Origin of the sequence: Gilliamella sp. B3817 (assembly GCF_026536705.1) — a bacterium.
Lineage (GTDB): Bacteria > Pseudomonadota > Gammaproteobacteria > Enterobacterales > Orbaceae > Gilliamella > Gilliamella apicola_I.
Window position 1 is genome coordinate 1 of the sequence record NZ_JAFNNV010000005.1, and the last position, 57,671, is coordinate 57,671.

Sequence of the window (57,671 nt, forward strand, 5' to 3'; positions counted from 1 at the left end):
GACAGATTTTATTTATCATCATAACGGTCGGTATTCTAATTATCAATGCCATTTATTACGATAACGGCGATGACTGGGATGAATTCAGTAAATGGCTAAACCGCTGTATGCTGGGCAACTTTGACTTTCGAGAATCCAAATACCCACCGTATTACTTACCGACGCCAAAATGTATGTTACTGTCGGATCAGGATTACTATTTAGCGGTCAGAAATGGGCGTTGTCTTTTAGAATCAGAAACCTCTTTTCTTGACGATATAGCCAGCACAACCATTGGTATTGTAGGGACTTTAGGGAATAAATCTGATTTGATGCTGACCTTGAATTTGCCGGATTTTAATAAAGAAAAATCCGTATTTGAAGGGACAGTGATGATTAAATCGTTAACCAATCCTGATCGAACACCAGTGGAATTAGCGATATCTGACGGATTAAAGTGGCTGGAAATTTCGACCGTTACCCCTTCCATCTTTTTTACCCCAAGAAAGGATAATGAGGTTGGTGAGGGTGAAGTTTACGATTTTGATAAAGCTAAAGTAGAGCCCGCGAAAGAAGAGTCATTATGGAATCAGTTAATGGCGATATCCCATAATCAACCGATGCCAACAGCAACCAATAACACACAATCAAATAAAAGCGATGACTCCGAAGCACCAAAGATTGGTTTGTATTTAATTAAATGGTGCTTAGGTCAAATCAGAGGGGATTATGATGTCACCATTAGGGTCAATTACTGGCCAGAAGGCAAGCTGGACGAGAGTGCCGACCAAAGTCAAAGTGATGACAACAGCAGCGACCCGAACACCCCAAAACAAGCCAAAGAGCGCACACCGTACTTACTGTCACACCACTATATAAAAAGTTAAACAGGATAACACACCATGCAAATTAGAACAAATATAACCACACTTTTAATATTCACTGTCAGCAGTTTACTGTTAACGGGGTGCGATACTTATCCGTATAAAGAAAAGATTCAAGAAGTTTATGATTACAATAACCCAACAGGCGATAAAGCAAAATGTATGATGGTGGGTAGCGTGACAAAATCCATGTACCCGTATACTACCTTTTATATGCAAGGGCAGGATTTGCCGTATTCGTCAGAAACAAAAAAAGCGATTTTCAATCGATTAAAAAATGACAGTTTGCATCTGTTTGCCGGAATAGGTTTTTTTACGGAGGAATACGCCGGCGAAGTTGACGGCAGAGCGACGTATCGTTACGACCTGACCGATTTAGGGCGAAAATACGTTGACTGGTCATTTGGTGAAACCAATTTTTGTTTTGGTCGGGTGGTGGTAGACAAAATTAACCGCACAAAAGACACCATTAACGGTGTCGGGGGGGGCACCGTGCGGGATGTCTATTTTACTTATCACCTTGAAAATGTGCCGGACTGGGTCAAAGACCCACAAATATATAAACGATTTGGATATTTTAAAAAACAAGTGAATGGGGAACCATTTGAAGGATGGCACAGTTATAAGGTGTCAAGTAATGGAAAATTAACAACCATGACCGGCGAAAGTGGCAGATATAAATGGGCATATGATTTTAATGAAGAAATCAAAGAAGAGTAATTAAACATTGTTAGTTTTAAATGGTGAAAAATCTGTGTATGAAGCACTAAAGATTGGGTTGTATTTAATTAAATGGTGCTTAGGGCAAATCAGAGGGGATTATGATGTCACCATTAGGGTCAATTACTGGCCAGAAGGCAAGCTGGACGAGAGTGCCGACCAAAGTCAAAGCGATGACAGCAGTAGCGACCCGAACACATCGAAACAAGCCAAAGAGCGCACGCCGTACTTACTGTCACACCACTATATAAAAAATTAAACAGGATATCAACATGCAAACTAAAGCTAGTCTAATCACACTTTTAATATTCACTGTCAGCAGTTTACTGTTAACGGGGTGCGATACTTATCCTTATAAAGAGAAGATTCAAAACGTTTATGACAATCATAACCCAACTGGTGATAAAGCATTATGCATGATGGTGGGTGATATTACATCCTCAATGTATCCCTATACAACTTATTATATGAAAGGGCAGGATTTGCCTTTTTCTTCAAGCACTCAAGAAGCGAACTATAATCGATTGAAAAATGACAGTTTGCACCTGTTTGCCGGGATAGGTTTTTTTACGGAAGAGTATGTTGGCGAAGTTGACGGCAGAGCGACGTATCGTTACGACCTGACCGATTTAGGGCGAAAATACTTAAAATTTGCATTTGGTTATACTAATTTTTGTTTTGGTCGGGTAGTGGTGGACAAAATTAACCGCACAAAAGACACCATTAACGGGGTCGGGGGGGCACCGTGCGGGATGTCTATTTTACCTATCACCTTGAAAATGTGCCGGATTGGGTCAAAGATCCACAAATATATAAACGATTTCGATATTTTAAAGAACAAGTCAATGGGGAACCATTTCCCGGGATTCACAGTTATAAGGTGTCAAGTAATGGAAAATTAACAACTATGACTGGTGTCAGCGGTACATATAAATGGGCATCGGATTTTAATGAAGAAATCAAAGAAGAGTAATGTTTGTATACGGACTAAGATGTAATTAGCACGGTAAAAATGAATCACCAAAAAAAACAAAAAAGATATAAAATAGAAGGATTAGAAAATCCTCAGGAAGAAAGTTTTAATCCCGAATTAGTTAACGAAGCGAATAAAAAAGCGTTGGTGTTAAGTAATGGTCAATGTGGCGTTTGTCAACGGAAGGGGTTTCCGATTTTTTTAGTGCGAAAATCGATTGTTCCTATCAAGTTTAGAAAAGACATTAATTGGTCGCAAGGCATGGTTTCGCTAGGGGACAGAGAGCCGGAAGAGAAACTGTTAGAATATCAATATGTGTACAGAACCTTACGTGAAGGGTATGTATATATTTTATGCAATCCAATCAAAAATAAAAAAGACAGGAAGCTTGAAATCATGGTCTATGAAGTGACCTATTCAGGTGCGATGCGATTACGCGAATTTCGTGATGTAAAAGGGTCAAGACCCAAAGAGATCCCCCTCAGTTGTATTGAAGATAATCACAATGTAAAAGGGATGTTTATTACTATAGACAACCGTGTATATGACAAAGCATGGGTCGCTTACTCATCGGTACGTTGGAAGCTTGCCACGGTAAAACATTATCGAAAAAATAAAGAAGAACGGTTACAACGCTTCAGCGAAGTCGATTTGACACAAGAAAAGGCGCTGAATATTTCGCCTCAAGGACGAAGTTTTCCTTTCAATGACTTTATGTTTAAAAGTCGATATTTATTAGAGATGGAATGTGATAATCAGTTTGTAAAAGATTATTTTGAAGAGAAAGGAAGAAAGGCTCATAGCCAAAAAGCTCCATCATTGGGGTCACAAGCAAAAAATATAAAACCGTTTATTGATTCGGTTAGAAAAGGTATTTTTGGCAAAATGAAGTATTCATTGTCCACCTATCTTCATCTAATGGCTAATGGATTTAACGAATCTTATCTTTGGCTATTTTATACAGCAAGCCATTTTAATTCGTTAAATTCAAATGAAGCATCTGAAGCCTTGAAAAATACATTAAAAAATTACAACTCCAATGTCCATTATCAAGGAGAGATATCCGCACTGGTTGTAGAAGACCCGTTAGGTCTGGCTGAAGAGCTGTCAATTCAAAGGCGGCAAAAATTAACCCCGGTGGTTGAAGGATTGATGAATCAGGTTACACCGAATCAAAATTACGAAAAAGAAGCGAAACAGTTTCATCAATTAGTTCGAACAGGCACTCACGATGTAATTTATGAAACTGAACGGCACGCCACTAATCATCCTTTAGCGATAGCTATGCAATCCAGACATGGTCGAGACCAGTTAGCGGCCCATTTTAAAAGTGAAAAAGCAACCATAAAAAGCTATCCAATAAGCTATTTTAAACCTGAATTTAATTATGCCCGTCGTCAATATCAACAAATCGAGCAGTATAAAGCACTGTTACGTTCACCGGTTTCAAAATCTGATGTAAATGAAAGTTATCTGTTTTTATTTTATGATTCAGCGCATAATTATGATTCAAGCATTGAAGAAGACAAGATATATACGGTCAATGATGTAACAAAAAGAGAAAGAAATTTAAGTTTTATAAAGCAAAATAATATTTTAAACTATTATGCAACAGATCGAAAAAAAATGTCTGAGCTTAATGAGATTGATAAGATTCGAGTATTGGATGCGGTCGGTGAAGAGCTATTAGCAAAACAATTAGGTGTGAGTCGAGACGAGTCGAATAGAAAAGACCATCTTGCACATTTTGGTTATATGTATTGTCGTCAATTAAGCGTGCTCGGGCTTGAAGATAAGCGACTACCTCAATATGGATTAGGTGAGTACAAAGAATATAAATTAACGCCGGAGCAACAACAAGAGTTACTGGCACTGTACAAAAAGAACAATGGCAGTAAATCATCCCGATTGAAAAGAATTGATAGTGTTAAAGTAGTTCATTTTTACAATCTTGAAAAAGCAAAAGGAGCTTATGCTGACAAAATACTCAATAGTGACTGGGATAAACGTAAAAAACGCCTGAATCAACCTTCGTTAGACAATTTTGAAGCGTTAGAAAAAGCGGGTAAAGAATCCTTAACCACATTTGTGTCGAATGCTTCGAAGGACTATTATAACTACTTAATGTGGTTATTTGGCGAAAGTTCAACTCATTTTCAGATAGAAAATCAGGGCGAAACAGCCAATAAAATCAGCGTGACCTTACCAAGCCGTTACAATCAACTTCCTTTTTGGCGCAACGAACTTTTGCCTGATTTATCGGATATGCATATTAACTTCTTTTTCACGTTTTTACTGATAATCGATAGTGCCAGTTTAGGTACCTTGACACTACCGGAACATTCCGTATTTTGGGGCATGCTACTTAATAATGAAGAGTCGATTTATTTTTATCTGTTTGGTGAAAAATCACAAAAAAATACCGATAACAGTTCCCAAAAAGAGGACGAATCTTCACAACAAGGTTCAAACCTGTCGGTTATTCAATATCTTGCTAAAATGAATAACAAAGATGAATCAACACTTTCCGATATGGGGTTAACCCCTAAAGTCATTTTCAACACAACCAGAAGTATTATGGGTTTAGATTTTAAAGTCAATCTGGATATCGGTAGCCTGATAGTTGAAAAGCTCATTAACTCAAGTGTTGATGGGGCAACCAGAGCGATGCAGAATAATGTAAAAATCAATCAGATAAAATTACAAACGCAGTATTTTAATATAATTGGCTTGTTTAAATTAAACGGACCTGAAAAAATACGTCAATACAAAGTTCGAATGTCAATAAATGGATTAAACCAATATTTGAAAAAAAATCATGAATTAATGCCATTTTTCAACAACACACAAATGACCACTAATAAAGGGACCGTCATCAATTTGGTCCAGTCACAAAATAAGGACCGTTGGCATATTCAACAAAATGGTAACAAGTCAATAGGCAAAGAAGTGGTTGAAATAAATATGCTGGTTGCGTTTGAAAATCAGCAACGTCTGCAAGAATTTGAAAAGGGTTTCACACAAAAAGGGGGGCTTTCTCAGGGGGTATTAAAGAATATCACGCCTAATATGATAGAAGTCAATGGTGTCACACTGGACGCAAATGAAATTAACTATTTATCTGAAACGTTACCCCGACAAAAACGATATATGGAAATTTACGATACCTCGAAAAGTTTTGTACTGGGAAGTATCGGTTTATATTTTCAGGCAACCAGTTTAAAGGATATGATTAATCAGTTAGATAAAATACAGGATCCGGCATCAAAAGCGATCATGAAATTTCGCGTATTGGCAAATTATACCGCCTTAATCGTATCCACCACCGAAATAATATTAACAGTTACAAAATTATTGAGCGTTGCGTTGCGAAAATCATCGTCCTCATTATTTATGGAGCGAGTATCAAGATTAGCACAGATCAACAAAGCGCTAAAAGTTCTAAAAGGGGTTGCCAATGTGGTTAATGTGATTGACAGTGTGTTATCGCTTGCTCAAGCAATCAAAAGTTTTAATGAAGGGAATACCGGTTCCGGCGTCATTTGCGTAACCGGTGTACTGAGTTTGATATTAAGCTTTGCAGCATTTAGTAACTGTATTCCAGTGTGGGGACAGATTTTATTTATCATCATAACGGTCGGTATTCTAATTATCAATGCCATTTATTACGATAACGGCGATGACTGGGATGAATTCAGTAAATGGCTAAACCGCTGTATGCTGGGCAACTTTGACTTTCGAGAATCCAAATATCCACCGTATTACTTACCGACGCCAAAATGTATGTTACTGTCGGATCAGGATTACTATTTAGCGATCAGAAAAGGGCGTTGTCTTTTAGAATCAGAAGAAACAAATGCGCCGATTGAATTTGTCCCCGTTGACGGAGAAAAATATCGCAAGGTTGTAAGAGAATATAGTCCAATACTGACGTTGAATTTGCCGGATTTTAATGAAGGAAAATCCGTATTTGAAGGCAAAATAACGATTAAATCGTTAACCAATCCGAATCAAACACCGGTGGAATTAACTATTTCGCGAGGATTAGAGTGGCTGGAAATTTCGCCGGTTACTACCTCCAGCTTTTTTACCCCAAGAACGGATAATGCGGTTGGTAAAGGTGAACTTTATAGAATGGATGAAACTAAAGCAGAGCCTGCAAAAGAAGAGTCATTATGGAATCAGTTAATGGCGATATCCCATAATCAACCGATGCCAACCACGACCGATAACACACAATCAGACAAAAGCGACGAGTCAGAAGCGCCAAAAATTGGTCTGTATTTAATTAAATGGAGCTTAGGTAAAATCAAAGGAAAGTATGACGTGACTATCAGGGTCAATTACTGGCCAGAAGGCAAGCAGGATAAGAGTGCCGATCAAAGTCAAAGCGATGACAGCAGCAGCGACCCGAACACCCCAAAAACAGTAAAAGAGCGCACGCCGTACTTACTGTCCTACCACTATATAAAAGATTAACAGGATAACACCATGCAAATTAAAACAAATATAACCACACTTTTAATATTCACTGTCAGCGCTTTACTGTTAACCGGGTGCGATACTTATCCGTATAAAGAAAAAATTCAAGAATCTAACGATTACAATAACCCAACAGGCAATACAGCAAAATGTATGATGGTGGGCAGAGTGACAAAATCCATGTACCCCTATACCACCTATTATATGCAAGGGCAGGATTTGCCATATTCGCCAGAAACACAAGAAGCAATTTTTAATCGATTAAAAAACGACAGTTTGCACCTTTTTGCTGGGATAGGTTTTTTTACGGAGGAATATGCCGGCGAAGTTGACGGCAGAGCAACGTACCGTTATGACCTGACCGATTTAGGACGAAAATACGTAAAATTTGCATTGGGTAATACCAATTTTTGTTTTGGTCGGGTGGTAGTGGACAAAATTAACCGCACAAAAGACACCATTAACGGGGTAGGGGGGGGCACCGTGCGGGATGTCTATTATACTTATCACCTTGAAAATGTGCCGGATTGGGTCAAAGACCCACAAATATATAAACGATTTCGATATTTTAAAGAACAAGTGAATGGGGAGCCATTTCCCGGGATTCACAGTTATAGTGTGTCAAGTAGTGGAAAGTTAACAACCATGACCGGCGAAAGTGCTTCTTATCAATGGGCATCGGATTTTAATCGAGAAATCAAAGAAGAGTAATTAAGCATTGTTAGTTTTTAATGGTGAAAAATCTGTATTTGAAGGGAAAATAACGACTAAATCGTTAACCAATCCGAATCAAACACCGGTGGAGTTGTCGATATCAAATGGATTTAGAGCATCATTACCCCTTCTAGCTTTTTTACCCCAAGAACGGATAATATGGTTGGTAAAGGTGAAATTTATGATTTTGATAATACTAAAGCAGAGCCCGCAAAAGAAGAGTCATTATGGAATCAGTTAATGGCGATATCCCATAATCAACCGATGCCAACGACGACTAATAACACACAATCAGACAAAAACGATGAGTCAGAAGCGCCAAAAATTGGTCTGTATTTAATTAAATGGAGCTTAGGTAAAATCAAAGGGAAGCATGACGTGACTATCAGGGTCAATTACTGGCCAGAAGGCAAGCTGGACGAAAATGCCGACCAAAGTCAAAGCGATGACAGCAGCAGCGATCCGAACACACCAAAACAAGCCAAAGAGCGCACGCCGTACTTACTGTCCTACCACTATTTAAAAGATTAACAGGATAACACCATGCAAACTAAAATAAATATAACCACACTTTTAATATTCACTGTCAGCGCTTTACTGTTAACGGGGTGCGATACTTATCCGTATAAAGAAAAGATTCAAGAATCTAACGATTACAATAACCCAACAGGCAATACAGCAAAATGTATGATGGTGGGGGATATCACATCCTCAATGTATCCCTATACCACCTACTATATGAAAGGGCAGGATTTGCCTTTTTCTCCAAGCACTCAAGAAGCGAATTATAATCGATTAAAAAATGACAGTTTGCACCTGTTTGCCGGGATAGGTTTTTTTACTGAAGAGTACGCCGGCGAAGTTGACGGCAGAGCGACGTATCGTTACGACCTCACCGATTTAGGGCGAAAATACGTAAAATTTGCATTGGGTGAAACCAATTTTTGTTTTGGTCGGGTGGTGGTAGACAAAATTAACCGCACAAAAGACACCATTAACGGGGTGGGGGGGGGCACGGTGCGGGATGTCTATTTTACTTATCACCTTGAAAATGTGCCGGATTGGGTCAAAGACCCACAAATATATAAACGATTTGGATATTTTAAAAAACAAATTAATGGGGAACCATTTCCTGGGATTCACAGTTATAAGGTGTCAAGTAATGGAAAATTAACAACCATGACAGGCGAAAGTGCTTCATATCAATGGGCATATGATTTTAATGAAGAAATCAAAGAAGAGTAATTGAAATTTGTTAGTTTTAAATGGTGAAAAATCTGTGTATGAAGCACCAAAGATTGGGTTGTATTTAATTAAATGGTGCTTAGGTCAAATCAGAGGGAATTATGATGTCACCATTAGGGTTAATTACTGGCCAGAAGGCAAGTTGGATGAGAGTGGCGATCAAAGTCAAAGTGATGACCCGAACACTCCAAAACAAGCCAAAGAGCGCACACCGTACTTACTGTCACACCACTATATAAAAAATTAAACAGGATATTATCATGCAAAATAGAACATGTCTAAAACCATTAATAATCCTAACGTTAAGCAGCCTACTGTTAACGGGGTGCGATACTTATCCGTATAAAGAAAAGATACAAGAAGTTTACGATAACCATAACCCAACAGGCGATAAAGCAAAATGTATGATGGTGGGTAGCGTGACACAATCCATGTACCCGTATACTACCTTTTATATGCAAGGACAGGATTTGCCTTTTTCTTCGAGTACCCAAAAAGCGAATTATAATCGTTTAAAAAATGACAGTTTGCATCTTTTTGCCGGTATAGGTTTTTTTACGGAAGAGTTTGCTGGCGAAGTTGACGGCAGAGCGACGTATCGTTACGACCTGACCGATTTAGGGCGAAAATACGTAAAATTTGCATTTGGTGAAACCAATTTTTGTTTTGGTCGGGTGGTGGTAGACAAAATTAACCGCACAAAAGACACCATTAACGGTGTCGGGGGGGGCACGGTGCGGGATGTCTATTTTACTTATCATCTTGAAAATGTGCCGGATTGGGTGAAAGATCCACAAATATATAAACGATTTCGATATTTTAAAAAACAAGTCAATGGGGAACCATTTTCCGGGATTCACAGTTATAAGGTGTCAAGTAATGGAAAGTTAACAACCATGACTGGCGAAAGTGGTGCTTATCAATGGGCATCGGATTTTAATGAAGAAATCAAAGAAGAGTGATTAAACATTGTTAGTTTTAAATGGTGAAAAATCTGTGTTTGAAGCGCCAAAAATTGGTCTGTTTTTGATTAAATGGTGCTTAGGTCAAATCAGAGGGAGTTATGATGTCACCATTAGGGTCAATTATTGGCCAGAAGGCAAGCTGGATGAGAGTGCCGAGCAAAGTCAAAGCGATGACAGCAGCAGCGACCTGAACACCCCAAAACAAGCCAAAGAGCGCACACCGTACTTACTGTCACACCACTATATAAAAAGTTAAACAGGATAACACCATGCAAATTAGAACAAATATAACCACACTTTTAATATTCACTGTCAGCAGTTTACTGTTAACGGGGTGCGATACTTATCCGTATAAAGAAAAGATTCAAAATGTTTATGATAACCATAACCCAACAGGCGATAAAGCATTGTGTATGATGGTGGGTAGCGTGACACAATCCATGTATCCGTATACCACCTATTATATAGAGGGACAAGATCTACCGTTTGCACAAGAAAGAAGAAAGGCATTTAATAATCGAGCAAAAAATGATGGTTTACACCTGTTCGCTGGGATAGGTTTTTTTACGGAGGAGTACGCCGGCGAAGTTGACGGCAGAGCGACGTACCGTTACGACCTGACCGATTTAGGGCGAAAATACGTAAAATTTACATTTGGTGAAACCAATTTTTGTTTTGGTCGGGTGGTGGTAGACAAAATTAACCGCACAAAAGACACCATTAACGGGGTCGGGGGGGGCACCGTGCGGGATGTCTATTTTACCTATCACCTTGAAAATGTGCCGGATTGGGTCAAAGACCCACAAATATATAAACGATTTCGATATTTTAAAAAACAAGTGAATGGGGAACCATTTCCTGGGATTCACAGTTATAAGGTGTCAAGTAATGGAAAATTAACAACTATGACTGGTGTCAGCGGTACATATCAATGGGCATCGGATTTTAATGAAGAAATCAAAGAAGAGTGATTAAACATTGTTAGTTTTTAATGGTGAAAAATCTGTGTTTGAAGCACCAAAGATTGGGTTGTATTTAATTAAATGGTGCTTAGGTCAAATCAGAGGGGATTATGATGTCACCATTAGGGTCAATTACTGGCCAGAAGGCAAGCTGGATGAGAATGCCGACCAAAGTCAAAGTGATGACCCGAACACCCCAAAACAAGCCAAAGGGCGCACACCGTACTTACTGTCACACCACTATATAAAAAATTAACAGGATATCACCATGCAAATTAAAACAAATATAACCACACTTTTAATATTCACTGTCAGCAGTTTACTGTTAACGGGGTGCGATAATTATCCTTATAAAGAGAAGATTCAAAACGTTTATGACAATCATAACCCAACAGGCGATAAAGCATTATGCATGATGGTGGGTAGAGTGACACAATCCATGTACCCGTATACCACCTATTATATGCAAGGGCAGGATTTGCCATATTCGCCAGAAACACAAAAGGCGATTTTCAATCGATTAAAAAATGGTAGTTTGCACCTGTTTGCGGGAATAGGTTTTTTTACGGAGGAATACGCTGGCGAAGTTGACGGCAGGGCAACGTATCGTTACGACCTGACCGATTTAGGACGCAAATACGTAAAATTTGCATTGGGTAATACCAATTTTTGTTTTGGTCGGGTGGTGGTAGACAAAATCACCCGCACAAAAGATACCATTAACGGGGTTGGGGGGGGCACGGTGCGGGATGTCTATTATACTTATCACCTTGAAAATGTGCCGGATTGGGTCAAAGACCCACAAATATATAAACGATTTCGATATTTTAAAAAACAAGTCAATGGGGAACCATTTCCTGGGATTCACAGTTATAAGGTGTCAAGTAATGGAAAATTAACAACTATGACTGGTGTCAGCGGTACATATCAATGGGCATCGGATTATAATCGAGAAATCAAAGAAGAGTAATTAAACATTGTTAGTTTTTAATGGTGAAAAATCTGTGTTTGAAGGAAAAATAACGATTAAATCGTTAACCAATCCGAACCAAACTCCGGTGGAGTTGGCGATATCTGATGGATTAAAGTGGCTGGAAATTTCAACTGTTACGCCCTCCAGCTTTTTTACCCCAAGAACGGATAATGTGGTTGGTAAGGGTGAAGTTTACGATTTTGATAAAGCTAAAGTAGAACCCGCAAAAGAAGAGTCATTATGGAATCAGTTAATGGCGATATCCCATAATCAACCGATGCCAACCACGACTAATAACACAGTCAGACAAAAGCGATGACAGCAGCAGCGACCCGAACAAATAAAGCAAGGAGCAAAGTCAAGATTAATATTGAGTAGTTCGTTAATATCATCCACCGAAAAGTAACATGTTATCTTGTTATCAAAAATTGCTCGGTACATAGTAAAAGTTGCCAAAAAGAGCACCGCTAAAAAACTATGAAACTGAAAATAACTATATGATAAATATAGAATTATATCTCTAGTGCGCATTAAATTTAATCGCTTAAAAAAACAACAAAAAATCGGTAGAATTTTTCACCCAACTATTTTAATTAATAAACAATAGGTTATAATTAGAGTGTTCCCTGTATACACAGGGATAAACCGAGGAAATAAAAATGTTTATTGTTGAAATTATAGTGTTCCCTGTATACACAGGGATAAACCGGCGCTAAAGTCGAATTTGAAGATTGTTTACTTAGTGTTCCCTGTATACACAGGGATAAACCGCCATTAATTCATCAACAACAGCATTGGGAATTGTGTTCCCTGTATACACAGGGATAAACCGCGCACACCAAAAATTAATTTTGACAATACTGAGTGTTCCCTGTATACACAGGGATAAACCGGTTGCGTTGGTCGGGCACGCTAAACGTAAAGAGTGTTCCCTGTATACACAGGGATAAACCGGGTGATGTCATCGAGGCAATTGAGATGTTCGAGTGTTCCCTGTATACACAGGGATAAACCGCGCCTGAATTAATTAAAATGGCTAACGTATTTGTGTTCCCTGTATACACAGGGATAAACCGGGGCGTCAACATTTGATAGACCGCTGTTGTCCGTGTTCCCTGTATACACAGGGATAAACCGTGTGTACGGTTTTAGCTCGTCTGTGTCATCAAGTGTTCCCTGTATACACAGGGATAAACCGAGAGTCCAGCAGCTAAAAAAGCAATTAATGCGCGTGTTCCCTGTATACACAGGGATAAACCCCGTGCGGGCTGGCGCGGTGGTTTTTCGTGATGGTGTTCCCTGTATACACAGGGATAAACCGTCGCTGATACGCTATTAGTGTTAGATATGTTCGTGTTCCCTGTATACACAGGGATAAACCGATTAGATGCATTAAGTGTTATTCCAAATGCATGTGTTCCCTGTATACACAGGGATAAACCGTGCTTAGGGGACATCGAGGCTTTTATTGAGTTGTGTTCCCTGTATACACAGGGATAAACCGAGCAATCCCTGCACGGGAGTGATGAAATTTAAGTGTTCCCTGTATACACAAGGATAAACCAGCATAATAAATGAAAAACACATTCTATATCGCTTTATTTCTTGCTTGCTCAGAGTATAGAGTTATCGGTAGTGCTCAGTGATAATTTAAGAATTTCGTAGCAAGCCATTTTTTAATAAAAAAGCTTTAGCAATATTATAGAAATAGTGACAGTTATGACTTTGTGAACATCCAACGGAAATTAACCAACAGGATTTATACTGGTATTATCACTCTACCACGAGTAATATCACTGATGCTTTTTTGTAGCGAAAGCAATTTGTCTTGCGTAATGGCAATATTGACGTTTACCCCTATGGCATCAAAATCTTGATTTTCAATCAGTGCATCCAGTTCTTTTAAGCGATTTTCTATAATTGGCCATTCATTATAATAGCAGTGAAATTGCAAAGGTATTCGGGCAATAAGTTCAATCAATTCTGCTTGTTGTAGACAATGACTTGCAGATCCACCATAGGCACGTATCAAGCCACCTGTGCCAAGTTTGATTCCGCCAAAATAACGAGTTACCACCACCACAACTTGATCACAATCTTGTCCTTCAATCGCTGATAGAATCGGACGCCCTGCGGTGCTGGTTGGTTCGCCATCATCATTAAATCGATACTGTTGACCAATTTTCCATGCCCAACAATTATGGGTTGCGTTAGGATCGCTAATTTGATCGATAAAATCCGTTGCTTGCTGGGCATTAATAACGGGCGCCGCATTGACAATAAAGCGGCTTTTTTTAATTTCTTCTGTCAGTTCGGTTGGATTTGCTAATGTATATGGCATACTAATTCTGGTAAAATCATTTATTGCCGTTAATAATACTCAGCAGAAAGAAAATGTCTATTAATTTAGAACAATTGAAACTAACCCAGCAGCAATTAGCTGAACAAGTAAACCTAACCGATGATTTTAATTCATCAATCACTTTAATTGGTGGTACCGACGTGGGCTTTGAAGATGAAGGCAAAACCACCCGTGCCGCTATTGTGATTTTAACGTATCCGGATTTTGATGTGGTTGAATATCATGTCGCGCGATTAAAAACCGAGTTTCCTTATATTCCTGGTTATTTATCTTTTCGGGAGTATCCTGCTTTACTTTCTGCTTGGGAGCAGGTCGAACATAAACCTGATTTATTATTGGTTGATGGTCAAGGCGTTGCGCATCCAAGGCGATTAGGTATTGCCAGTCATCTTGGTTTACTATTGGATATGCCAACCATTGGTGTCGCTAAAAAACGCCTTTGCGGTCATTATAATCCATTACCTAAAGTCGCCGGTCAAGTGACGCCACTCACCGATAAACAGCAACAGATTGGTTGGGTATTACAAAGCAAGAATAATTGTAATCCGTTATTTATTTCATCGGGTCATCGTATTAGCCAAGCGAGTGCATTGAATTGGGTCAATTTATGTTTACGTGGTTATCGTTTGCCTGAACCTACACGCTGGGCGGATGCGGTGGCGTCGAATAAACCGTTATTTAAAAAATTTATCCATGCAAAATAAATCACAATCGTTAAAAAAAGGGGGCTTTACGTTTAAGCGCTTTTTTGTTGCGCATGACAAAAGTCCGATGAAAATCACCACTGATAGTTGTTTACTAGGGGCATGGGCTCCGATCTTTTCTTCAACTCATAAGGTGCTTGATATCGGTTGTGGTTGTGGCGTGATTGCGTTAATGCTTGCACAGCGCCTTGAACATCAAGCTTGTCAAATTGATGCAGTTGATATTGATGCGCAAGCGGTCAATCAATGTCAACAAAATTGCCAACAAGCAGGCTTTAAATCTGTATCAACAATACAGGGTGATATTAATCGTTTTCAGGTGAAGAGTGACAATGGTTATGATTTGATTGTGACCAATCCGCCTTATTTTGAGTCGGCCGTGGATTGTCGAACGAACCAAAGGCAATTAGCCCGTTATACAGAAAGTTTAAACTACACACAGCTTATTGATTCAGTCAAACGATTATTAAAGCCAGACGGTCTATTCTGTTTGGTGCTGCCTTATCATTTAGCAGATCAATTTAGGCAATTATGCGAATCAAATCATCTATTTTTACAACAATTGTTGCAGGTAAAATACATGGCAGATAAAGAGTTTTCTTTATCATTAATGGCGTTTGCTCCAAAGCCTAATGCTCATGTCATTGAACAACAACTGTGTATGCGTTGTGATGATGGGCAGTATTCGCCTGCTTTTAGAGCGCTATTAGCAGATTTTTATTTGTTCCAAAAATAGCACCAAGGGTTAGTTAATCCAGTATGACATAAAAATACATAACGGCAATAATGGCTAATATTATGATTGCGATTGCATAGATTTTGTCATGAACATAACTGAAGGCAGATAGGGATCGCTGCTTGCGTGCGTATAAATAAAATAGGAGTCCTATCGCATACAGTATCATTGATAATAATAGGTAAGACATCCCGCCAGCATAAATTAACCATACCCCATAAATCGATCCCGCAGCCCCAATAAAAATTAGGTAAGCTTTGCGAGATTTTATGGCTAATTTAAAGACGAATAGTGCTGATAATAAATAGGGTATCAGTACCATTGATGTAGATAATTGGATTAAAGTGTTATAACCCGAATGGTAGAAATGTGCAAGCACAATCAATAGGCTGATCAAGCTTGATGTTAAGTATAATGCATTGGCAGGCGTGCCATTTTTATTTAATTTGCCAAAACAGCGTGCAACGGTATGATTATTGCCTTGTCCGGTTAAAAATAGCATTTCAGCGGCAAGCATTAACCAGGATAATAATCCACCACTAACCGAAACAATCAGCCCAATATTAATTAACGTTGCTCCCCAACTGCCAACTACATGCTCAATGACTAAAGCCATTGAAGGATTTTTCATTGCTGCCAGTTCTTGTTGAGGAACAATACCCAGCGACAAAACAGACACACAGATGAGCAATAAACTGGTAATCGCAAAACCAAAAAAAGTTGCCCGGCTTATGCTTAAAATGTTTTTGGCTCGTGAAGCATAAACAGTTGCGCTTTCGATACCTAAGTAAACCCAAACGGTATAAAGCATAGTATGCTTTATTTGATCCACGATTGAACCAAGTTGTGGCGTTCCCCAAAAGTCAATTTTGAATGTTGAAACCTTGAAAGCAAGAATAATGCAGACAATAAATAGACCAATCGGGACAATTTTTGCTAATGTAACTAAGCAATTTAATAAGAAAGCATGATAAATCCCTTTTAAAACAAGGGCATTAACCAGCCATAAAAAGATGAGTCCGCCTATGACTGCTGGTAAGGTTGTGCCATTACCAAAATAACTAAAGCAATCAAATGATCCTAACGCGCTAAATAAGATAACTAAATAACTGGCACACGACATCCATGCAGATATCCAGTATCCCCAAGCTGCGTTGAATCCTATATAATCACCAAAGCCTTCACGGACATAACCATATAAACCATCGTTAATCTTATAAAAACGAATCGAAAGATACTGAAATATCCGTGTCAGCATTAACATGCCAAAAAGCGTTATGATCCACGCAATTAAAATAGCGCCAGCACCAGACGCTTCAGCCATGTTTTGCGGTAAACTAAAAATACCACTTCCAACAATACTGCCAACCACAAGTAAGGTTAAAGGAAGTATGCCTAGTTTTGTACGGGTAGGTGTATTCATAATTTTGTCTTATTTTGCGTTTTATTCGGCTTTGGCAGCGTTTAATTAAAATCGTAATGACATGCAGCTAACACCACCATCGACTTTGCGATATTCTGATGTATCCACCTCAATCACTTGATAACCTAAAGCTTCGATCTTAGCTTTAGTGATTGGGTAACCAGCAGGCATGATGACCCGATCATTAACCCAAATACAGTTAGCGGCATAGCTTTCTTGTTCAGGAATTTCAATAATGTTCAGATGTTGAAATTCGGGTTTGGTAATAAATTCGCCGGCTGCTAATAAATTGTTGTTTTCCAGATAAGCCAATCCTGTTTTTAAATGTAGCACTTTTTCAAGCGTGACCACCGAACCGGTTAAGCCATATTTTTGTAATATAGCAATCATTTGATTAGCACCTTCTTGATTAGTACGTGCCGATAATCCGATATAATAGTGATCTTCCACCATCATAATATCACCGGCTTCAACCGTGCCCGGAGCCGTAATCTTTTCGACTTTATTTGGGTAAAATCGTTCAATGGTATCGATGATGATTTCAGTCTCGTTACGTCTACTTTCTGCCCCTGGTCTAGTAATAATGGCACAGTGTGGCGTACACAGAGCAACATCTTCAACAAAGACCGAATCTGGAAAACGTTCATCGGCGGGTAATAGGGTGATATCAACATCACATTGCTGTAGTGCTCGGATATAGTTGTTGTGTTGGTCTAAGGCTTTTTGATAATCAGGCTTGCCTAAATTTGCTGAAGTTAATCCATGAATTAGAGATTTGGCAGGCGTTCTGGCAATGATATGGCTAAATTTTTTCATGTTTGATTTATTTCCTATTTAATAATTATGCGATATTTTTGAATAATAATTCACATTAAAATGTAAATCAAGCATTAAGTTGATTTTTTATTCACTTTTTGATGGCTTCTTTTTTAGGCATGTGGTCAATTTAAATTGAGTATTATTGCGTAGCGTTAGTTGTGGTAGTTGGAGATCAGTATTGAATAAAAACAGAGTTGATATACAACATGGACAAAAAGTGAAGGGAGGAGTTAACTCTTAGCATGAGTAGGGCGACAACATCGCCCCAGTAGACTAAGATTATTCACCGGCAAAATCAACGAGGGTAAAACAGTTAATACCCAGATCGGTTAATTTTGTTTTACCATGCAGATCCGGTAAATTAATAACAAATGCGGCATCTTCTGCTATACCACCTGCTTTTTGAATTAATTTAGCAGTTGCAGCAACCGTTCCACCTGTTGCAAGCAAATCATCAATAATCAGTACTCGTTCATTCGGTTTAATTGCATCTGAATGGATTTCAAGTGTATCGGTTCCGTATTCAAGTTGATACTCTTCTTTAAATACGTGACGTGGTAACTTATTGGGTTTTCGAACTGGCACAAAACCAACGCCTAACGCTAATGCAATTGGTGCTGCAAAAATAAAACCACGCGCTTCAGTACCGACAACTTTATCAATTTTTTTATCTCGATAGTGATCGATTAACAATTCGACCGAAGTTCTAAATGCGACAGGATCTTCAAGCAGACTGGTAATATCACGAAATAAAATTCCTTGCTTAGGATAGTCTGGAATGGTGATAATGCTGTTTTTGATAAGCGCAAGTTTTTCTTGTAACTGAGTCATATTAAATGTTCTCTAAATATTCTCTTTTTAAGAATGGCTAATTTTGTATTATATACCTTCGTTCTTTGTGCTTGCAATAAACAAACCGTAACAATGCAGTAAAAGCGGTCGATTGTTCACAATTTGATTGATACATGTCGAAAGTCGGGATGAAATGATTCCTTTTTAAATAAAAAATATAATTAGCGTTTTCCTGTCCTAAAATGGTGTTTTTTACAACTTTTTACAATTAAATACAACTATCTGACAGTTTGATGGGTCAAATCAATATAATGACATAAACTTTTTATATAAGGAAAAACAATGAAATTAATTAAAACAGTCCTATTAGCAGGGCTTTCAATATTAAGTTTATGCAGTCATGCACAAGTCAATAAGCAAATTGAAATTCGCTCGGAACTTGCATCGCCAATTGTTATGCAAAATTCCCAAGATAAGAATTATTTAAAAATTTCCTTAACCGGTCATGAATTTGATTCAGCAAAACGGGTTCCTATTAATTTGGCAATAGTAATTGATCGCTCAGGCTCGATGCAAGGTGATCGTATTGTTAAAGCAAAAGAGGCGGCTATTTTTGCTATTAACATGCTTAATGAGAATGATACTTTATCTGTCGTTGCTTATGATAATGATGCAAAGGTGATTATTCCTTCAACCAAAGTTAACAATAAACAAAAACTGATTAGTTTAATAAAAGAAAATATTGTTGCAGATGGTGGCACAGCGTTGTTTGCCGGATTAAGTAAAGGTATCCATCAAGTTGAAAAACAGTTGTCTAAAGATAATGTGAATCGCATTATTTTATTATCGGACGGGCAGGCGAATATTGGTCCGACATCCGTTCAAGAACTTTCTGAACTTGCCATTATTGCCGCCAAAAAGAATATTTCTGTCAGTACTTTTGGTATCGGTGAGGATTATAATGAATTATTGATGTCATCGATTGCTAGTTATAGTGATGGTAATCATGTATTTGTTAATGATTCTTTAGATCTTGAAAATGTATTTGTCCGTGAGTTCAAAGATGTAATGTCAACGGTTGCCCAACATGTTAAGATCAATATCTATTTAAAAGATGGGGTAAAACCGGTTCGTTTATTAGGTAGAGATGGCATAATCAAAGGTAATCAAGTAACGGTAACAATGAATCAAATTTATTCTAATCAAGAAAAGTATATTTTGTTAGAGGTCGAGCAACCACAAGGTAAAGTAGGCGAAGAAAGAACAATAGCGGAAATTGATTTAGTGTATGATGATTTGTTAGATAAGAAAACTCAAAAAGAAAAACAATCAGTAAAACTTGCTTATACCGATAATCTGGAAGCCGTAAAAAAAGCCTTGCGCCAAGATGTCGTTACTGAGATTGAAATACAAGAAGTGAATGAAAATAGCGTTAAAGCATTAGAATTCTATAATAAAGGCGATCGAAAAGCTGCGCAGAAAATTCTAGAGGATAACAGTAAAAGACTTGAAGCAGTTGCAAATATGTATCCAGAATATGCGGATAGAGTGCTAGATGATATAAAATGGAATGAAAAAATGGCAGCAGATGCAGTTAATGAAAGAGGGAATAGCAAAGCTTATCGTAAAGGAATGACCGAAAAGCAACAAAATACTAAACTGGGTGTAATTAAAAAATAACGAAAGTATGAAAAAATTAGCAGCGATTCTCTCTTGTATAATATTTGTAATGGCTCTTAGCTATCTTGGTTGGCGTAGTATTGAACATGAAGTTTTAATGCGTCAACATCAGCAAAGATCGTTAGCACAAAGCCGATTGGAGAATATAAAATCATCGATTGAATCGCTGTTAAATCAGCGTTCCGTTTATTTGATTAGCTTAATTCAACTTTTGGAAAAGGGCGCCGGTACGTTTGATAATCTGTTACAATCGCAATCAGATATCAAAAATGCTTTCGAAATTCGCCATAATAACATTGTTTATATCAGTAATAGTAACGATCTGCAATGGGTTAAATTTGTTGAGTCGATTAAGTATGATAATGCAATTTTAATCAACCCCAATTCGTCGAATGAATTATCTCTGCCAACCTCGGGTTGGTATCAGTCTTATGATCATCTGATTTTTTGGTCTAAAAAGGGTAACATTATCAAGGGATTTGAGCTATCAACGATTAAATTTGCGTTAGATATTATTCGGTTATTTGAAGATCAATCTATCGATGATAATTTCAGTCTCTATGAGGGTTCAAAACAAATCTATGTTCATGGTCACTCTACAATCAATGACATTAATGTGATGCTTGACTATCCACTACAGAATTGGCAATTAACTTATTATTATTCATCACCAAACTTTGTTACCTTTTATTGGTTAGGTGGTGGAATATTATTTTTGTTTATTGTGTTAGTTATTGGTATCGTTTGTTATGTTTATCGAGAATATACACGAGCGATTCGTTTAGCTAAACAACAAGTTAGCTTTGTTGGGCAAGTTTCACATGAGTTTAAAACGCCATTAACTAATATCACACTTTATTCAGAAATGTTAAAAGAACAGTTAACTGATGAACCTTTCCCTGTACCTGAATATTTGGATGTGATCACCAGTGAAAGTCAGCGATTAACTCGCTTAGTGCAAAATGTACTTAATTTAAGCAAGCCAGCTAAACAGAATTTTAAAGCCGTTAATTTAACGTTGCTCATTGAGCGAGTTTATCAAACTTTCAATCCCGTTCTTAAAACAAAATCTTTACAACTGAATTTGATTTTAAATTCGAATAAAAATCACACTATCTTTACCGATGAAGATAGTGTGATGCAAATCATAAGTAATTTTTTAAGCAATGCAGAAAAATATGCTGTAGATGGCAAAAAAGTTGATTTATCACTGACGACCCCAAATAATCAGACTATTATCACCGTGCGGGATTATGGTCGTGGTATTCCTAAGCATCTATTAAAGAAAATTTTTAACCCCTTTTATCGGATAAATTCATCCATTACCGAAGGCGTTTCGGGAACAGGAATTGGGCTTACTATTGCCAACCAATTAGCGCAGCAATTGCAGGGTACTATCAAGGTAACCAATGAAAATCCGGGTACTGCGTTTTCATTAATTTTAACGGAGCATGTGCATGAAGATTTTAATCGCTGAGGATGATCATAACATTCGTAAAGGAATGTCGGATCTTTTACAACAAGAAGGTTATACCATCCTTCAAGCTGAAAATGGGAAAACTGCGCTTAAATTGTTTAAACAGGATAAACCTGATTTTATCATTTTAGATATTATGATGCCCGAAATGGATGGGTATTGTGTTTGTCGTGAGATTCGAAAATTAGATGATGATATACCGATTCTTTTTTTATCCGCTAAAGATGAAGAAATCGATCGCGTTATTGGTTTAGAGCTTGGCGCTGATGACTATATGAGTAAACCTTTTGGCATTCATGAACTTCGAGCAAGAATCAAAGCTATTGCTAAACGTTATTTAAAATTAAAACATGCTAACCATATAAACGATGAATTTTTTTATTTTGGTGATTTGACGGTTTATCCAATCGAGTTATGTGCAAAACGTAATCAACAAGTAATCGAGCTTTCACTTCGAGAAATCAAAATTATATCTTGCCTGTATCAACATCAAAATCAAGTTGTGACAAGGGATATGCTTTTTGATTATGTATGGGGATATGATTATTCACCAAATAGTCGAACACTTGATCAGCATATCTCTAAATTACGTAAACAAATTGAACTCGATCCATTGAATCCTGTTTTAATTAAAACCATTCATGGCTTCGGTTATCGACATTAAAATCGGGTGATTTATTAAATCGTTCTGCCTGAATTGAAATTTAAAAGCGATGTAATTGTTGTTTTATCAAAGCTTGAAAAGAGGTATTATTAACGCTAAATGTATTTATTGTGATAACTAAACGAATTTATGCAAATTAGCCCATTATTAGAATCACTCATGGAAGCATTACGTTGCTTACCTGGCGTTGGTCCCAAATCTGCACAACGGATGGCTTTCCATTTATTACAGCGTAATCGACAAGGCGGTATTAAATTGGCTCACGTACTTCATGAAGCGATGATTAATATCGGTCATTGCCAAGAGTGCCGAACTTTTACTGAACAATCCATTTGTACCATTTGTGCCAATGCTCGTCGTCAAAGTAGCGGTCAACTCTGTGTTGTTGAAACCCCAGCAGATATTGTTGCTATTGAACAAACCGGTCAATACAGCGGTCGTTATTTTGTATTGTTAGGTCATCTTTCTCCTTTAGATGGTATTGGTCCAAGTGATATTGGTCTTGATCTATTAAAGCACAAACTATCTTCAGAAACGATCAGTGAGGTTATTTTAGCGACGAACCCAACAGTTGAAGGGGATGCAACCGCCAACTATATTGCTCAAATGTGTGCAGAGTTTGATGTAACGGCAACCCGTATCGCTCATGGCGTGCCAGTTGGTGGAGAACTTGAAATGGTAGACGGTACAACGTTATCGCACTCGTTTGTTGGTCGTCAAAAAATTGAATGGTAAATCGGTTGTAGATTAAGCATTAGTGTTTGCTAATTAGTTACCAAATCATTCGTTAAATTAGCCAAAATCGAATGATGTAAAAGGGTGTAGGAATAGTTATTTGAAGATAGAAAGAGGAATAAAATGAAGTATAAAGCCGTTGCCTTTGATATGGATGGTACTTTACTTGCCAGTAATCGTCTAATTTTACCTGAGACAGTTGCGATGATTGAAAAAATCAGTGCCCAAGGTGTTAAAGTTATTTTAGTTTCTGGTCGTCACCATTCTGTTATTTATCCGTATTATTATCAATTTAAATTATCAACACCTGCTATTTGTTGTAATGGATCTTACCTGTATGATTTTGAAAAACAGCAATCATTTGCCGGTAAACCCATGACAAAAGAGCAAGCAAAAACATTGCTTAATTTGGTCAATCAATATGGTATTCATACGCTTATTTACACTGACAAAATGATGACTTATGAAGTGCTCGATGATCATTTAGAAGGTTTTTTTAAATGGGTAAATTCGTTGCCTTCATTTTTACAACCTGAGATTAAAAAAGTAGATAGCTTTGACACAGTAATTGACGAAGCAGGAGCAGTTTACAAATTTGCCACAAGTAGTCATGATCTGCCTGCATTACGACAATTTTCGGATGCTGTTGAAGCACTTAATCAATTTTCATGCGAATGGTCTTGGTCGAATCGCGCTGATGTCGCCGTGAAGGGCAATACAAAAGGAAATGGTTTAATGCATTGGGCTAAACACGAAAATATCGATCTTAGTGAAATCGTCGCATTTGGTGATAGCTATAATGATATTTCAATGTTGACGTTGGCGGGGCTGGGTATTGCGATGGGTAACGCAGATGATGAAGTGAAAGCCAAAGCCGACCATGTTATTGGTGACAATAACAGTACCAGTATTGCGAGTGAACTTGAAAAACTGTTTTTATAGTATTTGTTAAATAATGTTCGAAATTCTTTATCAAGATGATGCTTTAATTGCGATTAACAAGCCATCCGGTTGGCTTGTGCATCGCAGTTGGTTAGATAAACATGAAACAACGGTTGTCATGCAAACTTTGCGAGATCAGATTGGGCAACATGTGTTTCCTATTCATCGCTTAGATCGTCCTACATCTGGGGTATTATTGTTTGCTTTATCTAGTGAAACGGCTCGTTTAATGTCACAACAGTTTGCAACTAAACAAATTGAAAAAACGTATCATGCAATTGTTCGTGGTTATGTTGAAGGTGAGGCGATAATTGATTATCCATTAGTTGAGGAGCTGGATAAAATTGCCGATAAGTTCTCAACACCGAATAAACCCGCACAAGATGCAATTACCTTTTATCGAGGTATCAGTAAGATCGAAGTACCGATTAAAGTTGGTAAATTTGATACAGCAAGATTTAGTTTTGTGGAATTAAAACCCCAAACCGGTCGAAAACATCAATTACGCCGCCACATGAAACATATATTTCATCCTATTTTAGGTGATAGTAAACATGGCGATCTTCATCAAAATCGAGCTTTTACTGCTTACTTTGGTATTAAAAGACTAATGTTACATGCAAGTTCTCTTAATATTATTCACCCACTAACGCAGTGTCCAATCACGATTAAAGCTGATTTAGATAATAACTGGCTATCTATTTTGAAAAATTTTGAATTGATTTAATCAATTCATTTTATCTTTTTATTAAATAATTTGGCGTTATTTTAGTGCAAGTAGCTTTAATTTCTATTAATAATACAAATGAATAGGGTCATTAAGTCCATTTAAAAAACGGAGTAAATAAAGTATTAAAATGTAATTTAATATAACGATTTTGTTTTTGATTACTTAAGAATAATTAATAAAATTTTACTTATTTCTTTTCAATTAAAATATTACATAGTATGATTTTGTACCTTTTCAAGTTTGTAAATCGATTTATGCTACCTTGAAAAGGAATTCGAATAGATTTATGTCGTTAATATTCTGTTAATGGGAAAAAAAAATGAAATTAGTTGTAAAGTTTTTGGGTATTTTTATGTTATCGCTTATGGTTTTTGCCTGTACCAATAATGATTCTCCAGAAGCCGTTGGAGAAAAATTTACAAAAGCTGGTTATAGCGTTGATATGGATACCTTTATGGATTTATTGTATATTTCTGATGATATGCAAAAAGATGGTGTTGATGTAAAAATACTATTAAAAAGTAAATTTAAGAGTGTTTTAGATGAATCTGCAAAAATGGCAAAAAACCATGGCGGAATTGATAAAATCGTTAGTTCACCTGCTGAATATAATACCGATAAAACAAAAGCTCAAGTTGAAGTCACTGTTTCATTTAAAGATGGTGCTCAAAAGAAATCTAGTTTAGATTTGATAAAGATTGATGGCAAATGGCTTGTCAATATGAAATAAATCATAAGAATAGTATTTAATAACGAAAATAAAAAAGGGTAAATCAATGGTTACCCTTTTTCAATTATGATTAACTAATTTTTAAATTGTCATGAAATTTTGCCATTATGTCTTTATTGTTATATTGTTTTGTTCTAATTTAGTGACAAAAACGGTATCAGCTGATTCTTTAGATGCTCAATCTAACTTTATTCCACTTATAAAAGTAGGGGATTGGATTTTTCGCAAAGGTGTTCAAATTGATAGCTTGGTTATTAATCAATTAGGCGGGGGTGATTTTTCTCATATTGGTTTTATTATAGCAACTGAGCCAGAAGTTAGAGTAATTCATGCAACAACAGGCGATAATGAAAATCTACCAAATCAAGTTATTATTTCAACAATTGACGAATTTACTACGCCTTCACTTGCACAGAAGTATGCGATAGCAAGACCCCATTTTTTATCTGATCAACAACAACAATTGATAGTTGCAGAACTATTAACTAAACAAGGTGCTCCATTTGTACTAGCTAGTCGTGATGAAGATCATTTATATTGCACTACATTGCTTTATGACGCCATTGTCAAAATTTATCCGGAGTTTAATTTAGAATGGAAGTATGCTAACTTTCCTTTATTCAATGGCATTTACTTATTTCCGAGTGCCTTCGCAGACTATGAGGGTATCACATGGATCTATCACTATTCTGAAAATTAATCAGATGGACAAAGCTTGTAATAACCGTTCTGATAAATCATGGTTATTAGCTTTATTAATTTAAGTACTGACATCAGTCGTTATCAACCACCATTTTAGTTAATCTGTAAGCAGGTAAATACCATTTTAAAACGTAATAGACTAGGTGATTTTTGCTGATTACTAAATTTTATTTTTTAAATTTATGTCTATTATATGTTGAACTTTGGATGAATAATTATCGAAAAGGGCAGTGAGATTAAATAACTTTTGTGACTGCTGTAATTATAAACTATTTATTCTTGACGTATAAACATGCCAATGCTAATATTTGCCACCTATTCAGTTAGACCTCAACGGCGCGTTGGCAGAGTGGCCATGCTGCGGATTGCAAATCCGTCTACCTCAGTTCGATTCTGGGACGCGCCTCCATTTATTGTCAATAAAATACTGTCATATTAAAACAATCAACGCTTCTATACGGCACAAACAGGTATAGTGAATTAGTTCCTACAGTAAATCTGACTGATGTCAATAGTGTAACTGCCAAAACTGTTCAATCGAAACTCATTGTTGAGGTTATAGCATGCACTGATTTTGAGGATTCAAGAAAGGAATCTTCAGATTTAATGGGCGTAAAAAAAGCGATTTCAGAAGTTTTCATAGATGCTAAATATATAGAGTGCTATCGTGAAAAAATGGACTCAAAGGCGTTGTTCGAAGTTCCAATTACAGTTGGTGGTAAAACGGCTGTTGGCGATATCCAAATCACTAATGCTGGATTTGGTGGGGGGATGATTATTAGCATGTCTGAAAGAATAAAAAATAAGATTAATCGTGCTACTAAATCAGCTATGTCTAAGCCAGAGCCTTCTATAACAATAAATCTGAATAATGATTTAAATTCGGAACTCGATATTGTTGCTCATGCGGTATATTTAGATAATTATGCACTGCCGTTATCGCCCTACACGCTTTTAACTGGCGAAAAACACACGTTTAAATTATCTGACGTTTCGGTCTCCTCTGCATTTGAAAACGGAGTAGCGCTGATTTATGAGAATTTAAATAATAGAATGAAGATGGAAGTCAAAAAATAACGTAGTTTATCCTTAATTATAATTTATTCAGTGACAAATCGTGTCGCTGAATAGGTGGTTTCCCGTCATCAGTTAACTTTATAGAGGTGCTGATTTTGCTGACCAAAATAATTAACATGTTTTTTTGTTACTAGTTCATTAATAGTCACCTAAATTAAAAAATTGCTTTTATCCCTATAGAATGAATTTGACGCTTTAACTGTGATATCTATTCAATCGATAAGAATATTTGGCAATGTAATATTAATTCGTTTTTTTTCCAACAATTGCTGGCAAATTAATGCCAATGATCATCCAAGTACCGTAATACTTATATTCAGCATTTTTTATATGAAGTATAGTCATTATGAAGGCTTTTAACATCTTTTTCACCTGATTCAATCATGTCTGGAATAGTTCACAAAATGGCTTAGGTTGCCATTGCATGGATGTCGCTTTCTTTGTCGCCAGTCAGAAAAAAAATTCCGTTTTTTAATTGTTTTCGAACTTTCTCATAAAATTAACTATCTGCTATAGAGGATAGTTGAAAAAATGTTTTCTTATAATTTATAAAGTTATTTTAGACTAAAGGAATAGTAAGATAAGTTTGAAAAGAATTGTTATTTTGTGATAAATATTATATTGTAAAGATTATTCAAAATATGGAGATAACTATGATACCAAATTTAAGCATTTTTGGAGTATTTGTTTTAAGCCTAATATTTTATTGGTGGATTTATGCAATTATTTTTTTAACTGGTTTTTATATCTTTTGTTTCTCTAGAGGTAAATTTATGCGTAGGTTTGGTGCTTCATTAATGCTGTTGCCAGTATGTTGTTATTTGTTCTTCATATGTACTATTAAAATTTAATCGTTCAAATGAAAATAACTTAAGCTATATTCTCTTTTATTTTTTTATTTAAACCGATTGCTATATTGCTCAAAAAAGAGTACAAATAATAGTCAAATATAGGTATTCTTGATTTGACTACTATGAGCTACTTTAATTATCATGCAAAAGCAAAAAAATTAATCAAAGATGGTTTTCTTCTGGGCTATGAGTTTGTGGATAATTGGAATGGAATTAAACCCGCTTTGGTGCTGTATTTTGTGAACGAAAAGCCTATGCCAATCAGAGAGTATCGTTGGGAAGAGTATTTCCCTCTTATTAATAAAGAAATCTAAAAGATGAATAGTTAAAAAAAGTGAAAACCATTCATTTACTGGTTTACGATATATGTTATATTCTTATCGTTGTTCCAATCATTAAAGAATTAGTTATTTGAACAATTTGATTTGAATTTAATCATCATTTTTGATGAAAATCGTATTAAATCCTATCAAGTTAGGATTTGTTAAGTTCATCTTTAAATAAATTTGCCAAGCTCTAGCCTAAAGCGTAAAATGCCCACCTATTTTGCTTAACCTATTACTGCTGAGTAATACTGACTTGAAATCAGAGGCATTTTTTAATGACAAATTTATACCCAAAACCTGAGTTACTTTCGCCTGCCGGTTCTCTTAAAAATATGCGTTATGCGTTTGCTTATGGTGCAGATGCGGTTTACGCCGGTCAACCTCGTTATAGTTTGCGTGTTCGCAATAATGAATTTAATCATGAAAATTTAGCTATCGGCATCAACGAAGCCCACGCACAGGGCAAAAAGTTTTATGTGGTGGTGAATATTGCACCTCATAATTCGAAACTTAAAACGTTTATTCGTGATCTTGAACCTATTGTCAATATGAAACCCGATGCCTTCATTATGTCTGATCCGGGTTTAATTATGCTTGTTCGTGAGCATTTTCCGGAAATGGAGATTCATTTATCGGTACAATCCAATGCTGTTAACTGGGCAACCGTTAAATTTTGGCATCAAATGGGATTAACACGTGTTGTGTTGTCTCGAGAGCTGTCTCTTGATGAGATTGCCGAAATACGTGAAAAAGTTCCTGAGATGGAATTAGAAGTGTTTATCCATGGTGCACTTTGTATGGCATATTCTGGGCGTTGTCTGTTATCTGGTTATATTAATAAACGAGATTCTAACCAAGGCACTTGTACTAACGCATGCCGTTGGGAATACAAAGTTTCCGAAGGAAAAGAAGATGAAGTAGGTCAGATTGTACATAAATATGAGCCCATACCGGTACAACAAGTTGAACCTACACTTGGCATTGGTCAAACAACAAATAAAGTATTTATGTTAGAAGAATCTGGTCGACCGGGTGAATACATGCAAGCATTCGAAGATGAGCATGGAACTTATATCATGAATTCTAAAGATTTAAGAGCGGTAGAACTAGTAGAAGATTTGACTAAAATAGGTGTCCATTCATTGAAAATTGAAGGGCGTACCAAGTCCTTTTATTACTGTGCAAGAACGGCACAAGTGTATCGTCAAGCGATAGATGCTGCAAGCGAAGGTAAGCCATTTGATCCTCGTTTGTTGGCTGAACTTGATTCTTTAGCGCATCGCGGTTATACCGAAGGCTTTTTGCGTCGTCATAAGCATGAAGATATGCAAAATTATGTTCACAGTCATTCGGTATCCGACAGACAACAGTTTGTGGGGGAATTTAGTGGTGAACGTCTAAATGGTTTAGCGGAAATTATTGTTAAGAATAAGTTCTCAGTGGGTGATAGTGTTGAGATGATGACACCAAAAGGTAACATGACTTTTACTATTGAACGTATGGAGAATAAAAAAGGGCAACCAGTGCCAGCGGGATTAGGTGATGGACATATTGTTTATATCCCTATCCCAGAAGAAATCGACTTAAATTATGCATTATTAATGCGTAATTTTGACTAAATATTGAAGTATCAACTGTCAGGTGTTACTGAACAGTTGATACAGATTTTATTGACGAATTAAATCATCCCCAATACCTATCCACTTATAGGTTGTTAATGCTTCAAGTCCCATAGGGCCTCTGGCATGTAATTTTTGAGTACTTACAGCCACTTCAGCGCCTAAGCCAAATTGTCCACCGTCGGTAAAACGTGTCGAGGCGTTGACATATACCGCTGCAGCATCGACTTGATTAACAAATTGTTCCGCATGTATTAGGTTACGGGTTAAGATTGATTCTGAATGACCACTTCCATATTCTCGTATATGTTCTATTGCATTTTCGAGGGAATCGACGATAACAACATTAAGGTCTTTTGATAGCCATTCTTGACGTAACTCTTCATCTTTTATCGGATACACATTAGCTTTATTTGAGTTTAACATTTCAATTGTGCGCTTATCTGCATGTAAGGTAACCTCATTATCCGTCATTATTTGACTTAATATCGGCATAAACATTGGTGCAATTTTATGATGAACTAATAATGTTTCCAGCGTATTACAAGTACTAGGCCGCTGTGTTTTGGCATTAATAATAATGGCTAAAGCTTTATCAAAATCAGCACTTTCATCAACAAAAATATGACAAACACCAATTCCACCTGTAATGAAAGGTATAGTAGATTGTTCACGGCATAACTGATGGAGTGCCATGCCACCTCTTGGAATAATCATATCAATATACTTGTCGAGTTTAAGTAATTCGTTAATATATTTTCGGTCAGGATTGTCAATATATTGTATGGCGGTTTGTGGTAATCCAACTTGTGATAAGGCTTGTTGGATAATAGAAATAATCGCCATATTAGTCTTGAGCGTTTCTTTGCCACCTCTGAGTATCGCAGCATTACCTGTTTTTAAGCAAAGCGAGGTGATATCAATGGTTACATTTGGACGAGCTTCATAAATAACACCAATTACACCTAATGGCACTCTGTGACGTTGTAACTTTAAACCACTGTCTAACGTTGACCCATCAATAATTTCACCTATAGGATCCTTCAATGTGATAACTTTACGAACATCATTGGCAATCGAAGATAATCGCTCAGGGGTTAGCAGTAGACGATCAACAATAGCATCACTTAAGCCTTGTTCTTTTGCTAATTTTATATCGTGCGCATTAGCTGTTAGAATCAGGGTACTTTGTGCTTCTAATAAATCGGCAATGACCGTAAGTACTTTATTTTTAGCAGCAGTAGGGCATTGTGCTAATTGGTATGCAGCTTGTTTTGCTGCTTTTCCGATTTGGTTTAACATGATGAGACCTTTATAGATTTTTTAATTCTTAATATTGGTTAAGCGCATAATATACGTTTAAAGCATTATGCTGATTTTCTGCCTTATTATTGGTATTTATGAATTTAAATCAATTGATTTTATCTTAATTATTAAGCCTAATAATTATTAGTGTATTGTATTTGAATAAGATTGCTAATAAATTATGATTTAATAATCATATCATTTCGATGAACGGCAACTGAACCATATTCATAGCCAATAATTTGGCTAATTTCCAATGAGTGATGTCCTGCTATTTGTTGTAGTGCATCGCTATTATAACGACTGACTCCTCGGGCAATGGATTTGCCTGATTTATCGCATATATCAACCACTTCACCACGTGAAAAGGTTTGTGCAACTTTTATAATTCCTTTAGGTAAAAGGGAGCTTCCATTATTTAAAATTGCATTCACTGCACCGTCATCTAATATAAGTTTTCCTGCTATCGGTGCACCAAATATCCAATGTTTGCGATGTTCTAATGGTGTTTTTTGAGCAAGAAAACGAGTGCCGACCGATTTATTATTCATGATATCGATAATTACATTGGGTCTGTTTCCTGCCGCTATCACAACTTCGATACCGGCACTTCCTGCGACTTCGGCAGCTTGTATTTTTGTGCTCATTCCACCAGTACCTAACCCTGAAACACTATCGCCTGCGATACTACGCAAATGATCGTCGATCTGTTCGATTTCTGAAATTAATTTAGCGTTTTTATCTGATCTAGGATCGGCAGTATATAAACCTTCGATATCAGTTAATAAAATAAGTTTATCGGCTTCTGCTAAAATAGCCGCAAGTGCAGATAAATTATCATTATCGCCAACTTTAATTTCCGCTGTTGCTACCGCATCATTTTCATTGATAACGGGTACAATTTGGTTATCCAACATTGCTTTTAACACATCTTGAGCATTTAGGAATCTTTCACGATCTTCTAAATCTGCACGTGTTAATAGCATTTGACCAATGTAAATTTTATAAATAGAAAACAGTTGTTCCCAAAGTTGGATGAGTTTACTTTGACCTACAGAAGCAAGTAATTGTTTTGATGCAACCGTATTAGGTAGGTTAGGGTAGTTTAAATACTCTCGTCCGGCAGCAATCGCACCTGACGTTACAATAATAACTTTATGACCTTCTTGATGTAAGATTGCACATTGTCGTATTAATTCTACTATCTGTGCACGATCTAGCTGTTTTGTCCCACTTGTTAATACGCTTGTACCCAATTTAACCACGACAACTTGCTGTTTTATGTTAGTCATAACAATACTCATTTTATACTGGTATTACAAAATAGACTTCATCCATATTACTGATTGTGTTAATGCTTGATGTAAACTTTTTTGTAATGGTGTTTTTGGAATAGTGATAATTTTATTTTGCTTGGCTGAATGAATAAGTTTTGCTTCAGTTAAGGTACTAAGTTTATCATTTTCGAAAATAATATTCATCACAGGAACTGGGCAAGCTCGAGTTAAAAGACCCTGATTTTTTAGTGAAAAATAATTTAATTCGGCGGCTAATTGTTGGTTGGATATTAGCGGTAATCCCAAACGGCTAGCTAGCATATCTTTGTAGCTATTAGGTAGATTCTTTTGTAGTTCTTTATCAGTGAAAATTTGATGAACAAAAGGTGTAAAATTAAATAATCCTTTTATTTTATTTGGCATCAAATAGGTTAATCGTGTTGCAATATGCGAACCAAAACGAAAACCTGCCACAATTAAACGATTATTATCCACCCAAGGCACGGTAGAAAGTTGCTCAATAATGGCTTGATGAATCTGACTACTATTTTGAGTTAAAGTGAAGTTACGACTGTATCCAACACTGGGTAAATCCACAGTTAACATCGCAATGCCTTGCGGTGCTAAATATTCACTAAAATATCGATAAAAATCAATTTGCAAATTACCAAGTGCATTACAGATCACAACGACAGGGCATGTACCTTCAGTTTTAGGTAAATGAAGTAGCGTTTTGACATTCCTATCTTCAACTTTGAATTCAAGTTCTTTAATCTTATAAGGGGAATAATTGAGTGCTTTTGTATAAGCTTGATATGCACATGTTTGAGCATACATCGCTAACTCGTCATTTTTAAAATGAGGATAGCTTGCAATACTTGCATATTCACTTGCAATCAAATAATAAGTATTTAGATTTTTTTTATCGTCTTCGCTTAAATTGGTGGGATCGATAGCATCGGCTTTTGCTGACCATTCAGCAGCCTGATTCAAAAATTCGTAAATCCAATTACCAGGTTGATAACTAATAACTGAATCTAACCATTTATCATTGGTGTGTTTTTTAGTTGAAGCAGCAATTCGTGATAAAACTGCTTCAACTTCAAGCTTTGGCAAACCACGCCAAAACCACAAAATGGGATTGATAATTCTATACCATCTTGAATCTAGGTCGCCGTCTAACGGACTAATACTACTACCGTCACTGTAATCAATACGATTAATAAGCCCCGAAGTTTCTGGATAATCATATTGCTGTTTAAATATCTGTTCTGATAGATTTTTAGTCGCTGACATAACAGCCAATTATCCCTTATGATAGATTAATTATTCATGATCACTAATTGGTTTAACAAACATGACACCGGTATCCCAAGGCTGCTCAATCCAAGTATCTTGTTCAATATCTACAACATAATCATCAACAAGAGGTTTACCAGCCGGTTTTGCAAATATAGTCACAAATCGTGCTTTAGGATACATATCACGAATGGTGTGAGCGGTGTTACCGGTATCAACTAAATCATCAACAACAATAAAACCTTCACCATCACCGTTAGCTTGTTTAAGAATCAGTTTTTCACGCTGATGATCATGATCATAGCTTGAAATACAGACAGTATCAACATAACGAATGCTTAATTCTCGAGCAAGAATCGCAGCTGGTACTAAACCACCACGGCTTACTGCAATAATGCCTTTCCATTGATTTGCGGGTAATAAACGTTTTGAAAGTTGACGTCCATAGGCTTGTAACATTTCCCAGGTAACGTTGAATTTTTCTTTTTCAGCGATGATTTCAGCTTTATGCTGTTTTTTAGCTTTAATTTCTTCTTCAGTTAAATTTTGTTCTATTGACATGAGTAACTCGCAATTTTAATCGAATGTGTAAATATAATAAATTAATATTAATGGACTAAAAATAGATGTAAAATTGCACCTTATTATAGAGCGATTACACAAAAAAAACCACTCATTAATTAATTACTCACTTAATATTGAGGATATATTATGCTTTCCACATTAGAGCCAAAATTTACTTGGCAGATTTTTAATGATATTTGTAAAATTCCACATCCTTCACATCATGAACAAATGATAACTAAATATATTGTTGATTTTGCCAATTCTCATCATATTGCTTATCAAATCGATAAAGCAGGGAATATTTTGTTAACAAAACCAGCAACCAAAGGTTTGGAACATTGTCCTTCAATTGCGTTACAAGCTCATATGGATATGGTTCCTCAAAAAAATGAAGGCACAGTACACGATTTTTTGACTGATCCTATTCAAGCTTATGTTGACGGTGAATGGGTCAAAGCTAAAGGAACAACTTTAGGAGCTGATAATGGTGTTGGGCTGGCTTCGGCATTAGCCGTTTTAATTGATCCGACTGTTGAGCATGGGCCGTTAGAAGTGCTTGTTACCACATCAGAAGAGACCGGTATGCACGGGGCATTTGGTCTTCAACCTAATTGGCTTAAAAGCAAATACTTAATTAATACCGATTCTGAAGATGAAGGTGAAATATTTACAGGATGCGCTGGAGGCGTTGATTTTACCACAACGTTCGCGATTACTTATGCTGTTATGCCTGAAAAACATGATTGTTATATGCGTATCTCATTAAAAGGTTTAAAAGGTGGGCATTCTGGATGTGATATTCATCTTGGGCGAGGTAATGCCATTAAACTTATGGCAAGGTTTTTGGCTGAGTATGCTCAGGATTTTTCATTTCGATTGGCGGATATACAAGGTGGATCATTACGAAATGCAATCCCAAGAGAAGCATTTGCGGAAATTTCATTGAATAAACAAGATTTACCTAAGCTTGAGTCAATCATTCAGCAATACAAATCGACCTTAAAAAACGAATTAGGTAGCGTTGAACCAAATATTGAAATAAATTTGAGTGATGTTGATGAAACTAAAGTTAGACGTGTGTTAACAACCGAGCATCAAAACAAAATCATCAATTGGTTGAACTCAGCACCAAATGGTGTGGTGAGAATGAGTAATCAAATACATGGCGTCGTTGAAACATCTTTAAATTTAGGCATTGTGAATATCAAAGAGAATCAACTCTATGTAAATTTCTTAATCCGTTCACAAGTAGATTCAGCTAAAGATGCGGTTGTTTCGACCTTAATTTCATTGAGTCAATTAGTAAATGCAAATTATGAAATTAGTGGCGGTTATTCTGGTTGGGAACCGAAATTAGATTCTAGTTTGTTGCAACTTGCAAAAGACAAATATCATGAACTTTTTTCGCAAAAAGCAAAAATTATGGTAATACATGCTGGGCTAGAATGTGGTCTATTTAAGCAATCTTATCCTGATATGGATATGATTTCGATTGGGCCAACAATTGTATCTCCTCATTCCCCTGATGAAAAAGTGAATATTCAAAGCGTTCATCGTTATTGGGATCTACTTATTGCAATTTTAAAATCAGCAACACTTTTAAAATAGTATCAATTTAAAAAACCTGCGGATCGTCGTCGGCAGGTTTTTAACTGTCTTAAACATTATTTTAAATCGATAAATGAAATTAAATTCATAAAAAGTGAATAAAAATTCATTTTAGGGCTTGTGTCGGTTTAATAAATAACCTACTATATATTCATTATTTAATAATAAATTATAGGAATGGTATGTTAAAAGCGGTTATTGTTGGAGCGAGTGGTTATGCAGGTGCAAAATTAGCCTATTACTTGACTAAACACCCACATGTTGAACTTGTTGCTTTAGCGGTTTCAGAAAATAGTCAAGATGGGGGAAAGCTTATCTCAGACTATAATCTTCATCCTCAATTAAAAGGGGTGGTTGATTTACCTTTGATTGCAACCTCAGATTATTCTTTTTTAATTAATGATATCGATTTGGTATTTTTGGCAACTGAGCATGCTGTTAGTCATGCTATCGCCCCGTATTTTTTAGAGCACGACTGTACGGTTTTTGATTTGTCGGGTGCTTTTCGTGTTAATTCTTCCTCATTTTATCAAGATTTTTATGGTTTTACTCATCAACATCAACAATGGTTAGACCAAGCGATTTATGGTTTAGCCGAATGGAATTTTAAGGCAATTAAACGAGCAAAATTAATTGCCGTTCCCGGTTGTTATCCAACGGCCAGTCTGTTACCTTTAAAGCCATTAATTGAAGAAGATTTAATAGATAAATCGCAATTACCTGTCATCAATGCGGTAAGTGGAGTAAGTGGTGCAGGGCGTAAACCTTCACATAATAATTTATTTTGTGAAGTCAGCTTACATGCCTATGGATTATTTACTCATCGTCATCAACCTGAGATTGCAACGCATCTAGGTCAAGAGGTCATTTTTACTCCTCATTTAGGATGTTTTAAACAAGGTATTCACGCAACGATAACCTGCCTTGTAAAAGCCAATGTGTCTTCTAATGATATTCTTTCGGCTTTAAATAAGTATTACAGCGATAAGCCTTTAGTTAGAGTTTATCAAAAAGATTGGCCAGCTTTAAAAGCTGTCGTTGGATTACCTTATTGTGATATAGGATTTGTTTTAAAAGGACGACATTTAATTTTAATTTCAGTGGAAGATAACTTATTAAAAGGTGCAGCAGCACAAGCTGTGCAGTGTATGAATATTCGATTTGGTTTTGATGAAACAACTGCGTTACTTTAAAAATTGGGATATTTATCGATAAATTAAGATGAATAGCGGTTAACGATAATCTAAGTTAATAGGGAATTGAAATGAAACCATTAATTATTAAGCTTGGCGGCGTACTACTCGATAATAAAGATGCACTCAATAAATTGTTTTTAGTTATTCGTGATTATAAACAGAATTTTAACCGTCCTTTAATTATTGTACACGGTGGGGGCAGTGTCGTTGATTCCTTAATGGATAGGTTATCGATCCCCGTTGTTCGTCGTAATGGATTAAGGGTCACACCGGCAGATCAAATTGATGTGATTGTTGGTAGTCTTGCTGGTAGCGCAAATACCACTTTACTCTCTGAAGCTAAAAAACAGCATATACCAAGTATAGGGCTCTGTTTAGCGGACGGTGATAGCGTCAAAGTTAAGCAGATTTCGGAAGAGCTTGGGTATGTTGGTGAAGCTCAGGCTGGGGATCCAACTTTAGTGAATCTTCTAATAAAAAATGGTTATTTGCCGATCGTAAGTTCAATTGGTATAACAGATGAAGGCCAAATGATGAATGTTAACGCTGATCATGCAGCAGTGGCGTTAGCTAAAACATTAGATGCTGATTTAATTTTGCTTTCTGATGTAGTTGGCGTTTTAGATGAGAATAAACAGCGCATTGAATCATTAACACAATCACAAGCTGATCAACTTATCGCTAATGGGGTGATTACTGATGGCATGATAGTTAAAGTTAATTCTGCATTTGAAGCTGCTGAAGCGTTAGGCAGGGGAATTGATATAGCAAGTTGGAAAGAACCGGATAAACTGATTGAATTATTTAATGGAAAATCCGGTATAACGGGCACAAGAATTATTGCTTAAATAGCGATCAGATATTATATTACATCGGTTATCATTATAACTGTTTTAAGAAAAAAAGTGATGTAGGTTTCAAGATTTTTTAACTTATTCGTCGATCGTCGTTAATTAAGAAAGGGTATAACATGAAAAAAAGTAGCACAAAAAAGGTCGTTTTAGCCTATTCAGGTGGTTTAGATACATCCGCTATTATTCCTTGGTTAAAAGAAAATTATGGTGGATGTGAAGTTTATGCGTTAGTGGCTAATGTCGGTCAAGATCCAAAAGAATTGAAAGATGTAGAAAAGAAAGCCAAAGCTTCTGGCGCTGTAGCATGTAAAGTGGTCGATTTACGAGAAGAATTTGTTAAAGATTATGTTTACCCAGTCTTAAAAACCGGTGCTTTATACGAAGGAACTTATTATCTTGGTACATCAATGGCACGTCCAATTATTGCTAAAGCACAAGTCGAATATGCGTTAGAAGTTGGCGCCGATACGCTTTGCCATGGTGCGACAGGTAAAGGTAATGACCAAGTTCGTTTTGAAACAACTTATACCGCGCTTGCTCCCCAATTAAAAGTGATAGCACCTTGGCGTGAGTGGGATTTACGCTCACGTGAAGCCTTAATTGACTATTTAAAAGTAAGAAAAATACCAACAACCGCAACGGTCGAAAAAATTTACAGTCGTGATGAAAATGCTTGGCATATCTCAACCGAAGGTGGCGTTCTTGAAAGCACTTGGAATCAAGCAAACGCAGATTGTTGGGCTTGGACGGTTTCTCCTGAAGATGCACCAAATAAACCTGAACTTGTGACTATTGGTATTGAAAAAGGTGAGGTAGTTTCAGTTAATGGTAAAAAACTTTCGCCTTACAACTGTGTTGCCACATTGAATAAAATTGGTGCTAAACATGGAGTTGGTCGGGTCGATATTATTGAAAATCGTTTAGTAGGAATCAAATCACGTGGTTGTTATGAAACGCCTGGTGGTACTATTATGATGACCGCTTTGCGAGGGCTTGAGCAGTTGATTTTAGATCGTGATAGTTTCAAATGGCGTGAGCAGTTAGGTCTTGAAATGGCTTATGTTGTTTATGATGGTCGTTGGTTTGCCCCTTATCGTCGCTCTATTCAAGCAGCAGCCGATGTGTTAGCTGAGGATATGACAGGTGAAGTTGTGGTGAAGCTTTATAAAGGCAGTGCTACCGCAGTGCAGAAAAAATCACCGAATAGCTTATATAACGAAGAGTTTGCTACATTCGGAGAAGATGAGGTTTATGATCACAGCCATGCTGGTGGTTTTATTCGATTATTTTCTTTATCTTCACGCATTCGAGCATTGAATGAAGAAAAGAAAAAACAGCCAGCTAAAAAAGCTAAAGCTGCTACAAAAACATCTGATTCACCAAAAAAGGTAAAAACGGAGAGTAAAGCTAAAGCAGCAACCAAAGAAGTAACTAAATCTAAAACAACAAAAAAATCGGAAAAGTAATTTTTTGATATTGATCTAGATAAGTGAGATAAAAGATATATATAGGCTATGTCCTGTATATATCTCTTTTATAGTCTGTTAGCTATTTTATACAAAATAAGAACAATAAATTCAGATTGTTTAGCAATTAAAATTGATTAATAAATATTTGAGGTAGGTATGGCATTATGGGGTGGGCGTTTTAGCCAAGCAGCAGATCAACGTTTTAAACATTTTAATGATTCTTTGCGCTTTGATTATCGTCTTGCTGAGCAAGATATTATTGGATCTATAGCTTGGTCTAAAGCATTGGTCACGGTTAGTGTCTTATCCTATGATGAGCAAAAAAAACTCGAAAAAGCCTTAAATGAATTATTAGTCAGTGTTCAACACAATCCTCATCAAATTTTAGAAAGTGATGCTGAAGATATTCACAGTTGGGTCGAACAAAAATTAATTGAAAAAGTGGGTGATCTTGGTAAAAAATTACACACAGGACGAAGTCGTAATGACCAATCCACTACTGATTTAAAATTATGGTGCAAATCTGAAATTCAACAGTTGATTTCAGCCATTAATCACTTAAGACAATCTTTAGTTAATACGGCTGACAAGCATCAAGAGACTGTGATGCCAGGTTACACCCATTTACAACGAGCACAACCCATTACATTTGCGCATTGGTGCCTTGCTTATTATGAGATGTTAACGCGTGATGTAAGCCGTTTACAAGATACGTTAACACGTTTGGATGTGAGTCCATTAGGTAGTGGGGCACTAGCCGGTACCGCTTATCCAATGGATCGGGAGGAGCTTGCAAGCTGGTTAGGGTTTGCTCAAGCAACAAATAACAGTTTAGACGCTGTTTCTGACCGTGACCATATTCTGGAATTATTAAATAACACTTCAATTGGTATGGTACATCTATCACGTTTTGCAGAAGATTTGATTATTTTTAATAGCGGTGAAGCTAATTTTGTTGAATTGTCTGATCGTGTTACATCGGGTTCTTCATTGATGCCTCAAAAGAAAAATCCGGATGCTTTAGAGTTAATTCGAGGAAAAGTCGGGCGAGTTGTGGGGGCTTTAACTGGTGCAATGGTCACTTTTAAAGGATTACCGCTAGCTTATAACAAAGATCTACAAGAAGATAAAGAACATCTGTTTGATGCTCTAGATACATGGCTTGAATGCGTAGATATGGCCGCTTTAGTATTGGAAGATATCAAAATTAATAACGATAGATGTCGAGAAGCCGCCAAACAAGGTTATTCAAATGCGACTGAACTGGCAGATTATTTAGTTGCTAAAGGTATACCATTTCGTGAAGCCCATCATATTGTGGGTGAGGCCGTGGTCGGTGCTATCGCTAAACAAAAAGCTTTAGAAGAACTCTCATTAGAAGAACTAAAAGCGTTTAGTTCGGTAATCGACAATGATGTTTACCCAATTTTGTCTTTAGCATCGTGTCTTGCCAAACGTTGTGCAAAAGGGGGCGTATCACCAGACCAAGTAAAAATGGCGATTGAAAATGCTAAACGACAATTAGCAATTTAATTGCTCATCCCACCTGTTGAGCCAGTATTTTGCTGGCTTTTTATATTATCACTGTTTTTATTACTCAATAATCTTATCAAATATACAAAACAAATTTGACGGCGATTATTCAAAAAATCTTGATAAAAATCTGATTGTATATCTTGCCAGACAGTGTAAAAATGTATGTCTATTTTTTGAAGGATTAAAGTGAATTGCAATGAGTAAGAGTTATAACTTTAGTGCAGGTCCGGCTAAAATACCTGCTGATGTTTTACAACAAGCACAGGCTGAATTATTAAATTGGCAAAATACGGGCGCTTCGGTGATGGAATTAAGTCATCGAGGCAAAGAGTTTGATCAATGTGCGATTGAAGCAACTAATGATTTGCGTGATATTTTAAAAGTACCCAATAATTATAAAATATTATTTTGTCAGGGTGGGGCTCGCGCACAATTTGCAGCTGTTCCTTTAAACATTTTAGGGAATAAAACCAGTGCTGATTACATCAATAGTGGATATTGGAGTGAATGTGCAGCTAAAGAAGCAAAAAAATATTGCAATGTTATCGAACAAAATATTGTTATTAAACAGGCAGGAATTACATCAGTTAAACCTATGTCTGATTGGTATTTAAATAGTGATTCGGCATATGTCCATTATTGCCCAAATGAAACCATTGATGGTATCGAAATATTTGAAGAACCTAATTTTGACAATAAAATTGTAGTGGCTGATTTTTCTTCTTGTATTCTATCTCAACCTATTGATGTTAGCCGTTATGGTATCATTTATGCAGGTGCCCAAAAAAATATAGGTCCTTCAGGAATTACCATTGTTATTGTCCGAGAAGATCTTCTTGGTCATGCTAAATCTATTCTGCCTTCCGTTTTAGACTATAAAGTGTTGAACGATTACGATTCTATGTTTAATACTCCGCCAACCTTTGCTTGGTATATGTCAGGTCTAGTTTTTAAATGGATTAAAAAACTTGGCGGATTAGAAGCGATGGCAAAACGCAATCATGCTAAAGCGCAACAACTTTATCAATTTATTGATCAGTCAGACTTTTATCGAAACACTGTGGCTAAAAATAATCGATCCATCATGAATGTAACGTTTTTATCACCCAATGAAGAGTTAGATAAAAAGTTTGTCAGTGAAGCAACGCAAGCCAATATTATTGGTATAAAAGGGCATCGTATTGCCGGTGGAATGCGAGCATCAATTTATAATGCGATGGATATTGAAGGTGTGAATTACTTAATTGAGTTTATGAAACAATTTGAAGCTCAAAATGGATAATTAAAATTAATTTTGTGAATAAAGAAGGGGAGTATTTCCCCTTTTAATCAATCTTAATTACAACGATAAACATCACCAACCATAACCGCATCAGTTGGTGCAACATCTGAGATATATTGTAATGATGCATCTTGAGCATCATATATCACATTTCCCCCCATAGTGGCAGCTTTGTTCATCAAATCAGATGCAGCATCACGTATCAGTTCGCTATGTGTTTTTGTACCAGAAAAAAATGTTCCACGACGTCCTTCTGCTTTACCTAACAGTTGGCAATTAGCCGTTGGTTTAGTATCAACAAACTGAACTTGACGCCCAGCTTGGGTAAGCTCATATTGAGAATTACTACATGCATTTAAAAATAACGCTGTAGACACTGTTAAACTAACTAATAATAATTTTTTGCAAGACATAATATTTCCTCAGCCATTAGAACAACAGAACATTAATTATAACCTAAAACATTGTAACAGGTTAATGGGTTTAAAAATATCAGTTATTAAAATCCAAAGTATCCAATAGATTAAAGATTAAGAAATAAGCAAACCGACTTAATTTATGCATTTAACTATAGCAAAATCGATTTAAGTCTATTATAATCGCAACCCTACTAACTTAGTAGCACATCACTAAAGGCCCCTTAGCTCAGTTGGTCAGAGCAGTCGACTCATAATCGATTGGTCACTGGTTCAAGTCCAGTAGGGGCCACCATCATAAGAATCAAGCAAATTTATAAACGTTCAAAAAAACATTATTTATTAAGTCATCCATATCTAATCGTAAAAGCATCCATCTTTTTTATCAATTTTGATTCGAAAGTTAGAACTTTAAGTTGAATCATTAAAAATTATTAAAGTGAGCTTTATCGGCAATTTATTTTTAGCATAAACGAAAATTGAACTTATGTTTAAAAAATTATTTTATTAATTTAATATATTTATAATCATATAGTTATCTATTTTATGTTAATGAGATATATGTATTTTTAATTAAATAAAACCGATAATTTAGCCTGATTAATTGACACCGTACATTTTTGGTGTATAATTAACCTAAGCTAAGATAATTTTATTTAAAGCCCCGCTATAAATAGTGGGGCTTTTTTATTACTCGAAAACATTAATGGGTTACTAAAATAATAATTTCCCGTTTTTTAGTTGATAGAAATGAAATTAATAGTTTATAAAATATTTCAGATTTATTTTTTATATGATCAATGCCAAATTATTTAAAAAGGAGGTTTTCAAAAAACGTAAACAAATAATTAATTTTATCTTACTAACAGTGTCATCAGTATAAAAAAGATGTTATATCTTTTCTTACAACTTTTTAAGTTAACATAAGTAACGTTTTCAATTTTTAGATTTAAACCTTAAATATCATCTCCATCGTGAGTTTATTCAAACTCTCAACAACTTTCTAATAATACAATCTCAAAAAATTAAATCAGAAATCTCATCAGTATATTAGATGAATTGATAGCCTCAATTCTAACGATTTATTTAGAAATACTGATAATCAACCACCGCAAAATAGCAATATTTTCAATTGTTATTTTGCAAATACAACTAAAACATTTAATTAATTAGGAACTAATATGAATACAACAAAAACAATTGACAGTAATGTTACAAGTTTATACATCGCAGAAGAAGATGATTTAAAAATACTTCCTAGCAATCCTGTTTGGCATGGTATCGAAGTAAATAGCTATAGTGATTTCGGCGGTTCTACAACCTTACTACAGCGAGAAACGATCAATCCTTCACGACAAAATCAAAAGGGCAAAATTGTTGATATTGATGCTTCAGCAGGTTTTAGCCTTGATATGACTAAAAATATTTTTCCATGGCTAATGCGAGGCTTCATGTTTGCAGAAGCAAGAGAAAAATTTACAACTCAATCACTTAGCGGTAAAACATTACCTATTAAGAGTGTATCAAAAGGTTATAATTTTCCAGATAGTAATAAATTACCGCAAAAATTACTGACAGGCACGATTATTCATGCTTCAGGGTTTAGCAATTTTGCAAACAATGGTTTAAAAATTGTATCTTCTTGCTCTGAAAACAATATTTCTACTAACTCAAGTACACCACAGCTAGAAGAATTGAATCCGCCAGCAAGCGCAAAAATTTCTGCGGTAGGTTTTAAATTCAGCTCAGGTAGTTGTTCAATGGAAGTTAAAAAAGGAACATTACCTAAATTGGTTTCCACTTCGACTGATTTAACTAAACTCGGATTAATTGAAGGTGAATGGATTTGGGTTGGTGGTGATGCATCGGACTCTTATTTTCCAAAAAATAGAGGTTGGGCAAGAATAACCGAAATTACTGCGAAAACAATAACTTTTGATGATACCGACTTTGTGCCTGAAAATGATACCGGTGCTAATATTAAATTAGAAATCTATTTTGGAACGGTAATTAAAAATGAAAAAGAACAAAATAAAATTGTTAAAAAAACCTATTGTTTTGAACGAACACTCGGTTCAGTTAATAACGAAATTCAAGCCCAATACGTAAATGGGGCAGTTGCAAATGAATTAACCATTAATATGGGTTCAGCGCAATATGTTACTGCAGATTTGAATTATGTTGGATGTAATTCTTTCACGAAAAAAGGGAAGGATCGAATTATAGGTGAACGTTTAGAATGTGATAAATCATCACCTTTTAACGCAACTTCTAATATTTATCGACAAAAATTAAGTATCAATGATACCAAAAGTTCAACACCAAGTGCTTTATTTGCTTATGTTACTGATTCCAGTTTAGCTATTTCTAATGGTGTTACAGGAGTTAAAGGACTTGGAATTTTAGGAAGCTTTGATGTATCTGTTGGTAATTTTAGTGTAACCGGATCAATTACCGCATACTTTTCTTCAGTTGATGCGATAGAAGCGATTCGAAACAACGCAGATGTTGGCTTTTCGACAATTTTAGCTGCGGAAAATTCAGGCGTCATTTTTGACATTCCTTTATTAGCGTTAAGTGGTGGTATGCCTAATATAGAAAAAGATCAGAAAATTACGATACCACTTGAGAAAACAGGGGCGGAAAACAAACATGGTTACACAATGATGTATCAAACATTTGAATACCTTCCTGATTCAGCCATGCCATATGTTAACGTTTAATTATATTAATCATAATTGTGCTTTTTAGGAGAAAAAAATGAGCTTATTTGAACAATTTGAAACAGATAGAAATAAAGAAAAAGATGGGGTTCCAGTGACTTATGGAGCCAATAAAGATGGAACAATTCCAACGTTCTATTTAGCCCGAATGGGAGGCGTAAATTCTAAATACTCAATGTTAATCAAAAAACTAACTAAACAATACAAAAGACAAATACAGTTAGATTCTTTGCCAGAAGATAAAGTCATTGAAATTTCGATGCAAGCTTTTGTTGGTGGTGTACTAAGAGGCTGGGAAAACATACAAGGACGTGACAATAAAATTATACCGTTCACTTCTGACAATGCAATTAAGCTCTTAACTCAGTTGCCAGATTTATTCAATGATTTAATTGCACAAGCAAGTGATATTGATTTATTTAAAACGGTTGAGCTGGAGAAAGATATAAAAAACTAATTGAAGTCCTTGAATATCAACTTGATATGAATGGAAAGGACGAAGAGATCATCAGAATGTCTCAACAAATGGGACAAGCAATTCCAGATAAAATCAAAAATAAACCCGAACTTGACGAACATCTTGAATTTTACTATCAAGCTTTTCTCGATTTAGATACGACACGTTCACATTCAATGGGCCCAACACCTATTTCATGGTTAGCAATCATTGAATACGCTCGGTTTTATCAATTAGATAATGAAGATACGAATGATTTTGTTTATCTAATACGTGAAATGGATAAGGTAAATTTAAAACATGTTAATCGGGCTTTTAAATCAAAAAACTAAGTAACATTTTTTAAAAGTAGATGATTATTTATCTTTATTAAGCTTAGTTCATTAAATTTTTTATTGAAAATAGAGTGGTTATATAAGGCTAAAATGAACTTGTATAACTACTACTATTTTGTAAAAAGTTTACCTATAAATAATTTAAATCAGCGCTTTAAAAATATATCAACATGAGAGACAGACTTATCAGTTAATAAAGATTGTACCTCAATTTGATTATATTCAGGCAAAAAAGGGGTTTATATGCCAATTGAAACAATACAGTTTTCAGAGAATATTCCTACCTCAATCAAAACAAAGCTAAAAAGTATCGATAGTGCTTCAGTTTCAGCAAGAGTAAATTTAAACAAATTAAAAACATTGTTAAAAAATAGTTGGAATACAGATCCGTTTAAGAAAGCTGAAGATAGTATTAAAAACTTTAGTAACGAAATATTAAAAAGCTTTGAGGTTGTAATAAATCGTACAAAAGTATTGAAGAATCCAAATGAAAATTTCAATACATTGACGACAAAAACAAAAAATACTGGGATAGCACAACATCAATCAACAGCTAAAAATACAGATAACACATTAATAACTCCAGATGAACAACTTTTACTAAGTTCGTTAAATCCAATAAATGATAAACTAACAGAATTCAACAAAAAACAATCAGAATTGGCAGGCATCTATCAAAAAGCAGCAATTAGTCAAAATGAGTACAATGACTATATGACATTATTGAATCAGCAATATGATGAATCAATAGATCCACTTGGTAATTATAATAAAGAGTTAGAGCGAACATGGGAACTGATGAAACTCTCTTCTCAAGAAAGGGCTATAGAAAATGAATTTAATCGTATCACTCTAGATCTGATGAATAAAGGTTTAATATTAAATCAACAGCAAAATGCTGAATTAAGAAAAACAATCGAATTGAATCAGGAATATTTGAGAATACTTGCGATTAAAGACGGCTTAGAGAACAATTCAAAAAAACAAAAGCAACAAGATTTTGGTGATTTGGTTAATGCTTTAAGTCTATCCGAATTAGATGATAATGAAATAATCAACGTGTTGAACACAGATAGTCGAAGTCCATTTACAGGAATGTTCGAAAACTCTTGGAGCTTATTAAGTTTGCAGATTGAACAATATCAATCGATGTATGATCAAATAAATGTTCTTACAGAAAAATTCAATCTTGATCAGTCGGTTGCCGCATCATTAAGAGCACAAGTTTGGGCCAAACAAAATGATGTTATTTTAAGTCAGGCAGATAAATTTTTTGGCAATGTGGCAAAATTACAAAGTTCAAATAATGCTACGATGGCTAAAGTTGGTAAAGCAGCAGCGATTGCACAGGCCATTGTAAATACTTATCAATCTGCTAATGCTGCCTATGCATCTATGGCAGGTATTCCTTATATAGGTCCGGCTCTAGGTGCAGCAGCAGCTGCGGCGGCTATTACTTCCGGTATGGCGAATGTCGCAGCCATTCGATCTCAATCAACAGGCTTTATGAAAGGTGGTTATACGGGGAACCTGGCACGAACTCAGGTAGCAGGTCTAGTACATGGTCAAGAATTTGTGATGAATGCATCAGCAACGCAACGAATAGGGGTTAATAACCTTGAAGCCTTACAACGAGGAGATATGAGTGGCATACAAGTTCCTCAAATTACGAATCAAAGTTCAACATCTGAAAAAGCTGAAAGTAGCTTACAAACTATTGCCCCAATCATTAATATTGCTTTAGTCAATGATAATGACAGTGCACAGCAATGGTTATCTACTCAAGAAGGTGTCAAGCGAATAATGCAAATAAATCGAGAAAATGGTGATGAACTAGCAACAATAGTGAAAGCTTGTTAATTAAAATGTCTAAGTAAGACCAAATTGCATCAAAATTGAAAATCCCAAATGATATAGTTATAAGATCAAAGTGGATTTAAAACTTGAGTAACTAATAAAATTAAGCGCCTCAATTGGCGCTTTTTCTTTATAAACATTCAAGAACAAATTAACAAAAGCGAATTTAGCTAGCCTTTCACCATTGCCAACATATCAAAAATTGCTTAATTCTTATTTTAAAGAAGGCCAACATGTCAAATATCATTACAGAACAACCCATAAAAGGGGCTAAAGAAACATTTTCCTGGCTAACTGATATCATCGAAACAAAAAACGGTAGAGAGCACAGAATAGGTTTACGTGCTTTACCACGAGTTTCTTATGAATACTCATTTTTAACTCATATTCATAATCGTAACTATTATTTAAATTCACTCAGAAATAAATTTACTGAGATATGGTTGATACCAGATTGGTTGTCAGGAATATATCTTGGTGAACTAGAATTAGGTCAGAAAACTATACCTAATATCTTAAATCAAAAAGTGGGTGATAAGTTTTTGATTTATCAGAATGCTGAACATAGTGAAGTAAATGAATGGCTACAATTACCAAAACAAAAGCCATTAGAATTTGTTTTCATAGAACCCAAAAAAACCAAATTAGTGTTTGAACTAAAAAAAAGAGTTCCTGTTGAAAAGCAGGTCAATATAAAACCGATAAATTATCATTATAAAGCAGCGTATATTCTTCCATTAATGCCATGTTATCTTACTAATACTAAATACACGACTTCAGGGTATGAAAGTCAAATAGATATTAGTGTTGAACTAAGTCATGAATTGAATTTTAGCAGCGGCGCTAATTATGGTATCAAGTATCTTGGATTAGAAGTATTGCATAATTGTTATGGAGTTAATGAATCAACAATTCAAAAAGATATTGAAATTGTTGATTATGATCTAGGTAAAATTACCCGAATTGAGAATTGGCAATATTCAAAGCTGTCTCGATCTTTGACTTTTTACCTTGATGGACTGAAAGAAATCCAGGCTTTTAAAAAATTTATTTATCGAATCGAAGGAAAACTTAACGCATTTTGGTTATGTGATAACGATGAAAATCTTGTTAAAACACATATATTAGGCGATAAGATTTATATAGAAAATCAATCATTTAACCCATCATTCAAATATTTAGCATTATTTCATCCAGATAGTGTTTCGTATGTGAAAATTATCAATATTAAAAATACGGGTAAAAGTATTCAATTAACGATTGATCAAGTTATCACTAAGCCTATAACAAAAATTAGTCACTTAATGTTATGTCGTTTTGACACCGATGATATACAAATTGAATACGATACCTATTTACAAGCTCAATCTAACATTCCAATAATCGAGGTTTTCGATGATCAATATTTTTAAACAAGCTGAATTATATGTTTTTAATGATGGAATCAATACATATCGTTATACCAATGGTATGCGTGAACTAAATATTGATAATCAGACATATAAAAAGGAGTCCATCAATCGCACAGCGATAAAACGGGATGCCGCTATTTCCAAAAATAAAATTGATATAACCATGCCAATTACTAATGAAGTCGTGAAATCATGGATAAACCCGGATATCACGAAGCATTTACTTGTTGATATCTATATTCTCGATAAAAAAAATATGACTACTATGTCATGGAGTGGACGTTTAACTCAGACATCAACATCAGAAAAAGAGATGGTGATGACATTTGAATTATTGATTACACGCTCAGGGCAAACTGGTGTAAATGAAAAAATTCAGCGTAATTGTCGTTATTCTCTTTATGGCGAACATTGTGGTCTAAATAGAGAGGATTTTAAGGTAAAAGGCACTGTGTTAGCTTATGAAAATGATATCGTCACGGTTGAATTTGAACGTGAAATTGAAAATGGTTATTTCACGGCAGGTATTTTAAGGACGCCTGAAGGCGAACAGACGTTTATTAAAGAACATAATCAATCATCAATAGTCCTAATCAGAAAAAATCAGCAATTGTTGGACAATTTAAATAAAGGGATATTACAAATTACGCTGTACAAAGGTTGTTTAAGAACCCTAAATTCTTGTCATTCATTCAATAACACCATCAATTATGGTGGATTTCCTTATTTACCTTTAGAACCGTTAAATAACGGTAATTCAATTGTTTAGGAGCGAAATATGTTTTTTTTAATTTCTGCATTAGTTGCTGTTGTTGTTGGAATGGTCGTTGGGATGGTGTCTTCAAAGGGCAAAGCAAATCAACAAAAAATAGAAGCTGATGAATTTAAAACGGGAACTTCAACAGAAGGAACGGGAATACCCATTGTATTTGGTACCGTTAAGATAACCAATCCAATTTATACCTGGATTGGAGATAAAAAAACGTCAGCTATTAGAAAAAAAGGTGGCAAAAAATAATGAAAATAATTGTAACCAGAGACGATATGATTGCAGTAAAACAATGTAGTCGTGGTGGACGGGAGTTTTTTAAACGTCATGGACTCGATTGGAACCAATTTTTGAAAGAAGGAATAGATGCTGAAATTTTAAAATCAACCAATGATGCAATGGCAAATCAAGTTATAGAACATGCGGAGCGTAGAACATGGGCGGAAGTAAGAAAAAGCAAACTGTAGGTTATAAATATTACGCTGGAGTCAGTATGGTTTTATGTCAAGGCACTATAGATAAATTGACTAATATTAGCGTAGCAGACAGGACAGCATGGCGAGGTGCTGTGCAAGATGGACAAATAGCCATAAATAAACAAGGATTATTCGGTGGTGACAAAAGGGAAGGTGGTGTATCAGGTACAGTTGATGTGTATTCAGGTCATCATCAACATAATCGAAATAGTTATTTGGCAAGTAAATTATCAGCTATTGTACCGGCTTATCGTCATGTCGCGGGTCTTGTATTCCGACAATTTTATTGGGGAAATAACCCTTATATGAAAGATATTTCGGCAGTTGTTCAGCGTATACATTATCAAGACTCCAAAAAAACACGACAATGGTATGACAGTAAAGCAGAGATAAAAACTGAAAATGGAAGTGCAAATACAGCTATCCATTTTATATTGGATACTTCAATGAGTATGAGTGGAGGGCGAATCCAAGCACTTAAATCAGCGATGAAACGTGCTATACAAAATCTTTCAACTTCAATCGATTTGATGACATTAAGATTAGATATTCTGATAACCACTTATCAAGGCGGAAATCCACAAACAAAACTAGTTAGAAAAGTTTCTCAAAACGATATTGTAGGTCTTTTATCTTTTATTGATAATTTAAAAATTGTTGGCGGAGAAAATCTTGAAAATGTGTTATCTCATTCTATAAATTTCTTTAAAGACACATTCAATCAAACAATGAATCGATGTTGTATTTTTGTTAGTGATGGTGAACTTGAAAACGCTGACCATATCAAAAATGAAGAAATTCATAATATGATTGATAAAAAAGGTCAATTTAATGAACAAGATGAACATGATGTCAATATATTTTGTATCAATGTTGATAATACCAATAAATCATTAAGTTCAAAAATTGATAATACGCCAGAAGATGGGATACCAGTAATAAAGGGAACCGATTCGAACATTATTTATGATACCATCATGAATGCAATCAATAATCTCAATGCAGATATGAATCCCGCTCACATACTAAGAGAATTAGTACTTAATCAGCAAAATGGTTTTAATTCGAGCCTAATCAAGAACAGCATTAACGAAGATTCATTTAGACAAGCTGCTGATCTCTTTTATCGAGAAAAACTTGGTCTTTCTTATATATGGAATGATCAAAGTAAGTTTGAAGATTTGAAGAAAAATATTGAAAATACTGCAAACTGTGTTTTATATCAAAATGCTAAAACAAATCAATTTGAAATAAAAGTAATTCGAAATGACTACCATATTGAAAAATTACCTCTTTTTGATAAAACGAATATAGTCAAAATTTCCGATATTAAAAAAAATATCATCACTGAGATGATTAACTCGGTTACCGTCAATTTTATAGACAGAACAAATGACTATAAACAAGGCTCGGTGACTGTTCGGGATGATGCTTTAATTTTGATGGCTGGACGTGAAAATAATACGACTGTTACTTATGATATGGTTTACAATCGTTCATTAGCTTCTAGACTAGCACTTCGTGATTTAGCCGCATTATCTTCAGATTTAGCTTCTGTTTCATTAACCCTTAATTTAGACGGAAGGATGCTTAATCGTGGTGATGTTTTTGTATTGGATATGCCACAGCTAGGGCTAAATAAAGCCGTAATGCGTGTAACTTCACTTGATTACGGTACTCAGAAAAGTAATCAAGTTACCGTTGAATGCATGAGAGATGTGTTTTCATTGCCATCATCGACAGTGGTAAGTAATCAACCCGTCATTATACCCACAACCGATATAAATTTAGCTAAACCAGCTGAACATTACGCTATTATGGAATGTCCCTATTATGAACTGGTTTATAATTACGGGCAAAGAGAAGTTGATTTTATGATTCAAGATGATAAGTCGATCGGTCAAATAGCTGCAACAATTGCATCGCCACCTGAGGGGACTTTTCATAGTGAGTTGGTTACATCTCTTTCGAATACTTTTGAGAATCCAGAAAATATCATAGATTGTGAAATGAGATTAATAGAGCATGAACTTGATCAAGTTACATCAATTATTACACTCAACTTTAATCCACCAGAACAAGACTATAACTGGATCTTGATTGGAAACGAAATTTTATATGTTCAATCTTTTTCTAACAATCAGCTGACCGTCAAAAGAGGGTGTCTTGACACATTACCAGAAAAACATGAAAAAGGGAGTAAAGTCTATTTTTGTGGGGGACAATTATCATTAAAAAGTGATGAATATTATCAAGGTGATAAAGTTGATTGCCGAATTATTACAAATACTTCTACTGATTCATTAGATCCTTCATTAGCGACAGGTGCAATGATTAATATTCAAGGTCGAGCTGCAAAACCTTATCCTCCTGCAAATGTTACGATAAATAATTTTTATTTTCCCGATAAACTCAGTACCGACCAACTCTACATCAAATGGTCATCGAGAAATCGACTTCAACAAACATCAGGAGAACTTATTGGATGGTATGAAAGCGATATTACACCAGAAAGTGGTGTTAAATATCATCTGACCATCAAACTCAATAAAAGAATAATTGTAGATCAAATTATTGATGTTACTACATTTGAATTGGATGTTTCTGAATATCTTCAGGGAACGCTAGATATTCAAATATCAAGTATTGTCGATAATATTTATTGTTTTACACCATTTTCTCATTCGATTGAACTTTATAATGACTTAATTTTTAAAATTCATGAAGAACAATCAGCAATTGATAAAAATAATCTACTAGTCAAAATTAAATAGGAAAAATTATGGCAAAAATAGCAATTATATCTACTAGCACCTATCGAAAAGACATCAAGAATGTATTTGATGGGTTAGGTCACCAAGTTGATTATCTGATAGATAACAGTATCACTTATAATCAATTGATGACCTACGATTTAATCGTATCAACAACCCAATATTCGCGTAAAGAGGTAATTAAACAATGCGTGGATAATGGTATTCCTGCAATTGTAGCGCAAGGGACGTCATCGACAGTTTCTTTAGCTAAAGATTTAGGTATGTTTGATCAAAATGAACATCAAGTTAATGATTGGAATTACTTAAGACCATTGAAAATATCTTTAATAACACAAAAGATCCCTAAATTGGGTTTTGCCCCTTATTTGAAACCAACATGGTGTTCGTCCTTTCCTATTTCTTCAATGGCACCTGGGGGTGAAGCACTGTGTGCCATGTATCATGACCGTGATGATTTTATCATTTGTGCACAATTTAAAAAAGGAACGGTCGATACATATGGGGGAACTTTTGGCGCAAATTGTGTTTTTATGTCATTCTTAGATCGTGAATTTTTAACAAGAATTGCGATAAAAATGCTCGATAATGCTATTAATTTTTGTTTTCAAAATTATACAACCCTATCGGGGAAAGTGGTGGATGAAACAGATCAACCAATCTCAAGAGAGGTAAAAATATATGATCAGAAAACAGGAGAATTAGTTTCGGAAATAACAAGTAATGAAGACGGTTTATTTTCTGCTGAAGTATTTTCTGGACAAAGCTACTATGTCATTGCATTTGATAAAGATAATGGTAAGAAAAATGCAGTAATTATAGATAATATCAAAGTTTGATTAATCATAATAATAACATATCAATATAAGTCCCATAAAATTAACCTATTAAATAATTTTAAATAATACTTAAAACCGAAATTCTAATCTAACCAACTATAACTTCTCAATTTAACCATTCATTTTATCACGATATTAAAACGACGTTTGGAACTAAAAATCACTTGTACATGCTAATAAACATATATTTTCAATGAATGGTTAATTGTTTTTATCAATCTTTTAAATTTTATAATTACGTTTTTCAGGAGGTCAAAATGGCCAAAATTGTTATATGCAGTGAAGAACTTATAAGAGTGCAATCAATGATAGATGCACTAAATCCCTATCATGACATTACTTTTTGTATAGCAAGCTCGACAGATTACAATGAACAGTATTTATCGACATTCGATTTAATTATGGATTATCGAAATGGAACAGAATATACCACATCATTTTGCATTAAAAACTGCTCTAAAAAGGGTATTCCAGTTATAGCGGGTGGAACCAGAAATAGTACGGGCAGTATTATGTCACTGGGAATGGCCAAAAACCCTATGTATTTTTCAAGTGGAAATTTAAATAGGATAATCAATGTTAGTGACGTATTAACAAGTGATCGAAAACACGAAACAATCGCACATAGCTCAAGCGGTGAAATATTTATGATAATAGAAGATTTAAAAAAAGAGTTTGGAATTGAAATTTTATCAGTCAATCAAATGTATAATGGTACTTATTATATTAATACCGCCATATTCCGCCAAGGCAGTTTAAATGTCAATGGTGAGGTTTTTGGTAGCGATTGTGCTTTTATTGGTTTTCCTTTTAGTCGACCATTAACAGAAGAAGCAATACAGATGGTCAATGATATTATTAATTGGCTAGTTAATCGTAAAGATGTTGTCGCACAGGTAAAAGATGAAGAGGGTAACCTTTTATCGCATTGCGAAATTCAGCTTTGTTTAAGAAAAACGGGAGAAGTCATGATGACTTATACCACAGATGAAAATGGTCAAGTGAGTTTAAGAATAAGACCTAATCATGAATATTATGCCGTAGCCTTTGATCAAACAACCGGTAATAAAAATGCCGCTATTATAGATAATATTAAGGTTTGAGCCAAAGAATATAGAGTATTTTTTATAAATCAAATTAATCAATTAAATAATAAATTAGCCTCAACACGAGGCTGTTTTTATCATTAAGCATACATAAAAATTATGATTTAATTATCAAAACTATAAAATAAATTTAAAATACAGCAATAAACTTAACCAAAATTTCAGCCTAACTATAACGTTGTAAAACTGATATTATCATTTATAAAAATACTAATAATCTGTAAACTTAAAAAAATGATTAAATTCACAAGGAGATGGGTAAGAATGAAACATTGTCTATTATTTTTGACGATATTAAGCTGTTTTGGTACTTTCAATTTTGCAAACGCTAATGATAACAAACGTTGCCAAGCATTAGTAAACCTTAAATTTGATGATGCTAAAATTATCAAAACAGAACTTATTGCCGATCGTTTTACGCCGCCGTCTAATTTAGCGGATTCATTGCGCAATGCGGATACAAAAGAAATATCTCATCTTCCTCAGCTTTGTCGGGTTGAATTGGTGATTCAACCTAAAATCAATGTTGAAATTTGGATGCCAACTCAATGGAATCATCGTTTACAAGCCATTGGGGGAGGGGGATATGCTGGTTTTATTCCTTTTGACGAATTAGCTGTGGCAGTTAAAAAAGGGTATGCTACAGTGGGAACTGATACCGGACATAGCGGAAATCTGTTTGAAGGTGATTTTGTATTCAAGAATAATCAGTTACAAGCCGATACGATAGTGGATTTTGCTTATCGTAGTGTTCATGAAATGACAATTAAAACTAAACAAATTATTCAAGCTTATTATGGTGAACCAGCTGACTATTCATATTGGAATGGTTGTTCAACGGGTGGGCGACAAGGATTAATGGAGGCGCAAAGATTTCCCGCTGAATATGACGGTATCTATATTGTGGCACCAGCAATTCAATGGGACAAATTTATCCCTTCTGAATTGTGGCCTCAAGTTGTTATGCAAAAGGAGTTAGGGCATCCGATTGACACTCATAAACTTATAATGTTACGAAAGGCAATAATTCAATTAGCTGATGAACAAGATGGAATTAAAGACGGTATAATCAATGATCCAACAGCATTAGAAATTTCTGATAACTTTTTAAAAGAACATAATTTTAATGATGCTGAAATTATAGCATTACGAAAAATTTGGCAAGGTCCGACGAATCAACTTGGAGAATCCTTATGGTTTGGTGTGGAAAAAACCGCACCGCAAGAGGCACTTGCTGGTAGTGAACCATTTCCAATCCCTGTTGATTATCTAAAATATTGGATAGCACAGAATTCAAATCTTGATTGGAAAAACATGGACTACCAAAGCTTTGTCGATTATTTTAATGAATCAGTAGATTTATTCAGACCTATTATGGGAACGGATAACCCAGATTTGAGTCAGTTTAAAAAATCCGGTGGAAAAATGATTATTTGGCATGGTTGGGATGATCGTTTAATCCCACCCAAAGGTACGATTCATTATTACAATCACGTTGTAAAATTAATGGGGGGACAGAAACACACGGATGAATTTGTTAAGCTTTATATGGCACCGGGCGTTGATCATTGTAATGGTGGTGATGGTGCAGACCAGATCAATGGTTTTGAATCACTGGTAAATTGGGTCGAAAAACAACAACCGCCAAAAACCCTAACAGCCAAAAAAATAGAGAATGGTAATCTTACTTTGCAACGACCATTATGTGCATATCCACAAAAAACAGTTTACAAAGGTGAGGGTAATACCAATAATCCTGCTAATTTTGAATGTCAGTAACAGTCCATCTAAAAACGATATCTTTTTGTTTTCTTAAAAGACATCATTATTTAAGGCTGTTTACCAAAA

Annotated in this window: 54 protein-coding genes, 2 tRNA genes, 1 pseudogene and 1 CRISPR repeat array; of the genes and pseudogenes, 48 read left to right on the plus strand and 9 right to left on the minus strand. The window is 35.4% G+C overall.

Going from position 1 to position 57,671, the window contains the following annotated elements:
• The 15 genes from J3U36_RS07365 to J3U36_RS07435 all read left to right on the plus strand — a co-directional run.
• Nucleotides 1-866 (plus strand): hypothetical protein (locus tag J3U36_RS07365; RefSeq protein WP_267385853.1); only part of this gene is annotated, 866 nt, incomplete at its 5' end.
• Between the two features lie 15 nt (nucleotides 867-881).
• Entirely contained in the window at nucleotides 882-1,583 is a 702-nt protein-coding gene (locus J3U36_RS07370; RefSeq protein WP_267385855.1) for a hypothetical protein, read from the plus strand.
• A 7-nt stretch (nucleotides 1,584-1,590) separates the two neighbouring features.
• The gene (locus J3U36_RS07375) at nucleotides 1,591-1,842 is read left to right on the plus strand and encodes a hypothetical protein (protein ID WP_267385856.1); all 252 of its coding nucleotides are present in this window, start codon (nucleotides 1,591-1,593) and stop codon (nucleotides 1,840-1,842) included.
• 13 nt (nucleotides 1,843-1,855) lie between these two features.
• Nucleotides 1,856-2,485, plus strand: a complete 630-nt coding sequence (locus J3U36_RS07380; protein WP_267379906.1) for a hypothetical protein — start codon at nucleotides 1,856-1,858, stop codon at nucleotides 2,483-2,485.
• Nucleotides 2,486-2,595: 110 nt separating this feature from the next.
• Nucleotides 2,596-7,035 (plus strand): toxin VasX, encoded by a 4,440-nt coding sequence (locus tag J3U36_RS07385; protein ID WP_267385857.1) that lies wholly within the window; start codon nucleotides 2,596-2,598, stop codon nucleotides 7,033-7,035.
• A 12-nt stretch (nucleotides 7,036-7,047) separates the two neighbouring features.
• The gene (locus J3U36_RS07390; protein WP_267385858.1) at nucleotides 7,048-7,749 is read left to right on the plus strand and encodes a hypothetical protein; all 702 of its coding nucleotides are present in this window, start codon (nucleotides 7,048-7,050) and stop codon (nucleotides 7,747-7,749) included.
• Between the two features lie 162 nt (nucleotides 7,750-7,911).
• A complete protein-coding gene (locus tag J3U36_RS07395; protein WP_267378843.1) occupies nucleotides 7,912-8,283 on the plus strand; it encodes a hypothetical protein in 372 nt (123 codons plus the stop codon).
• Between the two features lie 12 nt (nucleotides 8,284-8,295).
• Nucleotides 8,296-8,997 carry a hypothetical protein gene (locus tag J3U36_RS07400; protein ID WP_267378840.1) on the plus strand — a complete coding sequence of 234 codons (702 nt, stop codon included), beginning with the start codon at nucleotides 8,296-8,298 and terminating at the stop codon, nucleotides 8,995-8,997.
• Nucleotides 8,998-9,004: 7 nt separating this feature from the next.
• Nucleotides 9,005-9,244 (plus strand): hypothetical protein, encoded by a 240-nt coding sequence (locus J3U36_RS07405; RefSeq protein WP_267378837.1) that lies wholly within the window; start codon nucleotides 9,005-9,007, stop codon nucleotides 9,242-9,244.
• A 13-nt stretch (nucleotides 9,245-9,257) separates the two neighbouring features.
• Complete coding sequence (locus tag J3U36_RS07410) at nucleotides 9,258-9,959, plus strand: hypothetical protein (protein ID WP_267385859.1); 702 nt, start codon at nucleotides 9,258-9,260, stop codon at nucleotides 9,957-9,959.
• Between the two features lie 7 nt (nucleotides 9,960-9,966).
• Nucleotides 9,967-10,218 (plus strand): hypothetical protein, encoded by a 252-nt coding sequence (locus tag J3U36_RS07415; RefSeq protein ID WP_267378835.1) that lies wholly within the window; start codon nucleotides 9,967-9,969, stop codon nucleotides 10,216-10,218.
• Nucleotides 10,219-10,231: 13 nt separating this feature from the next.
• Entirely contained in the window at nucleotides 10,232-10,933 is a 702-nt protein-coding gene (locus J3U36_RS07420) for a hypothetical protein (protein ID WP_267385860.1), read from the plus strand.
• A gap of 7 nt (nucleotides 10,934-10,940) precedes the next feature.
• Nucleotides 10,941-11,180 carry a hypothetical protein gene (locus J3U36_RS07425; protein WP_267385861.1) on the plus strand — a complete coding sequence of 80 codons (240 nt, stop codon included), beginning with the start codon at nucleotides 10,941-10,943 and terminating at the stop codon, nucleotides 11,178-11,180.
• 12 nt (nucleotides 11,181-11,192) lie between these two features.
• Nucleotides 11,193-11,894, plus strand: coding sequence for a hypothetical protein (locus J3U36_RS07430; RefSeq protein ID WP_267385862.1), 702 nt, complete (start codon nucleotides 11,193-11,195; stop codon nucleotides 11,892-11,894).
• Nucleotides 11,895-11,901: 7 nt separating this feature from the next.
• A complete protein-coding gene (locus J3U36_RS07435) occupies nucleotides 11,902-12,216 on the plus strand; it encodes a hypothetical protein (protein ID WP_267378829.1) in 315 nt (104 codons plus the stop codon).
• 300 nt (nucleotides 12,217-12,516) lie between these two features.
• Nucleotides 12,517-13,462: direct repeats of the CRISPR family, unit length 29 nt; unit sequence GTGTTCCCTGTATACACAGGGATAAACCG.
• A gap of 194 nt (nucleotides 13,463-13,656) precedes the next feature.
• On the opposite strand, the gene J3U36_RS07440 is transcribed toward J3U36_RS07435, so the two are convergent.
• Nucleotides 13,657-14,238: an IMPACT family protein gene (locus J3U36_RS07440; protein WP_065557677.1), complete on the minus strand. Its 582-nt coding sequence runs from the start codon at nucleotides 14,236-14,238 to the stop codon at nucleotides 13,657-13,659.
• Nucleotides 14,239-14,291: 53 nt separating this feature from the next.
• Here J3U36_RS07440 and nfi point away from each other — a divergent pair, with 53 nt between their 5' ends.
• Both nfi and J3U36_RS07450 read left to right on the plus strand, forming a co-directional pair.
• Nucleotides 14,292-14,963, plus strand: coding sequence for a deoxyribonuclease V (nfi, locus tag J3U36_RS07445; RefSeq protein WP_267378827.1), 672 nt, complete (start codon nucleotides 14,292-14,294; stop codon nucleotides 14,961-14,963).
• On the plus strand, nucleotides 14,953-15,699 hold the full coding sequence (locus J3U36_RS07450) for a tRNA1(Val) (adenine(37)-N6)-methyltransferase (RefSeq protein ID WP_267378824.1): 747 nt from the start codon (nucleotides 14,953-14,955) through the stop codon (nucleotides 15,697-15,699). Before nfi ends, J3U36_RS07450 begins: the two co-directional genes overlap by 11 nt.
• Nucleotides 15,700-15,712: 13 nt before the next feature.
• Here J3U36_RS07450 and J3U36_RS07455 read toward each other — a convergent pair whose 3' ends face one another.
• The 3 genes from J3U36_RS07455 to apt all read right to left on the minus strand — a co-directional run bounded on the left by J3U36_RS07455 (nucleotide 15,713) and on the right by apt (nucleotide 18,772).
• Nucleotides 15,713-17,122, minus strand: coding sequence for a basic amino acid/polyamine antiporter (locus tag J3U36_RS07455; protein ID WP_267352296.1), 1,410 nt, complete (start codon nucleotides 17,120-17,122; stop codon nucleotides 15,713-15,715).
• A 45-nt stretch (nucleotides 17,123-17,167) separates the two neighbouring features.
• Nucleotides 17,168-17,938: a dimethylargininase gene (gene ddaH, locus J3U36_RS07460; protein ID WP_267359862.1), complete on the minus strand. Its 771-nt coding sequence runs from the start codon at nucleotides 17,936-17,938 to the stop codon at nucleotides 17,168-17,170.
• Nucleotides 17,939-18,220: 282 nt separating this feature from the next.
• Nucleotides 18,221-18,772 carry an adenine phosphoribosyltransferase gene (gene apt / locus J3U36_RS07465; protein WP_220217113.1) on the minus strand — a complete coding sequence of 184 codons (552 nt, stop codon included), beginning with the start codon at nucleotides 18,770-18,772 and terminating at the stop codon, nucleotides 18,221-18,223.
• A 303-nt stretch (nucleotides 18,773-19,075) separates the two neighbouring features.
• Here apt and J3U36_RS07470 point away from each other — a divergent pair, with 303 nt between their 5' ends.
• The 12 genes from J3U36_RS07470 to yegQ all read left to right on the plus strand — a co-directional run bounded on the left by J3U36_RS07470 (nucleotide 19,076) and on the right by yegQ (nucleotide 30,266).
• The gene (locus J3U36_RS07470; RefSeq protein ID WP_267378819.1) at nucleotides 19,076-20,413 is read left to right on the plus strand and encodes a vWA domain-containing protein; all 1,338 of its coding nucleotides are present in this window, start codon (nucleotides 19,076-19,078) and stop codon (nucleotides 20,411-20,413) included.
• 7 nt (nucleotides 20,414-20,420) lie between these two features.
• On the plus strand, nucleotides 20,421-21,890 hold the full coding sequence (locus tag J3U36_RS07475; RefSeq protein ID WP_267378816.1) for a sensor histidine kinase: 1,470 nt from the start codon (nucleotides 20,421-20,423) through the stop codon (nucleotides 21,888-21,890).
• Entirely contained in the window at nucleotides 21,871-22,554 is a 684-nt protein-coding gene (locus J3U36_RS07480; protein WP_267352291.1) for a response regulator transcription factor, read from the plus strand. Before J3U36_RS07475 ends, J3U36_RS07480 begins: the two co-directional genes overlap by 20 nt.
• Nucleotides 22,555-22,683: 129 nt before the next feature.
• On the plus strand, nucleotides 22,684-23,289 hold the full coding sequence (gene recR / locus J3U36_RS07485) for a recombination mediator RecR (protein WP_220217117.1): 606 nt from the start codon (nucleotides 22,684-22,686) through the stop codon (nucleotides 23,287-23,289).
• 123 nt (nucleotides 23,290-23,412) lie between these two features.
• Nucleotides 23,413-24,231, plus strand: a complete 819-nt coding sequence (locus J3U36_RS07490) for a pyridoxal phosphatase (RefSeq protein WP_267378811.1) — start codon at nucleotides 23,413-23,415, stop codon at nucleotides 24,229-24,231.
• 13 nt (nucleotides 24,232-24,244) lie between these two features.
• Nucleotides 24,245-24,958: a tRNA pseudouridine(65) synthase TruC gene (gene truC / locus J3U36_RS07495; RefSeq protein WP_267359855.1), complete on the plus strand. Its 714-nt coding sequence runs from the start codon at nucleotides 24,245-24,247 to the stop codon at nucleotides 24,956-24,958.
• A gap of 322 nt (nucleotides 24,959-25,280) precedes the next feature.
• Nucleotides 25,281-25,691: a DUF4878 domain-containing protein gene (locus tag J3U36_RS07500; protein ID WP_267378808.1), complete on the plus strand. Its 411-nt coding sequence runs from the start codon at nucleotides 25,281-25,283 to the stop codon at nucleotides 25,689-25,691.
• 91 nt (nucleotides 25,692-25,782) lie between these two features.
• Nucleotides 25,783-26,391, plus strand: a complete 609-nt coding sequence (locus tag J3U36_RS07505) for a YiiX/YebB-like N1pC/P60 family cysteine hydrolase (RefSeq protein ID WP_267378805.1) — start codon at nucleotides 25,783-25,785, stop codon at nucleotides 26,389-26,391.
• Between the two features lie 337 nt (nucleotides 26,392-26,728).
• Nucleotides 26,729-26,802 (plus strand) — tRNA-Cys (locus tag J3U36_RS07510).
• Between the two features lie 197 nt (nucleotides 26,803-26,999).
• Complete coding sequence (locus tag J3U36_RS07515; protein WP_267378802.1) at nucleotides 27,000-27,470, plus strand: DUF7424 family protein; 471 nt, start codon at nucleotides 27,000-27,002, stop codon at nucleotides 27,468-27,470.
• A gap of 973 nt (nucleotides 27,471-28,443) precedes the next feature.
• Nucleotides 28,444-28,635: a thermostable hemolysin delta-VPH gene (locus tag J3U36_RS07520; protein WP_065557694.1), complete on the plus strand. Its 192-nt coding sequence runs from the start codon at nucleotides 28,444-28,446 to the stop codon at nucleotides 28,633-28,635.
• 287 nt (nucleotides 28,636-28,922) lie between these two features.
• Entirely contained in the window at nucleotides 28,923-30,266 is a 1,344-nt protein-coding gene (yegQ, locus tag J3U36_RS07525; protein WP_267378799.1) for a tRNA 5-hydroxyuridine modification protein YegQ, read from the plus strand.
• A 48-nt stretch (nucleotides 30,267-30,314) separates the two neighbouring features.
• Here the strand turns inward: yegQ and proA are convergent, their stop codons facing one another.
• From proA to gpt, 4 genes are all read right to left on the minus strand, one after another.
• Nucleotides 30,315-31,568 (minus strand): glutamate-5-semialdehyde dehydrogenase, encoded by a 1,254-nt coding sequence (proA, locus tag J3U36_RS07530; protein WP_267378797.1) that lies wholly within the window; start codon nucleotides 31,566-31,568, stop codon nucleotides 30,315-30,317.
• 182 nt (nucleotides 31,569-31,750) lie between these two features.
• Nucleotides 31,751-32,863 (minus strand): glutamate 5-kinase, encoded by a 1,113-nt coding sequence (proB, locus tag J3U36_RS07535; RefSeq protein ID WP_267378794.1) that lies wholly within the window; start codon nucleotides 32,861-32,863, stop codon nucleotides 31,751-31,753.
• A 24-nt stretch (nucleotides 32,864-32,887) separates the two neighbouring features.
• Complete coding sequence (gene frsA, locus J3U36_RS07540; protein WP_267378792.1) at nucleotides 32,888-34,144, minus strand: esterase FrsA; 1,257 nt, start codon at nucleotides 34,142-34,144, stop codon at nucleotides 32,888-32,890.
• Between the two features lie 30 nt (nucleotides 34,145-34,174).
• A complete protein-coding gene (gene gpt, locus J3U36_RS07545) occupies nucleotides 34,175-34,708 on the minus strand; it encodes a xanthine phosphoribosyltransferase (RefSeq protein ID WP_220217131.1) in 534 nt (177 codons plus the stop codon).
• Nucleotides 34,709-34,858: 150 nt separating this feature from the next.
• Here gpt and J3U36_RS07550 point away from each other — a divergent pair, with 150 nt between their 5' ends.
• The 6 genes and pseudogenes from J3U36_RS07550 to serC all read left to right on the plus strand — a co-directional run bounded on the left by J3U36_RS07550 (nucleotide 34,859) and on the right by serC (nucleotide 42,659).
• Nucleotides 34,859-36,322: an aminoacyl-histidine dipeptidase gene (locus J3U36_RS07550; RefSeq protein WP_267378789.1), complete on the plus strand. Its 1,464-nt coding sequence runs from the start codon at nucleotides 34,859-34,861 to the stop codon at nucleotides 36,320-36,322.
• A gap of 182 nt (nucleotides 36,323-36,504) precedes the next feature.
• Nucleotides 36,505-37,515, plus strand: a complete 1,011-nt coding sequence (gene argC / locus J3U36_RS07555) for an N-acetyl-gamma-glutamyl-phosphate reductase (RefSeq protein ID WP_267378786.1) — start codon at nucleotides 36,505-36,507, stop codon at nucleotides 37,513-37,515.
• Between the two features lie 71 nt (nucleotides 37,516-37,586).
• Nucleotides 37,587-38,366 (plus strand): acetylglutamate kinase, encoded by a 780-nt coding sequence (gene argB, locus J3U36_RS07560; protein ID WP_267352278.1) that lies wholly within the window; start codon nucleotides 37,587-37,589, stop codon nucleotides 38,364-38,366.
• A 122-nt stretch (nucleotides 38,367-38,488) separates the two neighbouring features.
• Nucleotides 38,489-39,706: pseudogene (locus J3U36_RS07565) on the plus strand (argininosuccinate synthase); the annotation flags it as partial.
• A 291-nt stretch (nucleotides 39,707-39,997) separates the two neighbouring features.
• Nucleotides 39,998-41,374: an argininosuccinate lyase gene (gene argH, locus J3U36_RS07570; RefSeq protein ID WP_267378782.1), complete on the plus strand. Its 1,377-nt coding sequence runs from the start codon at nucleotides 39,998-40,000 to the stop codon at nucleotides 41,372-41,374.
• A gap of 199 nt (nucleotides 41,375-41,573) precedes the next feature.
• On the plus strand, nucleotides 41,574-42,659 hold the full coding sequence (gene serC, locus J3U36_RS07575) for a 3-phosphoserine/phosphohydroxythreonine transaminase (RefSeq protein WP_267378779.1): 1,086 nt from the start codon (nucleotides 41,574-41,576) through the stop codon (nucleotides 42,657-42,659).
• A gap of 53 nt (nucleotides 42,660-42,712) precedes the next feature.
• Here the strand turns inward: serC and J3U36_RS07580 are convergent, their stop codons facing one another.
• A complete protein-coding gene (locus J3U36_RS07580; protein ID WP_267378776.1) occupies nucleotides 42,713-43,072 on the minus strand; it encodes a DUF4156 domain-containing protein in 360 nt (119 codons plus the stop codon).
• Between the two features lie 221 nt (nucleotides 43,073-43,293).
• Here J3U36_RS07580 and J3U36_RS07585 point away from each other — a divergent pair.
• The 13 genes from J3U36_RS07585 (at nucleotide 43,294) to J3U36_RS07645 (ending at nucleotide 57,602) form a co-directional block, all read left to right on the plus strand.
• A tRNA-Ile gene (locus J3U36_RS07585) sits at nucleotides 43,294-43,370 on the plus strand.
• An 886-nt stretch (nucleotides 43,371-44,256) separates the two neighbouring features.
• Nucleotides 44,257-45,798, plus strand: coding sequence for a phage tail tube protein (locus J3U36_RS07590; protein WP_267378773.1), 1,542 nt, complete (start codon nucleotides 44,257-44,259; stop codon nucleotides 45,796-45,798).
• 37 nt (nucleotides 45,799-45,835) lie between these two features.
• Entirely contained in the window at nucleotides 45,836-46,255 is a 420-nt protein-coding gene (locus J3U36_RS07595; protein ID WP_267352273.1) for a hypothetical protein, read from the plus strand.
• Nucleotides 46,256-46,281: 26 nt separating this feature from the next.
• Nucleotides 46,282-46,587, plus strand: coding sequence for a hypothetical protein (locus J3U36_RS07600; protein WP_267378770.1), 306 nt, complete (start codon nucleotides 46,282-46,284; stop codon nucleotides 46,585-46,587).
• Between the two features lie 246 nt (nucleotides 46,588-46,833).
• The gene (locus J3U36_RS07605) at nucleotides 46,834-48,450 is read left to right on the plus strand and encodes a hypothetical protein (RefSeq protein ID WP_267352271.1); all 1,617 of its coding nucleotides are present in this window, start codon (nucleotides 46,834-46,836) and stop codon (nucleotides 48,448-48,450) included.
• Nucleotides 48,451-48,680: 230 nt separating this feature from the next.
• Nucleotides 48,681-49,859, plus strand: a complete 1,179-nt coding sequence (locus tag J3U36_RS07610) for a hypothetical protein (protein ID WP_267352270.1) — start codon at nucleotides 48,681-48,683, stop codon at nucleotides 49,857-49,859.
• Entirely contained in the window at nucleotides 49,843-50,628 is a 786-nt protein-coding gene (locus tag J3U36_RS07615) for a phage BR0599 family protein (RefSeq protein ID WP_220217143.1), read from the plus strand. The genes J3U36_RS07610 and J3U36_RS07615 overlap by 17 nt, the downstream gene beginning before the upstream one ends.
• A gap of 9 nt (nucleotides 50,629-50,637) precedes the next feature.
• Nucleotides 50,638-50,877: a hypothetical protein gene (locus J3U36_RS07620; protein WP_065557716.1), complete on the plus strand. Its 240-nt coding sequence runs from the start codon at nucleotides 50,638-50,640 to the stop codon at nucleotides 50,875-50,877.
• Nucleotides 50,877-51,095, plus strand: coding sequence for a hypothetical protein (locus J3U36_RS07625; RefSeq protein ID WP_220217144.1), 219 nt, complete (start codon nucleotides 50,877-50,879; stop codon nucleotides 51,093-51,095). Before J3U36_RS07620 ends, J3U36_RS07625 begins: the two co-directional genes overlap by 1 nt.
• Nucleotides 51,065-53,878, plus strand: coding sequence for a phage tail protein (locus J3U36_RS07630; RefSeq protein WP_267378767.1), 2,814 nt, complete (start codon nucleotides 51,065-51,067; stop codon nucleotides 53,876-53,878). Before J3U36_RS07625 ends, J3U36_RS07630 begins: the two co-directional genes overlap by 31 nt.
• An 8-nt stretch (nucleotides 53,879-53,886) precedes the next feature.
• Nucleotides 53,887-54,717 carry a carboxypeptidase-like regulatory domain-containing protein gene (locus J3U36_RS07635; RefSeq protein ID WP_267352268.1) on the plus strand — a complete coding sequence of 277 codons (831 nt, stop codon included), beginning with the start codon at nucleotides 53,887-53,889 and terminating at the stop codon, nucleotides 54,715-54,717.
• A gap of 257 nt (nucleotides 54,718-54,974) precedes the next feature.
• Nucleotides 54,975-55,820 (plus strand): hypothetical protein, encoded by an 846-nt coding sequence (locus J3U36_RS07640; RefSeq protein WP_267352267.1) that lies wholly within the window; start codon nucleotides 54,975-54,977, stop codon nucleotides 55,818-55,820.
• 267 nt (nucleotides 55,821-56,087) lie between these two features.
• Nucleotides 56,088-57,602 (plus strand): tannase/feruloyl esterase family alpha/beta hydrolase, encoded by a 1,515-nt coding sequence (locus tag J3U36_RS07645; protein ID WP_267378764.1) that lies wholly within the window; start codon nucleotides 56,088-56,090, stop codon nucleotides 57,600-57,602.
• Nucleotides 57,603-57,671 lie beyond the last annotated feature (69 nt).

Excerpts from the sequence above, each read along its gene's own strand:
- J3U36_RS07370 (WP_267385855.1), top strand. The coding sequence starts at position 882 with ATGCAAATTAGAACAAATATAACCACACTTTTAATATTCACTGTCAGC.
- J3U36_RS07380 (WP_267379906.1), top strand. The coding sequence starts at position 1,856 with ATGCAAACTAAAGCTAGTCTAATCACACTTTTAATATTCACTGTCAGC.
- J3U36_RS07385 (WP_267385857.1), top strand. The coding sequence starts at position 2,596 with ATGAATCACCAAAAAAAACAAAAAAGATATAAAATAGAAGGATTAGAA.
- J3U36_RS07390 (WP_267385858.1), top strand. The coding sequence starts at position 7,048 with ATGCAAATTAAAACAAATATAACCACACTTTTAATATTCACTGTCAGC.
- J3U36_RS07395 (WP_267378843.1), top strand. The coding sequence starts at position 7,912 with ATGGTTGGTAAAGGTGAAATTTATGATTTTGATAATACTAAAGCAGAG.
- J3U36_RS07400 (WP_267378840.1), top strand. The coding sequence starts at position 8,296 with ATGCAAACTAAAATAAATATAACCACACTTTTAATATTCACTGTCAGC.
- J3U36_RS07410 (WP_267385859.1), top strand. The coding sequence starts at position 9,258 with ATGCAAAATAGAACATGTCTAAAACCATTAATAATCCTAACGTTAAGC.
- J3U36_RS07420 (WP_267385860.1), top strand. The coding sequence starts at position 10,232 with ATGCAAATTAGAACAAATATAACCACACTTTTAATATTCACTGTCAGC.
- J3U36_RS07430 (WP_267385862.1), top strand. The coding sequence starts at position 11,193 with ATGCAAATTAAAACAAATATAACCACACTTTTAATATTCACTGTCAGC.
- J3U36_RS07440 (WP_065557677.1), bottom strand. The coding sequence starts at position 14,238 with ATGCCATATACATTAGCAAATCCAACCGAACTGACAGAAGAAATTAAA.
- nfi (WP_267378827.1), top strand. The coding sequence starts at position 14,292 with ATGTCTATTAATTTAGAACAATTGAAACTAACCCAGCAGCAATTAGCT.
- J3U36_RS07450 (WP_267378824.1), top strand. The coding sequence starts at position 14,953 with ATGCAAAATAAATCACAATCGTTAAAAAAAGGGGGCTTTACGTTTAAG.
- J3U36_RS07455 (WP_267352296.1), bottom strand. The coding sequence starts at position 17,122 with ATGAATACACCTACCCGTACAAAACTAGGCATACTTCCTTTAACCTTA.
- ddaH (WP_267359862.1), bottom strand. The coding sequence starts at position 17,938 with ATGAAAAAATTTAGCCATATCATTGCCAGAACGCCTGCCAAATCTCTA.
- apt (WP_220217113.1), bottom strand. The coding sequence starts at position 18,772 with ATGACTCAGTTACAAGAAAAACTTGCGCTTATCAAAAACAGCATTATC.
- J3U36_RS07470 (WP_267378819.1), top strand. The coding sequence starts at position 19,076 with ATGAAATTAATTAAAACAGTCCTATTAGCAGGGCTTTCAATATTAAGT.
- J3U36_RS07475 (WP_267378816.1), top strand. The coding sequence starts at position 20,421 with ATGAAAAAATTAGCAGCGATTCTCTCTTGTATAATATTTGTAATGGCT.
- J3U36_RS07480 (WP_267352291.1), top strand. The coding sequence starts at position 21,871 with ATGAAGATTTTAATCGCTGAGGATGATCATAACATTCGTAAAGGAATG.
- recR (WP_220217117.1), top strand. The coding sequence starts at position 22,684 with ATGCAAATTAGCCCATTATTAGAATCACTCATGGAAGCATTACGTTGC.
- J3U36_RS07490 (WP_267378811.1), top strand. The coding sequence starts at position 23,413 with ATGAAGTATAAAGCCGTTGCCTTTGATATGGATGGTACTTTACTTGCC.
- truC (WP_267359855.1), top strand. The coding sequence starts at position 24,245 with ATGTTCGAAATTCTTTATCAAGATGATGCTTTAATTGCGATTAACAAG.
- J3U36_RS07500 (WP_267378808.1), top strand. The coding sequence starts at position 25,281 with ATGAAATTAGTTGTAAAGTTTTTGGGTATTTTTATGTTATCGCTTATG.
- J3U36_RS07505 (WP_267378805.1), top strand. The coding sequence starts at position 25,783 with ATGAAATTTTGCCATTATGTCTTTATTGTTATATTGTTTTGTTCTAAT.
- J3U36_RS07515 (WP_267378802.1), top strand. The coding sequence starts at position 27,000 with ATGGGCGTAAAAAAAGCGATTTCAGAAGTTTTCATAGATGCTAAATAT.
- J3U36_RS07520 (WP_065557694.1), top strand. The coding sequence starts at position 28,444 with ATGAGCTACTTTAATTATCATGCAAAAGCAAAAAAATTAATCAAAGAT.
- yegQ (WP_267378799.1), top strand. The coding sequence starts at position 28,923 with ATGACAAATTTATACCCAAAACCTGAGTTACTTTCGCCTGCCGGTTCT.
- proA (WP_267378797.1), bottom strand. The coding sequence starts at position 31,568 with ATGTTAAACCAAATCGGAAAAGCAGCAAAACAAGCTGCATACCAATTA.
- proB (WP_267378794.1), bottom strand. The coding sequence starts at position 32,863 with ATGACTAACATAAAACAGCAAGTTGTCGTGGTTAAATTGGGTACAAGC.
- frsA (WP_267378792.1), bottom strand. The coding sequence starts at position 34,144 with ATGTCAGCGACTAAAAATCTATCAGAACAGATATTTAAACAGCAATAT.
- gpt (WP_220217131.1), bottom strand. The coding sequence starts at position 34,708 with ATGTCAATAGAACAAAATTTAACTGAAGAAGAAATTAAAGCTAAAAAA.
- J3U36_RS07550 (WP_267378789.1), top strand. The coding sequence starts at position 34,859 with ATGCTTTCCACATTAGAGCCAAAATTTACTTGGCAGATTTTTAATGAT.
- argC (WP_267378786.1), top strand. The coding sequence starts at position 36,505 with ATGTTAAAAGCGGTTATTGTTGGAGCGAGTGGTTATGCAGGTGCAAAA.
- argB (WP_267352278.1), top strand. The coding sequence starts at position 37,587 with ATGAAACCATTAATTATTAAGCTTGGCGGCGTACTACTCGATAATAAA.
- argH (WP_267378782.1), top strand. The coding sequence starts at position 39,998 with ATGGCATTATGGGGTGGGCGTTTTAGCCAAGCAGCAGATCAACGTTTT.
- serC (WP_267378779.1), top strand. The coding sequence starts at position 41,574 with ATGAGTAAGAGTTATAACTTTAGTGCAGGTCCGGCTAAAATACCTGCT.
- J3U36_RS07580 (WP_267378776.1), bottom strand. The coding sequence starts at position 43,072 with ATGTCTTGCAAAAAATTATTATTAGTTAGTTTAACAGTGTCTACAGCG.
- J3U36_RS07590 (WP_267378773.1), top strand. The coding sequence starts at position 44,257 with ATGAATACAACAAAAACAATTGACAGTAATGTTACAAGTTTATACATC.
- J3U36_RS07595 (WP_267352273.1), top strand. The coding sequence starts at position 45,836 with ATGAGCTTATTTGAACAATTTGAAACAGATAGAAATAAAGAAAAAGAT.
- J3U36_RS07600 (WP_267378770.1), top strand. The coding sequence starts at position 46,282 with ATGAATGGAAAGGACGAAGAGATCATCAGAATGTCTCAACAAATGGGA.
- J3U36_RS07605 (WP_267352271.1), top strand. The coding sequence starts at position 46,834 with ATGCCAATTGAAACAATACAGTTTTCAGAGAATATTCCTACCTCAATC.
- J3U36_RS07610 (WP_267352270.1), top strand. The coding sequence starts at position 48,681 with ATGTCAAATATCATTACAGAACAACCCATAAAAGGGGCTAAAGAAACA.
- J3U36_RS07615 (WP_220217143.1), top strand. The coding sequence starts at position 49,843 with ATGATCAATATTTTTAAACAAGCTGAATTATATGTTTTTAATGATGGA.
- J3U36_RS07620 (WP_065557716.1), top strand. The coding sequence starts at position 50,638 with ATGTTTTTTTTAATTTCTGCATTAGTTGCTGTTGTTGTTGGAATGGTC.
- J3U36_RS07625 (WP_220217144.1), top strand. The coding sequence starts at position 50,877 with ATGAAAATAATTGTAACCAGAGACGATATGATTGCAGTAAAACAATGT.
- J3U36_RS07630 (WP_267378767.1), top strand. The coding sequence starts at position 51,065 with ATGGGCGGAAGTAAGAAAAAGCAAACTGTAGGTTATAAATATTACGCT.
- J3U36_RS07635 (WP_267352268.1), top strand. The coding sequence starts at position 53,887 with ATGGCAAAAATAGCAATTATATCTACTAGCACCTATCGAAAAGACATC.
- J3U36_RS07640 (WP_267352267.1), top strand. The coding sequence starts at position 54,975 with ATGGCCAAAATTGTTATATGCAGTGAAGAACTTATAAGAGTGCAATCA.
- J3U36_RS07645 (WP_267378764.1), top strand. The coding sequence starts at position 56,088 with ATGAAACATTGTCTATTATTTTTGACGATATTAAGCTGTTTTGGTACT.